At 64.6% G+C, this 56,465-nt stretch carries 51 protein-coding genes, 1 tRNA gene and 1 pseudogene (1 of these 53 running past the window's edge); 21 read left to right on the top strand and 32 right to left on the bottom strand.

Translation table 11 applies throughout. From position 1 onward, the window contains the following. From CAG46_RS13305 to CAG46_RS13240, 14 genes are all read right to left on the bottom strand, one after another. Positions 1-613: the 5' portion of a DUF2955 domain-containing protein gene (locus CAG46_RS13305; RefSeq protein ID WP_085617349.1), read on the bottom strand. The gene continues 410 nt to the left of window position 1, outside the view; 613 of the gene's 1,023 nt are visible here — the first part of the coding sequence; the start codon lies at positions 611-613; the stop codon falls past the left edge of the window. After that, positions 603-1,700 carry an HlyD family secretion protein gene (locus CAG46_RS13300; protein WP_085617347.1) on the bottom strand — a complete coding sequence of 366 codons (1,098 nt, stop codon included), beginning with the start codon at positions 1,698-1,700 and terminating at the stop codon, positions 603-605. Before CAG46_RS13300 ends, CAG46_RS13305 begins: the two co-directional genes overlap by 11 nt. Continuing rightward, entirely contained in the window at positions 1,697-3,217 is a 1,521-nt protein-coding gene (locus tag CAG46_RS13295; RefSeq protein WP_085617345.1) for an efflux transporter outer membrane subunit, read from the bottom strand. The genes CAG46_RS13300 and CAG46_RS13295 overlap by 4 nt, the downstream gene beginning before the upstream one ends. A 13-nt stretch (positions 3,218-3,230) precedes the next feature. Next, positions 3,231-4,328, bottom strand: a complete 1,098-nt coding sequence (locus CAG46_RS13290; protein WP_085617343.1) for an AI-2E family transporter — start codon at positions 4,326-4,328, stop codon at positions 3,231-3,233. Positions 4,329-4,367: 39 nt separating this feature from the next. Next, positions 4,368-5,564 (bottom strand): monovalent cation:proton antiporter-2 (CPA2) family protein, encoded by a 1,197-nt coding sequence (locus CAG46_RS13285; RefSeq protein ID WP_085617341.1) that lies wholly within the window; start codon positions 5,562-5,564, stop codon positions 4,368-4,370. A gap of 35 nt (positions 5,565-5,599) precedes the next feature. After that, on the bottom strand, positions 5,600-6,418 hold the full coding sequence (gene ppk2, locus CAG46_RS13280) for a polyphosphate kinase 2 (protein ID WP_085617339.1): 819 nt from the start codon (positions 6,416-6,418) through the stop codon (positions 5,600-5,602). Between the two features lie 230 nt (positions 6,419-6,648). Then, complete coding sequence (gene ycaC, locus CAG46_RS13275; protein ID WP_010951959.1) at positions 6,649-7,269, bottom strand: isochorismate family cysteine hydrolase YcaC; 621 nt, start codon at positions 7,267-7,269, stop codon at positions 6,649-6,651. 124 nt (positions 7,270-7,393) lie between these two features. Continuing rightward, the gene (locus tag CAG46_RS13270) at positions 7,394-8,779 is read right to left on the bottom strand and encodes an aspartate aminotransferase family protein (protein ID WP_025337671.1); all 1,386 of its coding nucleotides are present in this window, start codon (positions 8,777-8,779) and stop codon (positions 7,394-7,396) included. A 12-nt stretch (positions 8,780-8,791) separates the two neighbouring features. Continuing rightward, positions 8,792-10,258 carry an NAD-dependent succinate-semialdehyde dehydrogenase gene (locus tag CAG46_RS13265; RefSeq protein WP_085617337.1) on the bottom strand — a complete coding sequence of 489 codons (1,467 nt, stop codon included), beginning with the start codon at positions 10,256-10,258 and terminating at the stop codon, positions 8,792-8,794. Positions 10,259-10,294: 36 nt separating this feature from the next. Next, positions 10,295-11,314 carry a N(2)-acetyl-L-2,4-diaminobutanoate deacetylase DoeB gene (gene doeB / locus CAG46_RS13260; RefSeq protein ID WP_085617335.1) on the bottom strand — a complete coding sequence of 340 codons (1,020 nt, stop codon included), beginning with the start codon at positions 11,312-11,314 and terminating at the stop codon, positions 10,295-10,297. Between the two features lie 3 nt (positions 11,315-11,317). After that, positions 11,318-12,508 (bottom strand): ectoine hydrolase DoeA, encoded by a 1,191-nt coding sequence (gene doeA, locus CAG46_RS13255; RefSeq protein WP_013970849.1) that lies wholly within the window; start codon positions 12,506-12,508, stop codon positions 11,318-11,320. 36 nt (positions 12,509-12,544) lie between these two features. After that, on the bottom strand, positions 12,545-13,537 hold the full coding sequence (gene eutC / locus CAG46_RS13250) for an ectoine utilization protein EutC (protein WP_085617333.1): 993 nt from the start codon (positions 13,535-13,537) through the stop codon (positions 12,545-12,547). A 31-nt stretch (positions 13,538-13,568) separates the two neighbouring features. After that, the gene (eutB, locus tag CAG46_RS13245; protein WP_085617331.1) at positions 13,569-14,540 is read right to left on the bottom strand and encodes a hydroxyectoine utilization dehydratase EutB; all 972 of its coding nucleotides are present in this window, start codon (positions 14,538-14,540) and stop codon (positions 13,569-13,571) included. A 199-nt stretch (positions 14,541-14,739) separates the two neighbouring features. Further along, positions 14,740-16,134, bottom strand: coding sequence for a PLP-dependent aminotransferase family protein (locus CAG46_RS13240; protein WP_025337665.1), 1,395 nt, complete (start codon positions 16,132-16,134; stop codon positions 14,740-14,742). A 239-nt stretch (positions 16,135-16,373) separates the two neighbouring features. On the opposite strand from CAG46_RS13240, the gene ehuB reads away from it, so the two are divergent. The 4 genes from ehuB to ehuA all read left to right on the top strand — a co-directional run bounded on the left by ehuB (position 16,374) and on the right by ehuA (position 19,457). Beyond that, positions 16,374-17,228 (top strand): ectoine/hydroxyectoine ABC transporter substrate-binding protein EhuB, encoded by an 855-nt coding sequence (gene ehuB, locus CAG46_RS13235; protein WP_085617329.1) that lies wholly within the window; start codon positions 16,374-16,376, stop codon positions 17,226-17,228. Between the two features lie 62 nt (positions 17,229-17,290). Then, complete coding sequence (gene ehuC / locus CAG46_RS13230; protein ID WP_015268921.1) at positions 17,291-17,950, top strand: ectoine/hydroxyectoine ABC transporter permease subunit EhuC; 660 nt, start codon at positions 17,291-17,293, stop codon at positions 17,948-17,950. Then, positions 17,947-18,603, top strand: coding sequence for an ectoine/hydroxyectoine ABC transporter permease subunit EhuD (ehuD, locus tag CAG46_RS13225; RefSeq protein ID WP_003256382.1), 657 nt, complete (start codon positions 17,947-17,949; stop codon positions 18,601-18,603). The genes ehuC and ehuD overlap by 4 nt, the downstream gene beginning before the upstream one ends. Then, positions 18,603-19,457: an ectoine/hydroxyectoine ABC transporter ATP-binding protein EhuA gene (gene ehuA, locus CAG46_RS13220; RefSeq protein ID WP_305880196.1), complete on the top strand. Its 855-nt coding sequence runs from the start codon at positions 18,603-18,605 to the stop codon at positions 19,455-19,457. Before ehuD ends, ehuA begins: the two co-directional genes overlap by 1 nt. Before the next feature lie 15 nt (positions 19,458-19,472). Here the strand turns inward: ehuA and CAG46_RS13215 are convergent, their stop codons facing one another. Further along, complete coding sequence (locus tag CAG46_RS13215) at positions 19,473-20,492, bottom strand: transporter (RefSeq protein WP_024086247.1); 1,020 nt, start codon at positions 20,490-20,492, stop codon at positions 19,473-19,475. 477 nt (positions 20,493-20,969) lie between these two features. Between CAG46_RS13215 and CAG46_RS13210 the strand changes: the two genes are divergently transcribed. The 5 genes from CAG46_RS13210 (at position 20,970) to CAG46_RS13190 (ending at position 26,832) form a co-directional block, all read left to right on the top strand. Then, the gene (locus CAG46_RS13210) at positions 20,970-21,359 is read left to right on the top strand and encodes a nuclear transport factor 2 family protein (protein ID WP_085617327.1); all 390 of its coding nucleotides are present in this window, start codon (positions 20,970-20,972) and stop codon (positions 21,357-21,359) included. Positions 21,360-21,453: 94 nt separating this feature from the next. Then, complete coding sequence (locus CAG46_RS13205; protein ID WP_046616768.1) at positions 21,454-22,953, top strand: cytosine permease; 1,500 nt, start codon at positions 21,454-21,456, stop codon at positions 22,951-22,953. Positions 22,954-22,966: 13 nt separating this feature from the next. Then, positions 22,967-24,397, top strand: coding sequence for an aldehyde dehydrogenase family protein (locus CAG46_RS13200; RefSeq protein WP_085617325.1), 1,431 nt, complete (start codon positions 22,967-22,969; stop codon positions 24,395-24,397). A 419-nt stretch (positions 24,398-24,816) separates the two neighbouring features. Further along, the gene (locus CAG46_RS13195; protein ID WP_143493469.1) at positions 24,817-25,062 is read left to right on the top strand and encodes a hypothetical protein; all 246 of its coding nucleotides are present in this window, start codon (positions 24,817-24,819) and stop codon (positions 25,060-25,062) included. Between the two features lie 552 nt (positions 25,063-25,614). Then, positions 25,615-26,832 carry a DUF3422 domain-containing protein gene (locus CAG46_RS13190; RefSeq protein WP_085617321.1) on the top strand — a complete coding sequence of 406 codons (1,218 nt, stop codon included), beginning with the start codon at positions 25,615-25,617 and terminating at the stop codon, positions 26,830-26,832. A gap of 111 nt (positions 26,833-26,943) precedes the next feature. Here CAG46_RS13190 and CAG46_RS13185 read toward each other — a convergent pair whose 3' ends face one another. From CAG46_RS13185 to CAG46_RS13175, 3 genes are all read right to left on the bottom strand, one after another. Next, the gene (locus CAG46_RS13185) at positions 26,944-29,355 is read right to left on the bottom strand and encodes a DUF3772 domain-containing protein (RefSeq protein WP_085617319.1); all 2,412 of its coding nucleotides are present in this window, start codon (positions 29,353-29,355) and stop codon (positions 26,944-26,946) included. A 56-nt stretch (positions 29,356-29,411) separates the two neighbouring features. Continuing rightward, the gene (gene ada, locus CAG46_RS13180; RefSeq protein WP_085617317.1) at positions 29,412-30,470 is read right to left on the bottom strand and encodes a bifunctional DNA-binding transcriptional regulator/O6-methylguanine-DNA methyltransferase Ada; all 1,059 of its coding nucleotides are present in this window, start codon (positions 30,468-30,470) and stop codon (positions 29,412-29,414) included. 372 nt (positions 30,471-30,842) lie between these two features. Continuing rightward, positions 30,843-31,469 carry a DNA-3-methyladenine glycosylase gene (locus CAG46_RS13175; protein WP_085617315.1) on the bottom strand — a complete coding sequence of 209 codons (627 nt, stop codon included), beginning with the start codon at positions 31,467-31,469 and terminating at the stop codon, positions 30,843-30,845. 172 nt (positions 31,470-31,641) lie between these two features. On the opposite strand from CAG46_RS13175, the gene CAG46_RS13170 reads away from it, so the two are divergent. The 3 genes from CAG46_RS13170 (at position 31,642) to CAG46_RS13160 (ending at position 35,665) form a co-directional block, all read left to right on the top strand. Next, positions 31,642-32,157 (top strand): sigma-70 family RNA polymerase sigma factor, encoded by a 516-nt coding sequence (locus tag CAG46_RS13170; protein WP_085617313.1) that lies wholly within the window; start codon positions 31,642-31,644, stop codon positions 32,155-32,157. Further along, entirely contained in the window at positions 32,144-33,100 is a 957-nt protein-coding gene (locus CAG46_RS13165) for a FecR domain-containing protein (RefSeq protein ID WP_085617311.1), read from the top strand. Before CAG46_RS13170 ends, CAG46_RS13165 begins: the two co-directional genes overlap by 14 nt. Positions 33,101-33,196: 96 nt before the next feature. Then, the gene (locus CAG46_RS13160; RefSeq protein WP_085617308.1) at positions 33,197-35,665 is read left to right on the top strand and encodes a TonB-dependent receptor; all 2,469 of its coding nucleotides are present in this window, start codon (positions 33,197-33,199) and stop codon (positions 35,663-35,665) included. A gap of 108 nt (positions 35,666-35,773) precedes the next feature. Here the strand turns inward: CAG46_RS13160 and CAG46_RS13155 are convergent, their stop codons facing one another. Together CAG46_RS13155 and CAG46_RS13150 are read right to left on the bottom strand one after the other, a co-directional pair. Further along, complete coding sequence (locus CAG46_RS13155) at positions 35,774-36,931, bottom strand: MFS transporter (RefSeq protein WP_025337647.1); 1,158 nt, start codon at positions 36,929-36,931, stop codon at positions 35,774-35,776. Between the two features lie 406 nt (positions 36,932-37,337). Then, a complete protein-coding gene (locus CAG46_RS13150; protein WP_025337646.1) occupies positions 37,338-38,552 on the bottom strand; it encodes an MFS transporter in 1,215 nt (404 codons plus the stop codon). A 181-nt stretch (positions 38,553-38,733) separates the two neighbouring features. On the opposite strand from CAG46_RS13150, the pseudogene CAG46_RS13145 reads away from it, so the two are divergent. Continuing rightward, positions 38,734-39,294: pseudogene (locus CAG46_RS13145) on the top strand (FecR family protein); the annotation flags it as partial. A 131-nt stretch (positions 39,295-39,425) separates the two neighbouring features. Continuing rightward, positions 39,426-39,502: transfer RNA gene (locus tag CAG46_RS13140), tRNA-Met, on the top strand. Positions 39,503-39,601: 99 nt separating this feature from the next. Here the strand turns inward: CAG46_RS13140 and CAG46_RS13135 are convergent. Continuing rightward, a complete protein-coding gene (locus CAG46_RS13135; RefSeq protein ID WP_085617304.1) occupies positions 39,602-40,216 on the bottom strand; it encodes a LysE family translocator in 615 nt (204 codons plus the stop codon). Between the two features lie 246 nt (positions 40,217-40,462). On the opposite strand from CAG46_RS13135, the gene CAG46_RS13130 reads away from it, so the two are divergent. Next, positions 40,463-41,380: a LysR substrate-binding domain-containing protein gene (locus CAG46_RS13130; RefSeq protein ID WP_085617302.1), complete on the top strand. Its 918-nt coding sequence runs from the start codon at positions 40,463-40,465 to the stop codon at positions 41,378-41,380. Here the strand turns inward: CAG46_RS13130 and CAG46_RS13125 are convergent. From CAG46_RS13125 to CAG46_RS13105, 4 genes are all read right to left on the bottom strand, one after another. Further along, the gene (locus CAG46_RS13125) at positions 41,320-41,895 is read right to left on the bottom strand and encodes a D-Ala-D-Ala carboxypeptidase family metallohydrolase (protein ID WP_085617300.1); all 576 of its coding nucleotides are present in this window, start codon (positions 41,893-41,895) and stop codon (positions 41,320-41,322) included. The two genes, CAG46_RS13130 and CAG46_RS13125, sit on opposite strands and share 61 nt — an antisense overlap. Before the next feature lie 186 nt (positions 41,896-42,081). After that, positions 42,082-42,720 (bottom strand): carbonate dehydratase, encoded by a 639-nt coding sequence (can, locus tag CAG46_RS13115; protein WP_025337641.1) that lies wholly within the window; start codon positions 42,718-42,720, stop codon positions 42,082-42,084. 52 nt (positions 42,721-42,772) lie between these two features. Next, positions 42,773-43,228, bottom strand: coding sequence for a ribosomal protein S18-alanine N-acetyltransferase (gene rimI / locus CAG46_RS13110; RefSeq protein ID WP_025337640.1), 456 nt, complete (start codon positions 43,226-43,228; stop codon positions 42,773-42,775). Continuing rightward, a complete protein-coding gene (locus tag CAG46_RS13105) occupies positions 43,225-44,010 on the bottom strand; it encodes an energy transducer TonB (RefSeq protein WP_085617296.1) in 786 nt (261 codons plus the stop codon). The genes rimI and CAG46_RS13105 overlap by 4 nt, the downstream gene beginning before the upstream one ends. 285 nt (positions 44,011-44,295) lie before the next feature. Between CAG46_RS13105 and mksB the strand changes: the two genes are divergently transcribed. The 3 genes from mksB to mksF are packed head-to-tail and all read left to right on the top strand — an operon-like array spanning position 44,296 to position 49,113. Beyond that, a complete protein-coding gene (mksB, locus tag CAG46_RS13100) occupies positions 44,296-45,585 on the top strand; it encodes an Mks condensin complex protein MksB (RefSeq protein WP_024086237.1) in 1,290 nt (429 codons plus the stop codon). Next, positions 45,575-46,282 (top strand): Mks condensin complex protein MksE, encoded by a 708-nt coding sequence (gene mksE / locus CAG46_RS13095; RefSeq protein WP_025337638.1) that lies wholly within the window; start codon positions 45,575-45,577, stop codon positions 46,280-46,282. The genes mksB and mksE overlap by 11 nt, the downstream gene beginning before the upstream one ends. Then, complete coding sequence (gene mksF / locus CAG46_RS13090) at positions 46,279-49,113, top strand: Mks condensin complex protein MksF (RefSeq protein WP_085617294.1); 2,835 nt, start codon at positions 46,279-46,281, stop codon at positions 49,111-49,113. Before mksE ends, mksF begins: the two co-directional genes overlap by 4 nt. Positions 49,114-49,244: 131 nt before the next feature. On the opposite strand, the gene CAG46_RS13085 is transcribed toward mksF, so the two are convergent. From CAG46_RS13085 to rplU, 5 genes are all read right to left on the bottom strand, one after another. After that, positions 49,245-49,688: a CreA family protein gene (locus tag CAG46_RS13085; RefSeq protein WP_085617292.1), complete on the bottom strand. Its 444-nt coding sequence runs from the start codon at positions 49,686-49,688 to the stop codon at positions 49,245-49,247. Between the two features lie 22 nt (positions 49,689-49,710). Further along, the gene (proB, locus tag CAG46_RS13080) at positions 49,711-50,829 is read right to left on the bottom strand and encodes a glutamate 5-kinase (protein ID WP_025337635.1); all 1,119 of its coding nucleotides are present in this window, start codon (positions 50,827-50,829) and stop codon (positions 49,711-49,713) included. 85 nt (positions 50,830-50,914) lie between these two features. Next, complete coding sequence (gene cgtA, locus CAG46_RS13075) at positions 50,915-52,141, bottom strand: Obg family GTPase CgtA (protein WP_025337634.1); 1,227 nt, start codon at positions 52,139-52,141, stop codon at positions 50,915-50,917. Positions 52,142-52,330: 189 nt separating this feature from the next. Further along, on the bottom strand, positions 52,331-52,588 hold the full coding sequence (gene rpmA / locus CAG46_RS13070; protein ID WP_003247464.1) for a 50S ribosomal protein L27: 258 nt from the start codon (positions 52,586-52,588) through the stop codon (positions 52,331-52,333). Between the two features lie 38 nt (positions 52,589-52,626). Next, a complete protein-coding gene (gene rplU / locus CAG46_RS13065; RefSeq protein WP_003247466.1) occupies positions 52,627-52,941 on the bottom strand; it encodes a 50S ribosomal protein L21 in 315 nt (104 codons plus the stop codon). Between the two features lie 244 nt (positions 52,942-53,185). Between rplU and CAG46_RS13060 the strand changes: the two genes are divergently transcribed. The 3 genes from CAG46_RS13060 (at position 53,186) to CAG46_RS13050 (ending at position 55,014) form a co-directional block, all read left to right on the top strand. Beyond that, complete coding sequence (locus tag CAG46_RS13060) at positions 53,186-54,154, top strand: polyprenyl synthetase family protein (protein WP_003256318.1); 969 nt, start codon at positions 53,186-53,188, stop codon at positions 54,152-54,154. 188 nt (positions 54,155-54,342) lie between these two features. Continuing rightward, positions 54,343-54,684: a zinc ribbon domain-containing protein YjdM gene (locus tag CAG46_RS13055; protein ID WP_009686103.1), complete on the top strand. Its 342-nt coding sequence runs from the start codon at positions 54,343-54,345 to the stop codon at positions 54,682-54,684. Positions 54,685-54,768: 84 nt separating this feature from the next. Beyond that, on the top strand, positions 54,769-55,014 hold the full coding sequence (locus CAG46_RS13050; RefSeq protein ID WP_075043718.1) for a hypothetical protein: 246 nt from the start codon (positions 54,769-54,771) through the stop codon (positions 55,012-55,014). Positions 55,015-55,141: 127 nt separating this feature from the next. On the opposite strand, the gene CAG46_RS13045 is transcribed toward CAG46_RS13050, so the two are convergent. Both CAG46_RS13045 and CAG46_RS13040 read right to left on the bottom strand, forming a co-directional pair. Then, a complete protein-coding gene (locus CAG46_RS13045) occupies positions 55,142-55,759 on the bottom strand; it encodes an FKBP-type peptidyl-prolyl cis-trans isomerase (RefSeq protein WP_025337633.1) in 618 nt (205 codons plus the stop codon). Between the two features lie 85 nt (positions 55,760-55,844). Then, complete coding sequence (locus tag CAG46_RS13040) at positions 55,845-56,150, bottom strand: DUF6482 family protein (protein ID WP_015268897.1); 306 nt, start codon at positions 56,148-56,150, stop codon at positions 55,845-55,847. Between the last annotated feature and the right edge of the window lie 315 nt (positions 56,151-56,465).

Here is a 56,465-nt window from a genome sequence, read left to right as displayed (position 1 = left end):
CCTTCATGATCAGCGGCATGTACTGGTCCGGGGCGATCAGCGCCAGCAAGAAGGCCGGCATGACGATCAGCGTGGCACGCAAGGCGACCCAGCTCACCTGGTCACTGTCGAGCAGAGGCGGTGCCGGTTGCGCCGGCGCATCGGCCGGCTCTGGAAACAGCACATGCGCTGCCGCAGTACCCAGCACCGCCAGCAGCATGCCTTTGGCCAGCGCTTCGACCACCGACAGCGCCAAGCTGAAGTCGCTGGTGCCGGCAGCAGCGATCATGGTCAGGCCGATCACCAGCAAATTGGCCAGCAGGCCGTTGCCGCCCTTCAGCGCATAACACAAGGTCAGGAATACCCCCACCCCCACCAGCAACACCCCACTCATCGGGGCATGGCGCAGCAGCGGAATCAGCAGCAGCCCGCTGCCGCAGGCAAGCAGCACCAGCACCGCCAGGGCCGGTGCCGCACGCAGGGGCAAGGGCTGGCTGCGCATGGCCAGCAACAGCACCGCGAACACCGGCGCCAGGATCGGCACCGGCAAGCCGATGCCGAAACTCACCGCCAGGCACAGCGCCACGCCCCAAGCCAGGCGCAGGGCGCGCAGGCGGCGCAGCTCAATAGGCATACGACAGCCAGCTCATCAGCCACATGAACAGCCGGCCCAGCAGGTTCAAAGGGTTGCCCTCGGTTGGCAGGGCCATGACTTCGGCCTGGCCGCCGACCCGCAAACCGCTCTTGTCCTGCAACTGGTCACGCTCCAGTTCGACGATCACCGGGAAACGCTGCGCCGAGCGCAGCCACTCGCGGCTGTTCTGCACGGTCGGCAACGTGCCCGGCGGGGTACTCTGGCCCACGCTCACGCCGTAGCCGATGCTGCGAATACGCCCCTTCAACACTGTGCCAGGCAGCGCATCGAGCACTACCAACACCGGGGTTTCAGGGCGCAGCCGACCGAGGTTGTTCTCGGTCATGTCGGCACTTATCCACACGTCATGGATGGCGATCAGGGTCATCATCGGGCTGCCGGCGCCGACATAGTGGCCAACGTCGGTGCGCAGGTCGGTGATCAACCCGTTTGCATCGGCGCGTACCACGGTGCGCGCCAGGTCCAGCCGGGCTTTTTCCACATTGGCCGCCGCGCTGCGCAGTTGGGCGTTGTCGTCCTGCGCCCCGCCCTGCTGCTCACGGGCCCGCTCCACTTCGGCACGGGCTGCCGCGACCTGGCTGATGGCCTGGTCGCGGTTGGCCTGGGCGCCCTCCAGGCGGCGCACCGACACCGTGCCCGGGTCTTCATCGATCAGGCGCTTGAGCCGCTCGGCGTCCTGCCGCGCCTTGCGCTCGTTGGCCTGGGCCGCCACCAGCGCCGCCTGGGCCGAGTCGATGCCAGCGGTGTGGGCGCCGATCTGCCGGCGTACCGTGTCCAGGTCGGCTTCGGCGCGGGCCAGGGCGATGCGGTACTGTTCCTGGTCCAGTTCGAACAGCACATCGCCCTTGCGTACTTCCTGGTTGTTGCCCACCGCCACACGCTTCACCTGCCCGGCCACCTCGGCACTCACCGGCACCACGTAGGCCTGCAGGCGGGCCTGCTGGGTATAGGGCGTGAAACGGTCGGCCAGCAGGTACCACAGCAGGCTCACGGCAATCAGCAGCAGCACCCAGCGCATGCCACGATCGGGGGCTGGCGGGGGTGGCGTCGGCGTAGCGTCGCTCATTTCGTTTCACCTTGTGCATGTGCGCTGGGGGCTGGCTCATCGAGCAGTTCGCCCCAATCTGTGCGTTGCTGCATCTGCTGGCGGGTGGCCGGGTCGATCGGTGCGCGGCTGGCGTCCCAGCCGCCGCCCAGGGCCTTGTACAACGTCACCAGGCTGCTGACGGCATTGCCGCGGCTGACCAGGTAGCCGTCCTGTTGCTGCAGCAGCAGTTGCTGGGCGTCGAGCACGCGCTGGAAGTCGGCAAAGCCTTCGCGGTACTGCGAGCTGGCCAGGCTCAGCGAGCGCTGCGCGGCCTGCGAGGCCTGGTCGCGGATGCTTGCGCTCTGCAGCGAGCGCACCAGCCCGCTGGCGGCATCGTCGGCCTCGCGGGCGGCTTCGCGCACGCCCTGGTGATACAGCTCGATCAGCTGCTGCAAGCGGGCATCTTCCACGCGCACGGCGTTCTTGCGCCGGCCGTAGTCGAAAGGGTTCCAGATCAGGCTGGGCCCGGCGGCGATGTCGAAGGTATCGGGCAGGTGATTGGCCGTGACGAAGCTCCAGCCGATGCTGCCCAGCAGGCTCAGCTGTGGATAAAGGTCGGCCTCGGCCACCCCGACCAGCGCCGACTGCGCCGCCACCGCCTGCTCGGCGGCGCGGATGTCCGGGCGACGCTGCAGCAGGCTGACGGGCACGCCCTGCAGCACGGCACGGTCCGGTAACGGCAACTGGCCGTGGCCGGCATCCAGCTGTGGCAGCGGCCCGGGCGGCCGACCCAGCAGCGAGCACAGCACGTTGCGCAGGGCATTGAGCTGGTTCTGAAACTCGGGGATGGTGGCCTGGGTAGCCAGGTACTGGGTGCGCGCCTGTTGCCAGTCGAGTTCGTCGTTTTCGCCATGACGGAACAGCCGCTCGGTTATCTCCAGGCTGCGCGCCTGGCGGCGGGCGTTTTCTTCGGCGATATCCAGCCGCGCCTCGGTGGTGCGCAGGGCAAAGTAGGTGTCGGCCACCTGCGCACGCAACAGCAGCATGGCATCGGCGTAATTGGCCTGGGAGGCGAAGTAGACGGCGTCGGCGCTTTCGATGGCGCGGCTGAAGCGCCCCCAGAAGTCGATTTCCCAGCCGATGTCGAAGCCCGCGCTGGATTGCCAGAACACCGAATCACGCGCGGTGGCGGTGCCGGACTGGTCCTGCTTGAGGTACAGGCTCTGGGCGCGCAGCTGCTGCAGCTGTGGATAACGCCCGGTCTGCACGATGGCCAACTGGGCGCGGGCTTCGGCAATGCGCAAGCCGGCCACGCGCAGGTTGCTGTTGTTGGCATCGGCCTCGGCGATCAAGGCATCCAGGGCCGGGTCGGCGAACACGGCCCACCACTGGCGCAGGTCGGGTGCCGCGGCCTGCTGCCCGGCCTGCTCCAGCAGCGGGGTGTTCCAGGTGCTCAGCCACGGGTCCTGCGGCGGCTGGAAATCCGGGCCGACCTGGGTACAGCCCACCAACGTGGCAGCCAGGCTCAGTGCACAACCACAGAGGCGTCCGGGCATGGCAGGCCTTGGCTCACGCCGACGGCTCGACGGGGTTTTCTGGCACCTGCAGCGCCACCCATTGCCAGAACAGTACATAAGTGACGCCCAGGATCACCGGGCCGATGAACAGGCCGATGATGCCTTTGACCACCATGCCGCCCAGTGCCCCGATCAGCACCACCGGCATCGGCACATCCACCCCGCGCCCCAGCAGCAGCGGCTTGAGCACGTTGTCAGCAAGCCCGGCGACGAAGCTGTAGATGGCAAAGATGATGGTCGCCACGGTAAAGCCTTCGACGTTGAAGATGTAGATGATCACCGGCACCGTGATCAACGTGGCCGGTGCCTGGGCAATCCCCAGCATGAGGATGACGATGGCCAGCATCCCGGCCCCCGGTACCCCTTTGATGACGAAGCCGACACCGATCAGCAGCATCTGGATGAAGGCAATGCCGATCACGCCCTGGGCCACCGCGCGAATGGTGGCGGTGCACAGCTTGGCCAGTGGCTTGCCGCGCTCCTCGCCCGACACCCGCATGGCTATGCGCTGCGCCGCGATTTCGCCGCGGTCACCGAACGCCATGATGATGCCCGAGACGATGATCGCCGCGATGAACAACAGGAACGCACCGCCCGCGCTGGCTGCAGCCCCCAGCACCGTGCGCCCGGCATCCTTGAGCTGGGGCATCCACTGGTTCAGCACACCGGCCATGTTTTCCGAGGCTGCCAGCCACAGGGCATGCACCTTCGGCCCGATCAGCGGCCAGGCCGCCACCGAATCGGGAGGTGCCGGCACGCTCCAGGCCCCGCTTTTCAGCAGCGTCACCAGGCTGTCCACCGACTCGCCGATGGACATCACCACCAGGTAGATCGGCACCAGCAGCACGACCAGTACCAGCAGAACCACCAGCGTCGCCGAAAGCCCGTCCTTGAGCCCTGTGCGGCGCTGGATGCGGCAATACAGCGGGTACAAGGTCACCGCCAGGATCACCGACCACAGCATCAGCTCCAGGAACGGCTGGAACGTCTGGAAGGCGAATATCACCAGCGCAGCCACCAGGCAGGCCTTGATGAGCACATCGAGCAAGCCCCGCGACAGGCGGCTGTCCAGCTTGATACCCGGTTGCATGCTTCACCTCCGAACTCCAGGTGCGCCGTGTGGCGCGATTCAGTGGCCCGTTTCAGGGGTTGCTTGTGACGGGCTGTCGTCACGCAACTGGCGCGCCAGGGCCATCATTACCAACGGCACTACCGCCATCGACAAGGTGATGGCCAGCACCAGCAGGTCATGCACCTGCTGCGCCAGCACCTGATGGTCCAGCGCCAGCTTGAACACCACGAAGGCAAACTCGCCGCCAGAGGCCAGCACCACACCCAGGCACAGCGCCTGGGCCTGGTTTAGCCCACCCGCCGTGCGGCCCAGGCCATACAGCAGCGGCAACTTGATGGCCACCAGCAGCAGGGTCAGCCCCAGCACCATTAACGGCATGCCGAACAGCAGGCGCAGGTCGGCGCTCATCCCCACGCCAACGAAGAACAGCCCCAGCAGCAAACCCTTGATGGGCTCGATCTGGGTTTCCAGTTCGTGGCGGAAAGGCGACTCGGCCATCAACACGCCCGCCAGAAATGCCCCCAGCGCCATCGACACGCCCACGTGCTCCATCACCCAGGCGGTGCCCAGCACCACCAGCAAGGCGGTAGCGGTCGACAGCTCGGGCAGGCCCGAACCGACTGTCCATTTGAAGACAGGGGTCAACAGGTAGCGGCCAAAGAGGATCAGCACACCTATGCCAACCACCACCGCCAGCACCGGCCAGGCACCTTCGTCGGCGGTGCTGACATCACCACCGAGCAGCGGCACCACGGCAATCAGCGGGATCGCGGCAATGTCCTGGAACAGCAGGATCGCCACGGCCAGGCGGCCGTGCGGCTTGCCCAGGTCCTTGCGCTCGGCCAGTACCTGCAGGCCAAACGCAGTGGACGACAGGGCCAGGCCCAGGCCCAGCACGATGGCAGCCGGCTTCGACTGGCCGAACAGCCAGTACGCCAGCAGGCCAAGCACCACAGCGCTCAGGCCTACTTGTAGCGAGCCGACGCCAAACAGCGCCCGGCGCATGCTCCACAAACGCCGCGGCGACAGCTCCAGGCCGATGACGAACAGCAGCATCACCACACCCATCTCCGACAGGCGTGCCACGTTATCCGGGTTGTTCAGCAGGCCAAACACCGATGGCCCTATCAGGATGCCCGCCAGCAGATAGCCGGGCACCGCCCCCATTTTCAAACGCTGCGCCAGCGGTACCAGAAGCACCACGGCCAGCAGGAACACCACCGTCGCCTGCAACAGGCTGCCATCATGTGGCATAGGCTCGCACCCTCGCTGCTCCCCGTGGGGAGAGATCAGAAACGCTCTTCGACGACTTTGAACGGGTAGTTGACGGCCTTGTATTTGCCGATCTTGCCGCGCTTGGGCAACTTCACCAGCCCGTCGCGGGTAATGTCCTTGTAGGGGATGCGCGTCAGCAGATGGCTGATGATGTTCAGCCGGGCACGGCGTTTGTCGTTGGAATGGGCCATGAACCACGGTGCCCAGGACGAATCGGAGGCGGCGAACATGTCGTCGCGGGCCCGGGTGTATTCATCCCAGCGGGTGTACGACTTGAGGTCCATCGGCGATAGCTTCCACAGCTTGCGGCCATCGTTGATGCGGTCCTGCAGGCGGCGGGTCTGCTCTTCGGCGCTGACCTCCAGCCAGTACTTGATGAGGATGATCCCCGACTCGACCATCATCTTTTCGAACAGCGGCACCACGGTGAGAAACTTGCTGCTCTGTTCTTCGCTGCAAAAGCCCATCACCCGCTCGACACCGGCGCGGTTGTACCAGCTGCGGTCGAAGATCACTACTTCGCCCGCGGCAGGCAGGTGGCCCAGGTAGCGTTGCACATACATCTGGGTCTTTTCCCGCTCGGTCGGTGCCGGCAGCGCCACCACGCGGAATACTCGCGGGCTGACGCGCTCGGTAATGGCCTTGATGGTACCGCCCTTGCCGGCGCCATCGCGGCCCTCGAAGACAATGCATACCTTCAAGCCCTTGGCCACCACCCATTCCTGCAGCTTCACCAGTTCCACATGCAGCTGCTTGAGTGCCTTCTCGTACGCCTTGCCGCCCAGTTTATCCGGCTGGTCCTTGGTGTCTTTTTTCCTGGACGACTTCGACATGGCACTCTCCTGAGGGCGAATGAAGAGTCAGTATGGTCGATCCATGGCAGTTTGCCGCTTCGCTTGTGGATTTCGCAGGCTTGCTTCTATCTCATTGATTCTGCAAGTGCTGGTGAGTGTTCCGGGGAGGGTGTGGGAGCGGGTTTACCCGCGAATGCGTCATTGAAGCTACCGACGCATTCGCGGGTGAACCCGCTCCCACAGGGTACGGGGGTGCCTTCGAGGCCGGATTACTTGGCCAGTTTGTTGTAGCTGGTCATCAGGTTGCGGTAATCCGGAATATGGTTGGAGAACAGGGTTCCCAGCCCTTCGATGTCGTTGCGCCAGTCACGGTGCAGTTCGCAGGCCACGCCGAACCAGGTCATCAGTTGCGCCCCGGCGGCCTCCATGCGCCGCCAGGCCGAGTCACGGGTCAGTTCGTTGAAGGTGCCGGAGGCATCGGTGACGACGAATACCTCGAAGCCCTCCTCCAGCGCCGACAGTGCCGGGAAAGCCACACACACTTCGGTCACCACGCCGGCAATCAGCAACTGCTTCTTGCCGGTGGCCTTGACGGCCTTGACGAAGTCCTCGTTGTCCCAGGCGTTGATGTTGCCAGGCCGGGCGATGTACGGGGCGTCGGGGAACTGCTCTTTCAGTTCGGGCACCAGCGGGCCGTTGGGGCCGGTCTCGAAACTGGTGGTGAGAATGGTCGGCAGCTTGAAGTACTTGGCCAGGTCCGACAGGGCCAGGACGTTGTTCTTGAAGCGGTCGGGGTCGATGTCCCTTACCAGCGAGAGCAGGCCGGTCTGGTGGTCGACCAGCAGCACGGCGGCGTTGTTCTTGTCCAGACGCTTGTATTGGAAGGCCATGACGGTTCTCCTTGCTTCAGCGGGTTGGAATATCAGCGTAGGCAAGGATGCGGGGTGGGGGGGACCGTCAGTCGGTTCGCCTGCCGAGGCCGGCGATGGGGCCGCATGGCGGCCCCTGCAATGCTCAGCCGAGCACCTTGCCAGCCACCTCATCGACCGCCGCCTTGGTGATGGCGACGATCTTTTCGGCATCCTCCTGGTTCAGCACCAACGGCGGTGCAAAGCCGAGAATGTCACCATGCGGCATGGCTCGGGCGATCATCCCGCGCTCAAGGCACGCTGCCGACACCTGTGGCCCGACTTTCAACGCCGGGTCGAACGCCGTGCGCGCCTCGCGATCGGCCATGAACTCGACCGCGCAAAGCATGCCGTCACCCCGTACTTCACCTACCAGCGGGTGGCCTTCGAAAGTTTCGCGCATGCGCCGGTTCAGGTATGCCCCCACCACTTCGGCATTCTCGGTCAGGTTCTCGCGCTCGAGAATATCCAGGTTGGCCAGCGCCGCCGCCGCGCAGATCGGGTGCCCGGAGTAGGTCCAGCCGTGGCCCATCGGGCCGGCCTTCTGCGAGCCCTCTTCGATCACGTTCCACACCTTCTCACCAACGATCACTGCCGACAGCGGCGCATAGGCGCTGGTCAGGCCCTTGGCCGTGGTGATCAGGTCCGGGCGGATGTCGTAGCGCTGGCTGCCCATCTTCGAGCCCAGGCGGCCGAAGGCGCACACCACTTCGTCGGCGATCAACAGCACGTCGTAGCGATCGAGCACAGCCTGGATCGCCTTCCAGTAGCCCTTCGGCGGCACGATGATGCCACCGGTGCCCATCAGCGGCTCGCCAATGAACGCGGCGACGGTGTCGGGCCCTTCGGCCAGGATCAGTTGCTCCAGCTCGTCGGCGCAATAGCGCACGAAGGCCTGCTCATCCATGCCGGCCGGTGCCTTGCGGTACCAGTGCGGGCAGACCGTATGCTTGACGCCTTCCACCGGCAGGTCGAAATGCTGGTGGAAGCTGGGCAGGCCGGTAAGGCTGCCGGTCATGATGCCCGAGCCGTGATAGCCGCGGTCGCGAGAGATGATCTTCTTCTTGAGTGGGCGACCGAGGATGTTGTTGTAGTAGCGCACCAGCTTGACCTGGGTCTCGTTGGCATCGGAACCCGACAGGCCGTAATAGACCTTTTTCATTCCGGCCGGCGCCCAGTCGATGATGCGGCTGGAAAGCTCGATGATCGCTTCGGTCGAGTGGCCGACGTAGGTGTGGTAATACGCCAGCTCCTTGGCCTGGCGATGGATGGCGTCAGCGACCTCGGTACGCCCGTAACCGATGTTCACACAGTACAGGCCGGCGAAGGCATCGATCAGTTCGCGGCCTTCATGGTCACGCAGGCGGATGCCCTCGGCACCGGTGATGATCCGGCCCTTGAGCGCGCCGCTGGCGTGGTCATGGGCGTGGGTCGAGGGGTGCATGAAGTGGGCGCGGTCCTGTTCGAACAGCTGGCTGAAATCTTGGCTCATGGCAAACACTCCTTAGAACTGACCGTGGTGGTGCAAGCAAACGTATTTGGTTTCGACGAAGGGTTCGAAGCCCTCGCTGCCGCCTTCGCGGCCCAGGCCCGAGGCCTTCATGCCGCCGAACGGGATGGGGTGGCCGGTGAACTTGACGCCGTTGATCGCCACCATCGCGTGGTCGAGCCGGCGCACCAACGGGTGCACGACATCGAGGCGGTTGCCGACGATGTAGGCAGCCAGGCCGTACTCGGTGTCATTGGCCATGGTGATGGCCTGCTCCAGCGTGTCGAACGGCATGACCCCGGCAATCGGCGCGAAGTTTTCTTCCTGGTAGATGCGCATCGCCGGCGTGACATCGGCAAGCACCGTCGGCTGGAAGAACCAGCCACCCAGCGCATGGCCCTCGCCACCGACCAGGCGCCGGGCGCCACGCTGCAGGGCGTCCTCGACCCGGGCCTGGGTGGCATCGAACGCGGCCTGGTGCATCAACGGGCCGACCTCTGCCGCCGTCTCCTCGCCATCGACCATCGCCGGGCCAACCTTCAGCGCCCGCACCGCTTCGGCGAAGCGCGCCAGGAATGCTTCGTACAACGGCCGCTGCACCATGATCCGGTTGGCCGCGCAGCAGTCCTGGCCAGACGTCTGGAACTTGGCGGCCACGGCCACCCGCACGGCCAGCTCCAGGTCGGCATCGGCACAGACGATGAACGGCGCGTTGCCGCCCAGCTCCAGCGCCACTTTCTTCACATCCTGAGCCGCGGCTTGCAGCACCAGCTTGCCGACCCGGGTCGAGCCGGTGAAGCTGACCGCCCGCACGCGGTTGTCGCGCACCAGGGTTTCCATGGCCATCTGCGGCTCGCCGATCACCACGTTGAACACCCCCGGCGGGAAGCCGGCGTCCTCTGCCAGTTGGGCCAGGGCCAGCGCCGAAAACGGTGTTTCATGGGCCGGTTTGACCACCACCGTGCAGCCGGCCGCCAACGCCGCAGCCGCCTTGCGGGTGATCATGGCGCTGGGGAAGTTCCACGGGGTGAGCAGCGCGCAGACCCCGACGGGCTCCTTCAGCGTACTCAGCTGGGCACCCGGAATATGGCTGGGGATGGTCTGCCCGTTGAGGCGCCGGGCCTCCTCGGCAAACCAGGGAATGAAGCTTGCCGCATAGGCGATTTCACCGCGTGCTTCGGCCAGCGGCTTGCCCTGCTCCTCGCTGAGAATGCGCGCCAGAGCCTCCTGGTGCTCGAGCATCAATTCGGCCCAACGCCGCAACAGCGCAGCGCGGCTGTCCAGACTCTGCTGGCGCCAGGCCGGGAAAGCCCGCTGGGCGGCATCCACCGCGGCGACGATCTGCTCATGGTCGAGCAGCGGCACATGGCCGATGACCTGGCGGTTGGCCGGGTCATGCACGGCGACGCTGTTGCCACTGTGGCTGTGCAGCCATTGGCCATCGACGTGGCACAGGCTGTTGAATGGGTAGTGGTGTGACATGACTGTTCTCCATACCTCGTTGTCGTGACGCCAGGTTCAGGCCAGTACGTCGGCGATCACCGCCAGGGTGTCGCCGCACTGCACCAGGCCGGGAAAGTGCCGGGCTGCGAGCAAGCCATTGCGTCGGGCGCGGTACTCGACCGGGGCGCTGCCGGTGCGGCGGATGTCATGGATACGGGCGATCACTTCGCCCTGGCTGACCGTTTCGCCCAGGTCGCGGCACATCTCCAGCAATCCGTCGTGCTCGCTGGCGATGAAGCAATCGCCATCGGGCATGTCCAGCAGGGTTGTCTCGCCCTGCTCCACTTCGCCTGCGAGGATGCCGGCGTGGATCAGCACATTGCGCACGCCGCGCTCCGCCAGGGCCACGCTTTTCGCCGTGGAGGTGCCACCACCGCCCAGTTCGGTGGTGATGAACACCTTGCCCTGCTCTTCTGCCGCGGTGTCGTACATCGCCTGCGCATCCAGCTCGAGCATGCGCATGCTGTAGGGCGCGGCGAAGGCCTGCATGCCGGCTTCACAACGGGCCTGCTGGGCCTTGTCGGGCAGCACATGGCATGCAGCGAACGGCAGGAAGTCGAGGGTGCGACCACCGGAGTGGATGTCCAGGACGATATCGGCCAACGGCAGCAAGGTGCGGCGGAAATAGTCGGCGATCTTTTCCGTCACGCTGCCATCAGGCCGACCAGGGAAGCTGCGGTTGAGGTTGCCCCGGTCGATCGGCGAGGTGCGGGTGCCCGCCTGAAACGCCGGTGTGTTCATGAACGGCACGATGATCACCCGCCCGCTTACCTGCCCGGCCTGCAGCTGCTGGGCCAGCTTGCTCAGCGCCACCGGGCCTTCGTATTCGTCACCGTGATTGCCACCCGTGAGCAAGGCTGTCGGGCCATTGCCGTTCCTGACCACCGTCAGCGGAATCATCACCGCCCCCCAGGCCGAGTCGTCACGCGAGTACGGCAGCTTGAGGAAGCCGTGCTGCACGCCGTCCCGCTCGAAATCCAAGGTACAGGTGATGGGGTTGGCCACCGTGGCGGCGGCCTGTGCGATTGCATTCATGGGTCAGTCCTTCACGAACAGCTGGCGCGGCACGTTGCACAGGGTCTCGACCCCGGTCTCGGTGATGAGGATGCTTTCGGTGATCTCCAGGCCCCAGTCGTCCATCCACAGCCCCGGCATGAAGTGGAAGGTCATGCCCGGTTGCAGCACGCTGGTGTCGCTCGGGCGCAGGCTCATGGTGCGCTCGCCCCAATCTGGCGGGTAGCTGATACCGATCGGGTAACCACAGCGGCTGTCCTTGTGTATGCCGAACTTCTCCAGTACGCGGAAGAACGCCCTGGCGATGTCACCGGTGGTGTTGCCTGGCCGCGCGGCATCGAGGCCGGCCGCGATACCTTCGACCACCGCCTTTTCGCCATCGAGAAAGTGTTGCGGCGGCTTGCCCAGGTACACGGTGCGCGACAACGGGCAGTGGTAGCGCTTGTAGCAGCCGGCAATCTCGAAGAACGTGCCGGCGCCGCGGGTGAACGGTGAATCGTCCCAGGTAAGGTGCGGCGCGCTGGCATCAGCGCCAGTCGGCAACAACGGCACGATGGCCGGGTAGTCGCCGCCATGGCCATCGACACCGAGGATGCCGCTGCGGTAGATCTCGGCCACCAGCTCGTTCTTGCGCATGCCGGGCTCGATGCGTTCGAGGATGCACCCGTGCATCTGTTCGACGATGCGCGCGGCGATACGCATGTATTCGATTTCCTGCGGCGACTTGACCGCCCGCTGCCAGTTGACCAGCCCGGCGGCATCGCTGAAACGCGCCTGTGGCAGGTGCTTGCACAGCGCCTGGTAGGCCGCCGCGCTGAAGTAGTAGTTGTCCATCTCCACGCCGATGCTCAGGCCGCCCCAGCCCTTGGCCAGAATCACCTCCTGGCACAGGTAGTCCATCGGGTGGCGCTCGCGTGACTGCACATAGATGTCCGGGTAGCCGACGATGTTGTCGTGCTGCATGAACACCGTGCGCCTTGCGCCATTGGCGTCCTGGCCGCGGCCAAACCAGATCGGCTCGCCATCGAGCGCCAGCAGCACGCACTGGTGCACGTAGAACGACCAGCCGTCATAGCCGGTGAGCCAGGCCATGTTCGATGGATCGGTAACCAGCAAAAGCTCCAGGCCCTGTGCCTGCATGGCAGCGCGGGTCTTGGCCAGGCGCTGGGCGTACTCCTGCCGGCTGAACGGCAGGTTGACCACTGTCTGTGACATACGGATGCCCTTCTTGTGAGTGGGTTGCGAAAACTGTCAGCTGTGAAACGCCAGGCCTTTGTGGGCGGCGATTGCGCGTTCGAAGGCAAGGTTGGCGATAGCGGTGTCCTGGGCCCCGGTGCCGGTCAGGTCGCACAGGGTGACCTCTTCGGCCTGTACACGGCCCGGGTGCAGGCCGGCGATGATCTGGCCCAGCTCGGAATGAACGGCCTGCTCGCTGACCGCGCCAGCGCGCAATGCGTGGTGCAGTTCGCCCAGCACGCGGGTCTGGCTCAGGCGGTCGGCGACATAACGGTCGAGCCGGGCCAGGGCCATGGGCGCGATCTCGTTCTTGTGCTCGGCATCCGAGCCCATGGCAGTGATGTGCAGCCCCGGTTGCAGGTGATGCGGCTGGATCAGCGGCTCGCGGCTGGGGGTGCAGGTGATGGCGATATCGACCGCCTGCATGGCCTGGTCGACACTGTCGCAAGCCTGTACCTGCAGTTGCCCATCACGCCCCAGGTCATCACATAACGCTGCGGTTCTCTGCGCATCGCGCCCCCACACCTTGACCTGCTCGATCGGCCGCACCAGGCGCAGTGCCTGCAGCTGCAGGCGTGCCTGTTCGCCACTGCCGATCAAGGCCACGCTGCGGCTGTCCTGCCGCGACAGCCAGCGTGCAGCTACCGCACCGGCTGCAGCGGTGCGCACGGCGGTGAGGTAGCCATTGTCGAGGAGCAAGGCATCGAGCAGGCCAGTGCGGACCGACAGCAGCATCATCATGCCGTTGAGGCTGGGCAGGCCAAGCTTGGGGTTGTCGAAAAAGCCCGGGCTGACCTTGATCGCGAAACGCTCCAGCCCAGGCAGGTAAGCGGTTTTCACGTCCACCTCGCCGTTGTGCTCGGGCACATCCAGGCGCAGGATCGGCGGCATCGCCACCTTGGCCGTGGCAAGCAGGGCAAAGGCCTGCTCGATGGCATCGATCGCGTCGCGGTCGAGGGTAATGCAGCTACGCAGGTCGGCTTCGCTGAGCAAGGTGATGGCCGGCATTCGAATACCTCCAGTGAAGGAAACGTGAATTTCAGGCGTCGCCGCCGTTGATGACGCGCTGATGCTGTGCGCTGTCGACGTTGCGCCCACTGACCACCACCACGACCGGGCCGCGGGCCGTCACCAGCCCGTCGAGCAGCGCGGCGATGCCGACTGCGCCGGCACCTTCGAGTACCAACCGCTCGTGCTGGTAGGCGTGGCGCATGCCATTGGCGACCGACGCTTCCGGCAGCAGGTGGAGTTGGTCGAGCAGACGCTGGGTCATGCTCAGGGTGTGCTGGTTGCCCAGGCCGATGCCGCCACCAAGCGAGTCGGCGAGTGTCGGCAGCTCCTCTACCTCGACTGGCCTGCCGGCCTGCAGGCTGGCGTACATCGCCGCACCGCGCTGCATGCTGATGCCGTGGGTGGTGATCGCCGGCTTGATGCTTTTCATGGCCAACGCCACACCCGCGAACAGGCCACCACCGGAGAGCGGAATCAGCACCTGCTCCACCTCGGGCAACTGCTCGATGATTTCCAGGCCCAGCGTGCCCTGGCCGGCGATGACCTGAGGGTGATCGAAAGGTGGAATCAGCGTTGCGCCCTGTTGCTCGGCATGTTGTTGCGCGGCCTGCTGTGCATCGTCCTGGGAGTGGCCGACGATGCACACTTCAGCGCCCAGGTCGCGGATGGCCTGGACCTTGTTGGCTGGCACCAGTTGCGAAAGAAACACGGTTGCCTTCACGCCCAGTTGTGCAGCAGCGTGGGCCACCGCCCGGCCGTGATTGCCGGTGGAGGCCGTAACCACGCCGCAAGCGCGTTGTTCACCGCTGAGTGCGGCGATGGCATTGCTGGCGCCGCGCAGCTTGAAGCTGCCGGTGGTCTGCAGGGCTTCGAGCTTCAGGTAGACCGGCGTGCCCAGGTGCCGTGACAGGCTGGGGGAAAGCTCCAGCGGCGTGCTGCGCACCAGGCCGTGGATACGCTGGCGGGCGAGGTAGAGATCGTGAAGCGAGAGCGCTGACATGACCGGGACCCAACAAGTGAGCTGATGTTGGGCGGAGTGTATGAGGCGAAAATTGTCGTGATGAATGTACTAGGGCAATTTGCCGGGGAATTTGTTTTTGTCTGCAGCGGCCTCTTCGCGGGCACGCCCGCTCCCACAGGAATCGCTTTGCCAAACCTGTGGGAGCGGGCATGCCCGCGAAGAGGCCGCTGCAGGAGAGTTACAGTTCATGGATCTGCGGATACTGCCCGAACAACTCCCGCATATCGCCAAAGGCCTGGCGCAGCTTTGCCTCGGAACACTCGGCGCCCACGCACAAGCGCACGGCCCGTGGCCGCGGTGTACCGCGCACCAGGAACGGCTCCGGCGGCGTCACCGCAATCTGCCGGCGGCGCAAGGCACGCACCAGGCTGTCCACTTCCCAGCGCTCGGGAATGTTCAGCCATGCCCCCAGGGCATGGGCGTGCTGACCACGCACATAATCCCCCAGGTACTCACGCAACAATGCCTGACGCTCGCCCAGCAAGGTGCGCTGCAGCGCCACCAGCTGCGCCGCGCGCCCATCGTTGATCCAGCGCGAAGCAATCTCCGCCACCAAGGGCGTGGCCATCCAGCTGTTGACCCGCAAGATGCTCTCGGTGCGCAGCGCCAGGCGCTTGGGCATGGCCAGGTAGCCAACGCGCAGGCCGGTAAGCACCGACTTGGTCATGCTGGTGCAGTAGAACGACAGCTCCGGCGCATAGGAACTGAGTGGCCTGGCATGGCTGCCCCCCAGTAGCGGCCCGTAAACGTCATCTTCGATGATATGCACGCCAAAGCGCCGGGCAATTTCGGCAATCTCCTGGCGCCGGCTGTCGGGCATCAGGCTGACGGTCGGGTTGTTGAGGTTGGGTGTGCACACCAGCGCGGTCACCCGCTCGTTGCTGCAGATGTCCTCGAAATGCTCCGGGTTGATGCCCTCACGGTCCATCTCCAGGCCTTTGAGGGTAAAACCGAGCACCTGTGAATTGCCGATCACGCCATGGTCGGTCAACCCCTCGCACAGCACCACATCATCCGGCCCGGCCAGCGAGGCCAGGGCCAGGAAGATGGCGTGGGCGGCGCCGTTGGTGACCAGCACATCGTCACGCTCGACCTGCATGCCCAGGCCGGCAAGCCAGCGCACCGCGGCCTCGCGGTGGCTCTCGAAGCCGGCGATGGGCCGGTAGGCATGGATCCACGGCTGCTCCTCTTCCACGGCCAGCTCGGCGCAGGTGTCGCGCCAGATGCGCTCATGCACCTGGGTGTGCAGGATGCGGGTGATGGAGAAGTCGACCAGGGTACGCTCGGGCAGGTCGATGATGTCATCCGACACACGGTCGCTCATGCGCCGGCTGACGAAACTGCCACGGCCGATCTCGCAACGCACCAGGCCTTGGCGCTCCAGTTCCTTGTAGGCATTGGTCACGGTCTGCACGCTGATGCCCAGGGCATCGGCTACCTGGCGCTGCGGTGGCAGGCGCTGGTCATGTACCAATACGCCGCGCTCGATCTCGCCGGTGACGGCCTGGACCAGGATCTTGTATTTGGACTCGCCGATGCGGGCGGCGTCCAGGGCTGCCTTCCAACTGTGCATCATGATGTTCGCTTCACTTGCCGGGGCCAGGGTCACAGCATCCCCCGTACAAGTGCTTCGGGCAATTGTCCTAGTGCAATGCAATGGCCGTTTCAGCTTTTGTATGCTCGGCCCAAGGTCGAACTCCCGCTGCCCGGCAGCTTCGAACAAAAGACCGACCTGCTTTCGCTGTTTTGCTCCACTGCCTCCTAACACAGAGCCGTCGACGACGGTTTTTATAACAAACAGGAGCTTCATTGATGAGCCAGCCTTTCAACGTTCCACGCCCCTTCCAGCGCCTGCTGATGGCCTGTGCCACCTTCGGTGTGCTCACCAGCGCCCAGGCCGCCAGCCTGGACGAAATCAAGGAAACCAGCCACATCCGCATCGGCTACGCCAACGAAACCCCGTTTGCCTTCACCGAGACCGATGGCCGGGTAACCGGGGAGTCACCGGAAATCGCCAAGATCATCTTCGGGAAAATGGGCATCAAACAGGTCGATGGCGTGCTCACCGAGTGGGGTTCGTTGATCCCGGGCTTGCGCGCCGGGCGCTTCGATGTGATTGCCGCCGGCATGTACATCACCCCGGCACGCTGCAAGCAGGTGATCTTCACCGACCCGCAGTACGCCCTGCCCGACACCCTGCTGGTGGCACAGGGCAATCCGAAGAACCTGCACAGCTACGCCGACATCGCCAGGAACCCGGACGTGAAGCTGGCGATCATGGCGGGCACGGTCAACCTCGCCTATGCCCGCGACTCCGGCATCACCGATGCGCAGATCCTTCAGGTGCCGGACACCACCGCCCAGTTACAGGCCGTGCGTGCCGGCCGCGCCGATGCTGCCGTAGGCACCCAGCTGACCATGAAGGGCCTGGCGAAAAAGGGTGGCGACAAGGTCGAGGCGATCAGCGACTTCACGGATGACCCGGCCCACACCGGCTACGGTGCCCTGGCCTTCCGCCCCGAGGACAAGGCCCTGCGCGACGCGGTCAACGCCGAGATGAAGAAGTGGCTGGGCAGCGAGGAGCATCTGAAGACCGTCGCGCCGTTCGGCTTCGACCGCAGCAACGTGACTGACAAGACCGCCGCCGAGCTCTGTGCCCAGCAGTGAATCGAGGTGGCATGGCGCTTGCCGTGCCATTCCCTGTGTAATCCGATTATTCAGGTCGAACCATGGGTGAATTGATACCGTTGTTACTGCAAGGCGCCTGGATCACCATCCAGGTCACCTTCTTCGGCTCGCTGCTGGCCATCGTCGCCGCGATCCTCGCCGCCCTTGGCCGGCGTTCGTCATGGCGGCCATTGAGCTGGCTGTGCGTGGCCTACATCGAGCTGTTCCGCGGCACCTCGTTGCTGGTGCAGTTGTTCTGGCTGTTCTTCGTATTGCCGCTGCCACCGTTCAACCTCGAACTCAGCGCCTACACCGTGGCCATCGTCGGCCTCGGGCTGCATATCGGTGCCTACGGTGCCGAAGTGATGCGCGGGGCAATCAGCTCGGTGGCCAAGGGGCAGTACGAAGCCTGCACCGCGCTGAACATGCCCGCCACCACCCGCTTCCGGCGGATCATCCTGCCGCAGGCATTGCTGGCGGCCATCGCACCTGGCACCAACCTGCTGATCGAACTGCTGAAGAACACCTCGCTGGTGTCGCTGATCACCCTGTCGGACCTTAGCTTCCGCGCCCGTCAGCTGGACCAGGCGACCTTCCAGACCCTGGAAATCTTCAGCCTCACCCTGCTGCTCTACTTCGTCCTGGCGCAGGTCATCAACTTCCTCATGCGTCGGGTCGAACGGCGCCTGAGCCGCGGTCGCCTGCGGGGGAGCCTGTCATGAATTTCTGGGACTGGAACTACGTCGCGCAAATCCTGCCCGACTTGCTGCAGGCGTCGCTGAAAACCTTGGGCATCACCTTGGTTGGCTTCCTGATCGCAGTGGTGCTGGGCCTCTTCCTGGCCATCGCCCGGCGCAGCCGCCAGGCCTGGCTGTCGTGGCCGGTGGCATTGCTGATCGAGTTCATCCGCAGTACGCCGCTGCTGATCCAGGTGTATTTCCTCTACTACGTGCTGCCCAACTACGGGGTCAACATGACGGCCATGCAGGCCGGCATCATCGGTATCGGCGTGCACTACGCCTGTTACCTGGCCGAGGTTTACCGCGGCGGCCTCGACTCTGTGGCGCGCAGCCAGTGGGAAGCGGTGGTCGCCCTCAACTTCGCGCCGTGGACCGCCTACCGGGCAGTCATCCTGCCCCAGGCGATTCGGCCGATCCTGCCACCGTTGGGCAACTACCTGATCGCCATGCTCAAGGACACCCCGGTGCTGTCGGCCATCACCGTGGTGGAAATCATGCAGCAGGCCAAGAACGTCGGCTCCGAAAGCTTCCGCTACCTCGAGCCGATCACCCTGGTCGGTCTGTTCTTCCTGGCCTTGAGCGTCGCTCTGGCCTACCTCGTTCGGCGCCTTGAAGTGCGCCTGGAGCTCCGCTGATGATCGCCCCTGTGACCCACTTCGCCACTGCCACCGCCACTCAGCCGCTGGACACCCATTTGCCCACACCGGCCATTGCCCAACCGATCGTCAGCTTCAAGGACGTGACCAAACGCTACGGCAGCTTCACCGTGCTCGACGGCCTCAACCTCGATGTCGCCCCCGGCGAAAAGGTGGCGATCATCGGCCCCAGCGGCTCGGGCAAGTCGACGTTGCTGCGGGTACTGATGACGCTTGAGGGCATCGACCAGGGCATGATCGAAGTAGATGGCGAATCGCTCACCCACATGCCCGGGCGCAACGGCGCGCAGCTCATCGCCAACGAGCGCCATGTACGCAAAGTGCGGGCGAAGATCGGCATGGTGTTCCAGAGCTTCAACCTGTTCCCGCACATGAGTGCCTTGCAGAACGTGATCGAGGCCCCGGTCCAGGTGTTGGGCGTGAAGCCGGCCGAGGCGCGCGAACGGGCTGCCGAGCTGCTGGAGATGGTTGGCCTGGGCAACAAGTTCGAGCATTACCCGTCGCAGTTGTCCGGTGGCCAGCAACAGCGCGTGGCGATTGCCCGGGCGCTGGCGATGCGGCCCAAGGTGATGCTGTTCGACGAAGTGACCTCGGCGCTGGACCCGGAACTGTGTGGCGAGGTGCTGAACGTGATCCGCCGGTTGGGCAGCGAGCACAACCTGACCATGCTGATGGTGACGCATCAGATGGGCTTTGCCAGGGAGTTCGCGGATCGGGTGTGCTTCTTCTACAAGGGGCAGATCCACGAACAGGGGACGCCGGCGCAGATCTACGAAAACCCGCAACAGGAGCGGACCCGGGCGTTCCTCAGTGCAGTGCGGGAGGCGAACTGACCGACGATCGTCGCTTCAGTACTCGCGCCGCTTGCGAAACGCCCAGCGCCCCACCAGCACGGTGAAGGTCGCCACCAGGGCCACCAGCACCCAGAAGCCGTGGGGGTTTTCCGCCAGCGGCACACCCCCGACATTCATGCCGAAGAAGCCGGCGATGATGTTGATGGGCAGCGCCAGCACGGTCACCACGGTCAGGGTGAACAGGGTGCGGTTGGTCTGTTCGTTGAGCTTGGCGGCGATTTCTTCCTGCAGCAGCTTGATCCGCTCACCGAGGGCGGTGAGGTCGCTGATCACCAGGGTGAACTCTTCTGTGGCCGCCCGCAGCTGGCGTATGTCCTGTTCCTGCAGCCAGTCGGGCGGCCGGTTGAGCAGGCGCAGCAGCGCCCCCGGCTCCAGCGCCAGCAGGCGCTGCAGGCGCACCAGCACCCGGCGCATGCTGCCCAGTTCGGCGCGGTTGTCGCTCAGGCGTTGGGACAGCAACTGGTCTTCGATGCGGTCGACGCTGGTGGTGGTTTCACGCACGATCTGGGTCAGCACATCGCCCTGGTCGCGCAACAGATGGACCAGCAACTCGATGGACGAATGAAAGCGCTCGCCATGCTTCACCGACGAGCGCAACTTGTCCACCGAATGCAACGGCTGCAATCGCGCGCTCACCAGCAACTGGCTGCTGGCGCAGGCCCACAACGTGGAGATGTCAGAGGACACCAGGCCGAAGTTGAACACCACATCGTTGACCACTGCCAGCAGCGCCGAGTCGGCGTGTTCGATACGGGTCGAGCGCGAACCTTCGCGCAGGGTTTCGAAGAAGGCTTCGGGCAACTGCAGGTGGGTGCGCAGCCAGCGTTCGCAGGCAGCGTGGGCCAGGTTCAGGTGCACCCAGAGAAACTCGCCAGGTTCCAGCGGCTGGCCGAGCGTGCGCAACAACTGCGCCGAATCGATTTCGCGCCCCGGCTGGCCAGGGCGGAAGGCGAAGGCGTAGAGCAGGCCGAACAGGTCGTGGTCCTGTGGCAGATGCAGCGCGGGATGGCCCATTCGAACTCGCAATGAGGCACGGGGAGATGGCAGAAAGGTTGCTGAATATTCGTTGCAGTCAGATGACAGCTGGATAGCTGAAAGCCCTTTGGGCTGCGCTGACGCGTAGAGAGCCGAATTCGCAAGCGGTCCGCATACCCTGTGGGAGCAACTGTCTTGCTCAAATTCTAAACGTTGGCGCAATCCCCTGTGGGAGCGGCTTTAGCCGCGAAGAATCCAACGCGGTGCCTGGCACCGGCTGCGCCGGTGTTCGCGGCTAAAGCCGCTCCCACAGGGTCCCTGCTTTCAATGAGTTATGTGCAGCCTTATGAGAACGGGCACGCCCGCTCCCACAGGGTGCGCAGTGCGAAACCTGAGAAAGCGCAGCCATCACTTCACAAATTCCTGAACTGATTATTTGCCCGCAGCGATTTTTCCCCTCGCCAACCGCTACCAGAATCGCTTCACCACAATCACAAGAACCGTGAGGCCACTCCCGTGGACCAGACACTCCAGGTACGGCAAGCCGCCGCCGACCTCGTTGCGGCGTTCGCCAGCAACGACACCGCTCGCTATTTCGCCTGCTTCAGCGAAGACGCCACCTTCCTTTTCCACACCCTGCCGCAACCGCTGCTGTCGCGCCATGCCTACGAGCAACTCTGGGCCCAGTGGCAGGCCGACGGGTTTGCGGTGCTCGCCTGCGAATCGGGCAATGCCCAGGTGAGCCTGCAAGGTGACGTGGCGATCTTAATGCATGATGTGGCCACGCACATCCGCATCGCCGGCGAAGAACACCAGTTGAGCGAGCGCGAGACCATCGTCTTCCGCTGCCACGGCGAAAGGTGGCTGGCCTGCCACGAGCACCTGTCGGTCGTATCGCCGGCCTGATCATCCATTTACGCGGCCCTGCCGCCCTGCCATCGCACCCACAATAAGGCCCGCGTACTGCGCCGGCCCACAACAACCGCGCTGGAGCATCACCATGAGCCACTCGACCGGTATCGAGACCAACGGCGTCGAACAGATCCCCGACGATCAACGCGACGCCTCCCCGCTGGACCTGTTCCGCCTGATCTTCGGCGGCGCCAATACCTTCGCCACGGCCGTGCTGGGCAGCTTCCCGGTGCTGTTCGGGCTGTCGTTCCAGGCCGGCGTGTGGGCGATCCTGCTCGGCGTCGGCGTGGGCGCGCTGATCCTTGCGCCCATGGGCCTGTTCGGCGCGCTCAACGGCACCAACAACGCGGTGTCGTCTGGGGCGCACTTTGGCGTGCACGGGCGCATCGTCGGTTCGTTCCTGTCGCTGCTCACCGCGGTGGCGTTCTTTTCGCTGTCGGTGTGGAGCTCGGGCGACGCCCTGGTCGGCGGCGCCAAGCGCCTGGCCGGCCTGCCGGAAACCGACCTGACCCTGGGCCTGGCCTATGGCCTGTTCGCGGTGCTGGTGCTGGTGGTGTGCATCTTCGGCTTCCGCTTCATGCTGTGGGTCAACAAGATTGCCGTGTGGGCCTCGAGCCTGCTGTTCCTGCTGGGCATCGTTGCCTTTGCCGGGCCGTTCGACGCCGGTTATGCGGGCAGCGTAAACCTCGGCCAGGCGGGCTTCTGGGCGGCATTCGTCGGTGCGGCGATCCTGGCCATGAGCAACCCGGTGTCGTTCGGTGCGTTCCTCGGCGACTGGTCGCGCTACATCCCGCGTGAAACGCCCAAGGCGCGCATCATGCTGGCGGTGATCGCGGCCCAGGGCGCGACACTGATCCCTTTCCTGTTCGGCCTGTGCACCGCCACCCTGGTGGCCACCCAGGCACCGGACTACATCGCTGCCAACAACTACGTCGGTGGCCTGCTGGCGGTGGCGCCAAGCTGGTTCTTCCTGCCGGTGTGCCTGATTGCGGTGATCGGCGGCATGTCCACCGGCACCACGGCTCTGTACGGCACCGGCCTGGACATGTCCAGCGTGTTCCCACGCCTGCTCAGCCGTGCCGGCGCCACACTGCTGATCGGCGTGCTGGCGATCGGCTTCATCTTCGTCGGCCGCTTCACCTTCAACCTGGTGCAGAGCGTGTCGACCTTCGCCGTGCTGATCATCACCTGCACCAGCCCGTGGATGGTGATCATGATCCTCGGCCTGATCACCCGTCGCGGCTTCTACCATGCCGACGACCTGCAGGTGTTCACCCGCGGCCAGCGTGGCGGCCACTACTGGTTCCTGCATGGCTGGAACTGGCGCGGCATGGGGGCGTGGATCCCCAGCGCGGCGGTGGGCCTGTGCTTCGTCAACCTGCCAGGGCAGTTCGTCGGCCCGCTGGGCGACCTGGCCGGCGGCATCGACCTGAGCCTGCCGGTCACCCTGGGGCTGGCCGGCGTGCTGTACCTGCTGCTGCTCAACCTGTTCCCCGAACCTGCCGGCGTGTATGGCCCCCAGGGCCCGCGTTGGGTGCGTTGCAAAAGCACCGCGCACACGCCGGTAACCACCGCCGAAATGGCCTGACTGGAAACCGACCATGACCACTTCCCACTACATTGCCGGCCGCTGGGTCGAAGGCCAGGGCAGCGACTGCATCAGCGTCAATGACCCGGCCCTTGGGCAACCGTTTGCCGAACTGATGGCCGCCAGCGTCGCCCAGGTAGACCAGGCAGTGACCGCTGCCCGTGGCGCCCTGCCCGCCTGGAAAAACACCAGCGCCAGCGAACGCGCCGCCTACCTGCGCGGCTTTGCCGAACAGCTCGGGCAGCGCCGTGAAGCGTTGATCACCTTGCAGATGCGCAACAACGGCAAGCCACGTCACGAGGCGGAAATCGACCTGGACGACGCCATCGCCACCTTCGGCTACTATGCCGAACTGGCCGAGCAACTGCCATCGAAGAACCGCGATGTGCCGTTGGCTGCACCGGGTTTCAGCGCTCGCACCCGCCTGGAACCGGTGGGCGTGGTCGGCCTGATCGTGCCGTGGAATTTCCCGCTGGTGACCAGCGCCTGGAAGCTCGCCCCGGCCCTGGCCGCCGGTTGCACCGTGGTGCTCAAGCCATCGGAAGTCACCCCGCTGATCGAACAGGCCTACGGCCAGATCGCCGATGCCCTGGGGCTGCCGGCCGGGGTGTTGAACATCGTCAACGGCAAGGCCGAGACCGGCGCTGCACTGAGCAACCACAATGGCCTGGACAAGCTGTCGTTCACTGGCAGCAATAGTGTCGGCAGCCAGGTAATGCGCAGCGCTTCGGCGCAGTGCCGGCCGGTGACGCTGGAGCTGGGCGGCAAGTCGGCGATCGTGGTGTTCGATGATTGCGACGTGGGCCAGGCGGTGGAGTGGATCGTCGCCGGCATTACCTGGAACGCCGGGCAGATGTGCTCGGCCACTTCGCGGCTGCTGGTGCAGGACGGCATTGCCGATGCATTGCTGCCGCGTTTGCAGGCCGCACTGGAACAGCTACGGGTCGGTAATCCATTGACCGAAGAGGTCGAAATGGGGCCGCTGACCAGCCAGGCGCAGTGGCTGAAGGTGGCCGGCTACTTTGCCACGGCGCGGGAAGAAGGCCTGCAGTGCCTGGCCGGTGGCAAGGCGCTGGACCGTGATGGCTGGTTCGTCAGCCCGACGCTGTATGCCGATGTGCCGAAAGACAGCCGCCTGTGGACCGAGGAAATCTTTGGCCCGGTGCTGTGCGCGCGTCGCTTTGCGACCGAGGGACAGGCGATTGCCGAGGCCAACGATAGCCGCTTCGGGCTGGTGGCGACGGTGTGCTCCGCCGACCTGGAGCGCGCCGAGCGGGTGGCCGATGCGCTGGAGGTTGGCCATGTGTGGATCAACTCGGTGCAGGCGGTATTCGTCGAGACCTCGTGGGGTGGCACCAAGGGTAGCGGGATCGGGCGTGAGCTGGGGCCTTGGGGGTTGTCGGCCTACCAGTCGGTCAAGCATGTGACACGCTGTCTGGGTTGAGATTTCCGGGGCCGCTTTGCGGCCCTTTCGCCGGCAAGCCATGTGCCATCCCTGTGGGAGCTGGCTTGCCGGCGATCGAGGGTGAAGCCCTCGCCTTAGCCCCTCAGATGTAAGACTTTTCCCAACCTGAAACCAAATGCTTCAGCTGGAAGTAGCTTGGGAATTATCCTACCCGCGCCGCAGCCGTTTCTCTGTTGTTGAACAGGAGCATCAGGGCTAATTTCCCTGGGTCGTCAAAAATGGCGACCGGGTGTGAGAGCCCGTGCTGATCTGGTTGCAACCTCAACGGTAGCTGTGCGCGGGCAGGCTTGGTCCTGGCCGGGTTCCTAGGTCTCCGGTCTCTCACCCCGCGTACGGCTGCCACCCGATCCTGTGAGAGGGAATGGGGTGGTAGCTCCTGACCGACCTAGGGAAACGCAATGAATAAACTTGTGCCCGATCCACCTGTAAAACCTGGCTCCCGCCCGTTCTACACCATCAACAACGACTTGCCCTCACCCGAGGCACTGCGATACGTCTCGCAGTTGCTGCTTGGCATCGAGGACAGCCTCGACGAATACATCTGCGCCAACGCTGGCGAACCGGGCATCGGGTTGTTGGTCAATACCGTGCATAACGTGCAAATGACCCGGGCGCTCAACCAGTTGCTGTTGAACCGCGAGTAAGGCCTGGAATTGATGCCGGGCTCACGACCTCTTCGCGGGTAAACCCGCTCCCACAGGGATAGCGCAGACCTGAAGGGCAGCACCGTACCTGTGGGAGCGGGCTTGCCCGCGAAGAGGCCGGCACAGGCGACACAAGGTAGCAGGATCGGGCGTGAGCTGGGGAGCCTACCAATCGGTCAAGCATGTGACGCGCTGTCTGGGTTGAGATTTCCGGGGCCGCTTTGCGGCCCTTTCGCGACACAAGGCCGCTCCTACAAGAACCGCGTATGACCGTGCATAACGTGCAAATGACCCGGGCGCTCAACCAGTTGCTATTGAACCGCGAGTAAGGCCTGGAATTGATGCCGGGCTCACCGGCCTCTTCGCGGGTAAACCCGCTCCCACAGGGATAGCGCAGGCCTGAAGGGCGGCACCGTACCTGTGGGAGCGGGCTTGCCCGCGAGGAGGCCGGCACAGGCGATACAAAACTTTGCGTCCGCGTGACTTTGCCCGCCCACCGCAAAGTCCCACTTCCTGGTACCCCCACAATCACAACACCAGGCCGGACCACCCATGCACCCTCAACGCACCGCCTTGCACAACGAACTGCACGCCCGCCCGTCGCTGTATTTCGACGGCCCGGCGCATGTCTTCCACCTGGCCTTGCTCGGCGCCGATGCTGCCTGTGCGGCACTGCTGCAACGCTGCTGCCCGGATGCCCTGGACACCGCAGCCGCCCAAGGCATCACCCGCCTGGATGGCCATCCGTTCAAGTGGGAACGGCACACCGAGTTCTTCACCCTGACCCTGGTGGTGCCCTGCACTGCCGCCGACACCGAGTGGCAAACTCTTCCGCCGGTGCTGGCCGAGGCTATCGCTCCGCAAGCGGCGCAAGTGATCAACGCGGTGCAGGTGCTGGTCCGTGACGAACAGGAACTGGACCTGCACCACTACGGTTTCAAGGACCCGTGCGGCTCCTGCGTCGGCGGTGGCGATGCGGTGGTGTGGAGCGATTTTCGCCTGACCGAGGACGGCACCAACCGCTTCCTGTTCATCAACCGTCGCCTCAATGCCTACCGCCAGGGCCGCATGATCCGCCGTCTGCTGGAAATCGAGACCTACCGCATGATGGCCTCGCTGACCCTGACCACCGCCAAGGACCTGAGCCAGGAACTGGACGCCTTCGACAAGACCCTGGTCAGCCTCTCGGAGCGCAGTGCCGGGGGCGATGGCCATGATTCCAAAGGGTTGCTGGAAGCCATTGCCCACCTGTCACGCCAGGTGGTCAGCCGCACGGTGAAAACCCGCCACCGCTTCGGTGCCACACAAGCCTATGCGCAACTGGTGTTCGAGCGCCTGGGCGAGCTGCGGGAAAGCCATGTGGGCGACTGCCAGCGCCTGGGGGTGTTCATCGAACGCCGGTTCAAGCCGACCGTGCGCTACTGCGCGGCCACCGAGCAGCGCCTGGAGCAGTTGGCGAAGAATGTGGCCAACCTGGGCGACCTGCTGCAAGCGCGGGTACAGGTGGAGATGGAAGAACAGAACGCCGAGATCCTGCGCAGCCTCAATGCCCGAGCCGATGCCCAGGTGAAGATCCAGCGGGCGGTGGAGGGGCTGTCGATCATTGCCATCACCTACTACCTGCTGAACTTGTTCAAGCTGCTGTATGGCGGGCTTAATGTGCTGGGGTTGGGGCTGACGGCGCGGGATGGGCTGTTGGCCATGGCGCCGCCTGTGCTGTTGGTGTTGCTGGTGATTTTGCTGAGGATCAGGCAGGCCAAGCAGCATTGAGGTTTGGGGCTGCTTTGCAGCCCAATCGCCGGCAAGCCAGCTCCCACAAGGACCGCGCCGACTTCAAGCCATACGCAGTACCTGTGGGAGCCGGCTTGCCGGCGATTGGCTTCACACCGACTCGTCAGCCGAGCGAGCGCCCTCCTGCACCAACACCATGCTCTGCGGCGACGACAGGGCAATACCTTCATCACGCAGGCGCCCAAGAATGGTGAACAACAGGTCACTGCGCGTACCGGACACCTGCCGCGGCCCCGCCACGTAACCACTCACACCTATCACCATGCCGCTGCTGGTCAGGTCCTTGAAGGTGACCGAGGTGGCCGGCGCATCCAGAATCGCCTCGTGCTCCTGGTAAGCCGCCAGCAGCAGTTCACGCACGCGGTTGGCATCGGTCTCCAGCGGCATGGTCAGGGTAATGCCGACCACGCCAAGGGCATTGCCCATGGTCACGTTGCGCACGTTCTGCGAGATGAACTGCGAGTTGGGCACGATAACCGTCGAGCGGTCGGACATCTGGATCTCGGTGGCGCGCACGTTGATACGGCGAATGTCGCCCTCGACGCCCGCCAGGCTGACCCAGTCGCCCACCTTGACCGGGCGCTCGGTCAGCAGGATCAGGCCGGAGATGAAGTTCTGTACGATCTGCTGCAAGCCGAAACCGATACCCACCGACAGGGCACTGACCACCCAGGTCAGGCTGGTGAGGTTGATGCGCAGGGTCGACATCACCAGCATGGCCAGGAAGATGAAGCCCAGGTAACCCACCAGGGTCACCAGCGAGGCACGCATGCCGGCGTCCATGTCGGTTTCCGGCAGCAGGCGATCGCTCAGCCAGCGCTTGACCACGCGGATGGCGAACAGGCCGCCGAGGAACATCACCACTGCCAACAGGATGTCCTGGGGGACAATGTTCATGTTGCCCAGCAGCTTGCCGCCGGTCTCGTCCCAATCACCCAGGCTCAGCAGCAGTTCGCTGGGGCTGGTGCCCGATGGCATCAATGCCAGCAACAGCGCCAGAAACAGCACCACGGTGCGGCCGATGCCGGCCAGGATGGTGCTGGCCTGCGCCTGGTGACGCGGCGCCAGGCCCAGGGTCGAGGCCAACGCCAGGCCGCCGGGTTGGCGGGGCGACAGCAGGGTTTCGCAGAGGTCGCCAAAGAACGTGGTCAGCAGGTAGGCACAAGTGATCACCAGGCTGACCCACAGCAGCTTGGCGGTGAGGAAGTAGGCGAGTGTCAGGTAACCGGCGAGCAAGGCCAGCAGGATCAGCGTCAGCCAGATCACCATCACGAACGGGATCAGCCCGGCCAGGCCCGTGGGGCGCTCCAGGTCATGCTTGCGCAGGGTGCGGCGGTAACGCAGCAGCGCACCGGCGAAGGTAACCGCCACTACCAGCGCGGTCAGGCCGTTGACCGCCACGGTCAGCGCCAGGCTGGCACCGATCACGCTGTTGATGCGTTCCATGGTCATCATGACCATCAGCGCCAACGCCAGCACCTTGGGGAACCAGCCCAGGGCGCTGGCGACTTCGTCGTGAATCGGCGGCAGGCGCCAGGACGGGCGTTGCAGCATCAGCATGGCGCGGCCCAGGCCGGTGATGAAGGCGCTGAACACCACCAGGGCAAGTACATGGTTGGCCAGGCTGGCGATATCGGCGCCCAGCTCGGCGCTGCTCTCCAGCCCCCATCGCAGCAGCGAGACCGAACCGGCGATGGTACCCAGGGTTGCCAGGCTCACGCCCAGCGCCAACGCACTGCGGCGCAGGCGGCCTTCGGGTAGCCAGCTGACCATGGCGTCGGCCAGCAGGCGCTCGAGCACGCGGCGCACCAAGGTCCAGACCAGGATTGCCGCCACCAGGCTGGTAATGAACAGCCAGCGATTTTCGGCGCTGAAGGCACTACCGATGGCATCGGCCGTCTCGCCACGCAGGTCACGCAGGCGTGCCACGTCGTCCTGGGTGGGGCGAATGATGCTCTGCCAGAACGCCGGGCTCAGCGGTGAGGCCGCGCGGCTGGTGATCTGCGAGTTGAACTGGCTGCGGCGCAGGTTGACGATCTGCGTGGACAGGTCGCGGGCCGACTGGGTCAGCTTGGTCGCCTGGTCCCGTTGGGCTACCAAGGCCTTCTTCTCGGCCTCCAGCTCCTTGCGCTGCTGGGTCAGGGTGGCGGCCTCGTCCGGCTGGACCGGGCCGATGACCTTGAGCTTGTCGTCGACTTTCTCCACATCCGTGGTGCGCAGGGCACTTAACGCATCGGCCTGGCGCTGGACCTGCATGGCGCCCAGGCGCAGTTGCGACAGCAGATCGTCGTTGGCCTCGCTGGTGACACCCTGGCGGATCTGGTCCAGTCGATCGCTCAACTGCTCGATGCTGGCGTTTTCATCCAGCACGTTCGCTTCGGCAACCGCCAGATTGGACAACGGCGTGGCCGGGGCCGACCAGGCCGGGCTGGCAATGGCCAGCATCAAGGCCATGAAAACCATCAGGCCTGGGCAAAAACGGGCAAGGCTGACACGCCTCATCGAATATTCCTCTTTACAATTCGATTTGGCGGGGGATTCTACGCGGCTTCACGCGATCAGGAGAGTGCCGTTTCTCGTTTGAGCAGTTGCTGTTTGCGCTCGACACCCCAGCGGTAGCCGCTGATGTCGCCGTCCCGGCGCACCACCCGATGACAAGGGATGGCCACAGCGATGTGGTTGGCCGCGCAGGCCATGGCCACCGCACGCACCGCCTTGGGCGCGCCGATGCGCTCGGCGATGTCGGTGTAGCTGACCCGGCTGCCGGCCGGCACCTCGCGCAGGGCCTGCCACACCCGCTCCTGGAACGCAGTGCCTTGCACATCCAGGGGCAAGGCCAGGCCCAGCGCCGGGGCTTCGACGAAGCCCACCACCTCGGCGACCAACCGTTCGTAGGCACTGTCGCCACCGACCAGGTGGGCCTTGGGGAACTGGTCCTGCAGGTCGCGCAGCAGGGCCTCGGGGTCGTCTCCCAGCAGGATCGCGCAAATGCCCTTCTCGCTCTGGGCCACCAGGATCGCGCCCAGAGAGCACTGGCCGAGGGCGAAGTGGATGGTTGCCCCGGCGCCGCCGGCGCGGTATTGCCGCGGGCGCATGCCCAGGCGCTGGTCGGCGCTTTCGTAGAAACGGCTGTTGGAGTTGTAGCCGGCGTCATAGATGGCATCGGTGACAGAGCGCTGGCCATCTTCCAGGTGCGCGCGCAGGCGCCGGGCACGGAAAGCGGTGGCGTAGGCCTTGGGGGTGAGGCCGGTTTCGGCCTTGAACAGGCGGTGCAGGTGGAAAGGGCTGACGGCCAGTTGGGCGCTGAGTTGATCGAGGCTGGGCGCGGGGTCGCTGGCTTCGATCAGCCGGCAGGCGCGGGTGACCAGCTGGCTGTGGCGGGTGGCGCTGGCGCTGGTGGTGGCGGTGCAACGTTTGCAGGCGCGGTAGCCGGCGGCTTCGGCGGCGGCTGGGGTGTCGTAGAACTCGACGTTGGTTCGCTTGGCCAGGCGCGATTTGCAGCCAGGGTGGCAGTAGATGCCGGTGGTGCGCACGGCGTAGACGAAGTGGCCGGTGGCGGTAGTGTCGCGGGATTCTACGGCTTGCCAGCGTTGGTCGGGGGTGGTGTAGAGGTTCATTGGTAAATGTCCAGATAGGTTGTTGCCTGTGCCGGCCTCTTCGCGGGCATGCCCGCTCCCACAGGTACCGTGTCGGTTTCGGATGTTGTGCCATGCCTTTGAGGCCGGTTCACCTAAAACTTCCAGATAGGTTGTTGGCTGTGCCGGCCCTTTCGCGGGTAAACCCGCTCCCACAGGGACCGTGTTGGTTTCGCGTGTTGTGCCCTGCTTTTGAGGCCGGTTCACCTACAACTTCCAGATAGGTTGTTGGCTGTGCCGGCCCTTTCGCGGGTAAACCCGCTCCCACAGGTACTGCATAGACTTACAAAGCTGTGGAAGTGCCTGTGGGAGCGGGTTTACCCGCGAAGAGGCCGGCACAGGCGGTGCAAGACCTCAGGCCCGCCACAGGTACCAGGCCGCCACGGTACGGTATGGCCGCCAGCCACCACCCAGCGAACGCATTTGCGCCGGTGTCGGCGCCTTGTCCAGCCCTTTCAGCCGCCGATACCCCTCGCGCACGCCAAAATCGTCGACCGGCAGAACGTCCGAACGCGCCAGGCTGTAGATCAGCAACATCTCCACCGTCCACCGCCCTACCCCGCGCAATGCCACCAGCCGTTCGATCAACGCCTCGTCAGCCAAAGCCAGTGCCTCTTCCCGGCTCGGCACCAGGCCATCCAGCCGGCCCTGGGCAATACCCTGGATCGTCGCCATCTTGCTCGCGGAAAAACCACAGGCGCGCATGGTTTCTGGTGTAACCGCCAATAACTGCTGCGGCCCCGGGAACGCAGCCTCCGGGAACAGCGCCAGCAAGCGCCCAAGAATTGCCTCGGCAGCACGGGCATGCAGTTGCTGGTAGGCAATCGCCCGTACCAACACTTCGTAAGGCTCACGCCCCGGCGTGGCCTGGTGCAGGCAAGGCCCGGTCGCCGCGATATGCCGCGACCAGTCCGGGTCGAACGCCGCCAGGTATTCGGTGGCCTCGCGGTACGCGTCAGGCGAAAGGTCGGCCCGGATCATGACACCTCCATCAAGTCGATTGCAGGTCCAGCTTAGCGCAGCCGTTCATCGGGCAAACGCCGGTTCTTGCGCGGCTAATTCCTGGCATGCCATTGCTCCGCGCCATCGTCCCCGCATAGAATTGAGAACTATTCACAATCGCATATATCCACAGGACCGGGCCTTCGCCAAGATGCAGATCAACGACACGCTCAAGCCGACCGAGGTCGCTCTGCTCTACCAGGCCCACCACCGTTGGCTCAGCGGCTGGCTGCGCAGCCGGGTCGGTTGCAGCGAGCACGCCGCCGACCTGGCCCAGGATACCTTCGTGCGGCTGTTGCGGGCCCGCCAGCTTTCGCCGCTGAAGGAGCCACGCGCCTACCTCAGCAGCATCGCCCGTGGCCTGATGATCGACCAGTTCCGCCGCCGCGCGCTGGAGAGGGCCTACCAGGAAAGCCTGGCTCACCTCCCCGAAGCCGAAGTGCCCAGCGAAGAAGATCGACTGGTCATCCTGGATACCCTGGCACGCCTCGACCGTGCCCTGCACCAGCTGAAACCGCGTGCCCGCCAGGCATTCCTGCTGGCGCAGCTCGATGGTTTGAGCATCGTGCAGATCGCCCTGCGCCTGGGTGTGTCGCGGGCCACCGTCGAGCGGGACCTGGCCAAGGCCCTGGGCGTCTGCTACCGGTTGCGTTATGCCGACGCCTGACAGCGCGCCCGCGCAGGCGCAGGTCGACCAGGCCATCGACTGGCTGGTGAAGCTGCGCTTCGACAGCCCCTGCCCGCGTACCGAGCAGCAGTTCCAGCACTGGCTGGCCAGCCATCCGCACAACCCCTTGGCCTGGCAGCGGGTCAGCCACCTCAGTGATGAACTGGCCGGGCTGCCCAAGGGCCTGAGCCGCCGCACTCTGGATAGCAGCCAGCGCCAGCGCATCAGCCGCCGCGACCACCTCAAGCTGCTGGCCGTGCTGGCCGTGGGCGGCAGCCTGGGCTGGGCCGCGCGCGAACCGCTGGGCATACCCCAGCTGCTGGCCGACAGCAGCACTGCCACCGGCGAACGCCGCCAGCTGCAAGGCAGCGATGGCAGCCGCATCCAGCTCAATACCGCCAGCGCCATCGACCTGCGTTACAGCGCCGAGCAGCGCCGGCTGCAACTGGTGCGTGGCGAGGTGAGCCTGGACAGCAACCCCAACGATAACCGCCCGTTCCGCATCGACACCCGCATTGGCCAACTGGCCACCCTCGACGGCCAACTGCTGCTGCGCGAGAACGACCAGGGCCTGTTGCTGGCGGTACGCCGGGGCGACGTCACGCTGTTCCCCACCTCGGCCTCGCCACGTCGGGTGCTGCCAGGCGAAACCTTGCAAGTGTGGGCCAGCGGCAGCTTCCAGGCGGTGACGCTGCACAGCGACCCCTGGGGCTGGACCGACGGCGTGCTCAGCGTGCAACAGATGCCGCTGGGCGAGTTCATCGCCGAGCTGGCGCGTTACCGCCCGGGCCTGCTGCGCTGTGCCCCCGAAGTGGCAGACCTGAAGGTGTCCGGTACCTACCAGCTGGCCGACACCGGGCAGATCCTGCAGCTGCTCACCCGCAGCCTGCCGGTGCGGGTCGACTACCGCACGCGTTTTTGGGTAAGCATCGGTGCGGCCTGAAAAATTTCCGAAAATAAATGAGGTGGAATCTCATTCTCGTCCGGCCTGAAGGAACAAAACCCGAAAAGTGGTCTTCACAACCTTCAGGAGCGCTTCATGATTGCCCCGTGTTCCCCTCGCAACGACAGGCTGCGCCGTGCCGTGCGCGCGGCCGTGTTCGGCCTTGGCCTGGCAGCTGGCGGTGCCTTCCCGGCCATGGTCCAGGCTGCAGCGGCCAGCCAGAGCCAGCAGACCGACTGGAACATCCCGGCCGGCCCGCTGGCCCCGGCGCTGGACCAGTTGGCCCGCCAGGGCGGCCTGAGCCTGTCGTTCGACGCGAACAGCCTGCAGGGCAAGACCACCCGCGGCGTGCAGGGCCGGCATGACAGTGCGGGGGCGCTGTCGATCCTGTTGCAGGGCAGCAACGTGCAGGTCCAGCAGGAAAGCGCAACCAGCTTCCTGCTGATCCCGGCGCTGGATGTGGGAAACGCCCTTGAGCTGGGCGCGACCAGCATTTCCAGCGACCGCCTGGGCGAAACCACCGAGCACACCGGCTCCTACACTACCGGCGAAGTGACCATCGGCAAGATGCCGCAAACCCTGCGCCATACCCCGCAATCGGTCAGTGTGATAACCCGCCAGCGCATCGATGACCAGAACATCACCAACCTGACCAACCTGCTGGAGCAGACACCCGGCGTGGTGGTCAACTACACCGACAGCGAGCGGGTGCAGTACTACTCGCGTGGCTTTGCCATCGATGCCATCCAGTATGACGGCGCCACCGTGGTGCAGAGCAGCGGTGGCGGTTCGTTCATCCAGACCGACTCGGCGTTCATCGACCGCGCCGAAGTGCTGCGCGGCGCCACCGGCATGCTGCGTGGCGCCGGCAACCCGTCGGGCACGGTGAACCTAGTGCGCAAGCGCCCGACCCATGACTTCCAGGCTACGGGCAGCGTGACCCTGGGCTCGTGGAATGCCCAGCGCTATGTGGCCGATATCTCCGGCCCGCTGACCGAAACCGGCAACGTACGCGGGCGGGTGATCGCCGTGCATGACGACCGCGACCTGTTCCAGGACTCGCGCATGGAGCGCAAGGAAGCGTTCGGCGGCTCGCTGGCCTTCGACCTGGACGACAGCACCACGCTGACCACCGGTGTCGAGTGGACCACGCTCGACGCCACTGGCGCCTGGGGCAACCTGCCCGCCGACGCCAGCGGCGCCCCCCTGCCCTTCGGCCGCAGCACCTACCTGGGCGCCGACTGGAACCGCTGGGACCGCAGCAACCTGAACACTTTTGCCGAACTGGAACACCGCTTCGACAACGACTGGACGCTGAAGCTGATGGCCCTGCGTACCCACTTCGAGCTGGACGACCATGGTTTCAAGCAAACCTACATGGAGCGCGCACCGGCCAACCTGAACCCCACCGGCAACCCGTACCTGATGCGATACCAGGTTACCGAAGGCGACGGCGGCGAGAGCCTGCAGAACAACCTGAGCGCCACCCTCAACGGCCCGTTCGACTTGTTTGGTCGCACCCACGAGCTGATGGTCGGCGTCGAACGGATTCGCAACGATTCCTACGCGTCGGCCACCAACCGGGTAATTTCCGGGCTGTACGACATCCGCTACTGGGACCCGAAAACCAGCCTGCCCGAGCCGGACATCGACATCACCGCACACCCGGTGCGCACCCGTACCACCCAGCAAGCTGCGCACGCCACCTGGCGCATTTCGCTGGCCGAACCGCTGACCGCGATCATCGGCGCGCGGGCCAACTGGTACGACTACGAGCAGGAAAACAACACCGGTGCAAACGGCAAGTTCAGCGTCGATGAGAAGATCGTGCCGTACGCGGCGCTGATCTACGACCTGAATGACAATTTCAGCGTGTACGCCAGCTACACCGAGATATTCAGCCCGCAGACAGTGGTGGACAAGAACAACTCGGTGCTCGACCCGATCATCGGCGAAGCCTACGAAACGGGCATCAAGGGCGAGTTCTACGATGGCCGGTTGAACACCAGCCTGGCGTTTTTCCGTATCAACCAGGTGGGTACGCCGGTGGATGACATGTCCACGGAGATCGGCTGCAACGGCACCACCGGCCGCTGCAAGATCGCCTCGGGCAAGAGCCGCAGCGAGGGCATCGACCTGGAGATTTCCGGCGAAGTGCTGCCGGGCTGGCAGGTCACCGGTGGCTACACCTACAACACCACCGAGTACCTGAAGAACTCGGCAGCCACCAATGGCAACGCGATCCGCACCACCGACCCGGAGCACATGCTGCGGCTGTTCACCAGCTACCGCCTGCCGGGCACGCTGGATGCCTGGACCATTGGCGGCGGGGTGCAGGCGCAGAGCGATATCTATTCCGAAAGCGGCACGGCCAAGGCGACCCAGGCGGGGTATGCGGTTTACAACGGCATGCTCGGTTATCGCATCAACGACAACTACTCAGTGCAACTGAACGCCAACAACATCTTCGACAAGAAGTACTACCGGCAGATCGGTACCACGGCGACGGGGTACTACTGGGGGGAGCCGCGCAATGTGTCGGTGACCTTGCGCGGGAGTTTCTGACAGGCATTTGCCTGACCGGCTGGCACCATTCCTGTAGGAGCGGCCTTGTGTCGCGATAGGGCCGCAAAGCGGCCCCTGGGCCGAGGGACCGCGCAGCCCTGGAGGTCCTCAGTCCGCCACCGCCCGCAACCGCCCCGCGCGCCGGTACGACTGCCGGGCAAAGCACACGAACAACCCGGCCATCAGCGCCAGCGCGATGGGCAGACCATGCGGCGCCACATCCATCGCCGCACCGCTGACCAGCGGCCCGACCAGGCTACCCACACCCCACAGCAAGCCCACGCTGGCATTGGCGGTAACCAGGTCCTGCCCCTTGAAGCGCTGCCCGATCAGCACCAGCGCCAGGGTATAGATGCCCCCTGCCACGGCGCCCAGCAGCACCAGCAGCGGCCACAGCAGCCAGGTCAGGTTCAGCAGCCAGGGCAGGCCGATACCGATCGCCATCGCCAGCAGCCCGCATACCAGGTGCAGCCCGGTGCGCTCCACCCGGTCGGCCAACCAGCCAAGCGGCAACTGGAACAACATGTCACCGGCAAACACCACGGTCACCATCAGCGCCGCCACGCCCACGGCAAAGCCATGGCTGGTGGCATACACCGGCAGCAGCGACAGCACCACGGCATCGAAGAACGAGAAGAACAGCACCGCCACGCACAACGCCGGCGCCACACGGAAGAAACCGGCCAGGCCGAAGCTCTTTTCACCCTCTTCATGTTCCACATGGTCGTTGGGCACGGTCAGCACGATGCACAGCAGCGCCAGGCCATAGCAGGCGGTGACCACACCGGTGATCCACGGGCTGTCGGCGCCCAGCACCGCCAGCATGGCCGGGCCGAGCACCTGGAAGCCGGTGAAGCTGGTGGCGTACAGGGCCATGATCTTGCCGCGGTTGTGCTCCGGGCACAGTTCGTTGACCCACGACTCGCCGAGGATGATGGCGATACCCATGCCCAGCCCCAGGCCCAGGCGCAACAGCGCCAGCAGCCACAGCGAGCCGAACGCCGACTCGAGCAAGCCAATGCTGAGCGTGCACAGGCTGAAGCACAGCAAGTAGATGGTGCGCCGGGTAAGGTGGCGACAGCAGGCGTCGACCAGGAACGCCGAGAGCATCATGCCCGCAGCGGGGATGGCCGAGATGATGCCGATTTCCAGGGTGCTCGCACCGGCTTCATGCAGGCGCAACGACACCAGCGGCAGGCTGGCCCCCAAACTGAAACCCACGACCGAAACGGCGAACAACAGGCCCGCCAGCAAACGCATGTTCATGTACCACTCCTTGCAAACCGAAAAGACGTGCAGACACAGGCGCGCACGCCAGGGCGGCGAGCGACGCGAAAGCGCAGATCAGTTCAGGCGAGGTGTGGCGAGAAGGTGAAGGCAAACAGCACGCTGCGGCGACGCTTGAGCACCGTATCGCTCGGCCACGCGCGACGCAGGGCCTGGAAGGCAGGCGGGCGGGCGTTTGGCAGGGACTGGGTACGGCACATCGCTTTGACTACTACGCAGGTGGTTGGGGAAAGGCGGACTCTAGGCCACCGCAGGTTGGCTCGTCAATTGCCCAGGGGGCCTCTACGAGGCCCTTTCGCGACACAAGGCCGCTCCTACAACAGTACGCAGTCCCCTGTAGGAGCGGCCTTGTGTCGCGATGGGCTGCAAAGCAGCTCCGGCAACCTCAGCGCTTGCCGGTACTTGGCAAGAACACCGCCAGCAATCCGAACAACGGCAGGAACGAACACAGCTCGTACACGTACTCGATGCCACGCAGGTCCGCCACATACCCCAGCAAGGCCGCACCGATGCCACCAAAGCCGAACATCAGCCCGAAGAAGATCCCGGCAATCATGCCCACGCTGCCCGGCACCAACTCCTGCGCATACACCACGATCGCGGAAAACGCCGAAGCCAGGATAAAGCCGATCACCACGCTCAACACGGTGGTCCAGAACAGGTCGGCATACGGCAGTACCAGGGTGAACGGCGCCACGCCGAGGATCGAGAACCAGATCACCGCCTTGCGCCCGATGCGATCACCGATCGGCCCGCCAAAGAAGGTACCTGCCGCCACCGCACCGAGGAACAGGAACAGGTGCAGCTGCGAGCTGGCCACCGACACATCGAACTTCTCGATCAGGTAGAAGGTGAAGTAGCTGGTAAAGCTGGCCATGTAGAAGTACTTGGAGAACACCAGCAGGCCCAGCACGATCAGCGCCGCGACCACCCGCCCGCGGGAAATGCCGTGGGTCGCCTGCACTGCCTTGCGCGCCTTGGCCTGGTTGAGGTGCTCCTTGTACCAGCCACGCAGCATCAGGGTGACGCCGAGGAAGAACAGCGCAGCCAGGCCGAACCAGGCCACGTGGCTCTGGCCGAACGGAATGACAATGGCCGCCGCCAGCAGTGGGCCCAGCGCAGAGCCGGTGTTGCCGCCGACCTGGAAGGTCGACTGGGCCAGGCCGAAGCGCCCGCCCGAGGCCAGCCGCGCAATACGCGAGGTTTCCGGGTGGAAGGTCGACGAGCCGATCCCCACCAGCGCCGATGCCAGCAGAATCATGGGGAAGCTGCCGACGAAGGCCAGCATCACTATACCCACCAGGGTACACAGGGTGCCCAGCGGCAGCAGGTTCGGCGCCGGTCGGCGATCGGTGAAAAAGCCGACCCAAGGCTGCAGCAGCGAGGCGGTGATCTGGAACGTCAGGGTAATCATGCCGATCTGGGCGAAGCTCAGGTCGTAGTTGGCCTTGAGCATCGGGTAGATCGCCGGCAGCACCGACTGGATCAGGTCATTGATCAGGTGCGCCAGGGCGCAGAAACCGATGATGCGCATCACCAGCGGCGTGGCTTGGCTCGCCGCCGCACTGGTGGGCGCCGTGGAGGCGCTACTGATAGCCATGTGCCTGAATCTCCGTCAGCAGTTTGGGATCCGATTATCGGGAAACAAATAGATACATAGCTACCTTTTTTATCTCTCTGTCGTGACGCACTTGAAAATGGTTATCAATATAATTAGCATCCTTGGCCCATACCCTGTCATCGTTGGGCGAAACGGCCCCTATCGCGAGCAGATCGAACCCATGAGCCAGATGCTCGCCAATCAGCTGCAGCCTGACCGCCCCCGCCCTCGGCAGATCAACACGCGCCGCAGCCACATGGGCAAATGGCTGGCGCTGCTATTCCTGCTGGGGTTAGGCGCTGCAGCCTACCTGTACTGGCCGCTGATGCAGCGCCTGGGCAGCGAATTGCACACCGAGGCAGGTGAACGCCGCAGCATCCGCCTGGCCGATGGCACCACCTTGCACCTGGGCAGCGCCAGCGCGATGAACGCCGACCTGCGCGGCCGCACGCGCCAGCTGCAGCTGGTGCAGGGCCGGGTATACCTGGAAGTGATGCTCGACGGCCGGGCCATGGAGGTGACAGTGGGCGATGCGCGCATCCAGGTGTTCGGTACCCGCCTGCAGGTCGCCCGCCATGCCGGGCATGACGAACTGGTGGTGTTCAGTGGCAAGGCCATGGTTATCCAGGGTGGCGAACAGCGCCTTGTATCGGCGGGCGAGCGGGTAACCTTCGATGGCGGGCGTATCGGCCCGTTACAGAAAGCCGACCTCAAGGGCACCGATGGCTGGCGCAACGGGCAGTAGAAAGCCGGCGAGATGCCGTTGGGCAAGGCAGAACCGGGGGCCTGGCCGCTAAGTTTTTGAAAGCGTGCAAATTTTTTTTGAAATGAGTGTTGACAGGGGGGCCGTTCAAGAGAATAATGCGCGCCATCGGCTACATAGCTCAGTTGGTTAGAGCATAGCATTCATAATGCTGGGGTCCGGGGTTCAAGTCCCTGTGTAGCCACCAAACAAGACGAAGGGCTTACCGCAAGGTAAGCCCTTTTTCTTTGCCTGCGAAAAATACCACAGGCCTGCCCCCTCCCCCACAGGGCATGCAATCGCTACCTCAACGCATGCCGGTCACCGCCACAGCCAGGCCCAACCCGATCAGCGCCAGGCCGATTACCCGGTCCACCAGCCTTTGCCGCTCGATCATCGCCTTGCGCAATGCCGTGCTGGAGAAGAACACCGCCACCAGGCTGAACCACAGCCAGTGGGCAACGGACATGAAAGCGCCGTAGGCAAAATCCAGCGCCAGCGAGCTGTCAGGCTGCACGACCTGGGTGAAGGCACTGATGACGAACAGCATGGTCTTGGGGTTGAGGGCGTTGGTCAGAAAGCCCGTGCGCAGGGCCTGCGTTACGCTGGCTGCGGATGCGGCAACCCCGTCGAGGCTGATGCGCCGGGTGTTGGTCAGCGACTGGTAACCCAGGTAGACCAGGTAACCCGCGCCCAGCACTTTCATACCTAGGAACAGAGCCGGGCTCTGGCTGATGATCACCGCGATGCCCAGCACCGTGTACAGAACGTGCACCTGCACTCCCAGGGCAATGCCCACGGCGGCAGCCAACCCGGCCTTGCGGCCCTGTGCATAACTGCTGCGGGTGACCATGGCGAAGTCGGCACCGGGGCTGATGACGGCAAGCAGGGTGAACAGGGCGACGGCAATGAGTTCGGTCATGCTGGTGGCTCTCGATAGGCGATGGAAATGCACAGACCAGGTAATTATCGAGAGCTTATAGCCCAGGAAAAATCGATTTATAGTGAAGCAAATCTGATAGCTTTCTTCACAGATACATAGAACCTGTGCTGGCCTCTTCGCGGGTAAACCCGCTCCCACAGGGACTTCACCAAACCTGAGGGCGGCGCATCACCTGTGGGAGCGGGTTTACCCGCGAAGAGGCCAGCACAGGCAAACAGGGATGCCATGAAACTGCCGCCACTCAATGCCTTCCGCTACTTCGACATCGCCGCCGAAACCGAAAGCTTCGTGCGCGCCGCCGAGCACCTGCACGTCACCCATGGCGCAGTCAGCCGCCAGGTGCGCCTGCTTGAAGAAAGCCTTGGTGTGGAGTTGTTCGAGCGCCGCAACCGGGCCATTTTCCTCACCCCTGCCGGCCGTGCCTTGCAGGGCACCACCCAGGCGATCTTCGAGCAGCTCGAAGGCGCCGTGCAGCGCTTGCAACAACAGGCCCGCGACAACGTGCTGGTGCTGTCGTGCGAGCCGACCATCGCCATGCGCTGGCTGATCCCGCGCCTGCCCCGCTTTCATGCCGCCCATCCCGACCTGCAGTTGCACCTAGTGGCCGCAGGCGGGCCACTCGACTTCGCCCGCAGTGGTGTCGACCTGGCAATTCGCCGCGATGACTTCCACTGGGACAAGCAGCTGTACAACCAGAAGATCTGCGACGAATGGATCGGCCCGGTCTGCCACCCCACCGCCCCCATCCAACTTGAAGGCCAGCGCCTGCTGCACAGCGCCACCCGCCCCGGCGCCTGGCCCAACTGGCTGCGCCTGAGCGGCCAGCAGGCCCGTCATACCGAGCGCAGCGACTACGAGCACTTCTACCTGTCGATTCAGGCCGCCAGCGCAGGCCTGGGCCTGGCCATGGCCTCAGCCCTCATGGTGCGCGACGAACTCGACAGCGGGCAGTTGCAGGCGCCGTTCGGCTTTGTGCGTGACGGCTCGGCCTACCACCTGCTCAGCCCTCAGCCGCTGGAAGACGACGGCAAGCGCCAGCGCTTCGCCACGTGGGTGATGGGCGAATGCAGGAGCTGCCTGGCTCATCTGGGCTTGATACAGAACGACGAACCTGCACGGCCGTCACCACCCCAGGTGCGGTAACCCGCGGTATCCACATGAATCCGTCCGGACGGATAGCGCCCCAGGCCCATGTTCCAGGCCTGGCCATACTGCTGCCAGAAACGGCACAGCGGGTTGGGGTCCGCCCAGTCGGGTAGCAGGATATCGACGGCGAACGCCCGGGTATGGGCGCTGTTGGCCGCCCCGCCGGCGCAGACGTTCAGGCGTGGGTCTCGATAGGCCGAAACCACCTCGAACTGGCGCAGGATGCCCTGGTCGTCGAGCGCCTTGATCAGCGAGAGCGTAGAACGCACTGCCGGCCAGTTGCTGGCAGGCGGCACGGCGAAGGGGGACGCGTGGCACAGCTTCCAGTCCGAAGCCGAACGCAGCAGCTGATGGATAGGCACTATGCCGTAAAGGCGGGCATCCACCAGCATTTCACGGAAGGGACGAGTGTGATGGTCGCCAGCCCACTGGGCGAACATCCACAGGTCGCGTTCGTCGGCGTGGGCAGCGGCCGTTATCAGGAGGCTTGCAGCCAGAAGCAGTTTTTTCATTCCTTGACCATCCCTGCATGGAGACTGCTATACGCCCCCCTTGTAGGAGCGGCCTTGTGTCGCGGACGGGCTGCGAAGCGGCCCCAGATTTTCAGCTTCGCTGCTGATATTGCCGGGGCTGCTGCGCAGCCCGCTCGCGACACAAGGCCGCTCCTACAAGGGGCCGCGTCAAACTGGCAAACGTTACTACTCCAACGCCCGCAACCGATACTGCGGCGGCAGCTGGGCGAAGCCGCTGATGGTGGTGTCCAGGCTCTTCCACCGGCCATCCTTGATGCCATAGATGCAGCCATGCACCGACAGCTCCTGACCACGGTGCCAGGCGTTCTGCACGATGCTGGTGTGAGCCACGTTGGCCACCTGCTGGATGACGTTCAGTTCGCACAGGCGGTCGACCCTGGCCTCTTCGTTGTCCAGCTTGGCCAGCTCGGCGCGCTTTTCGTAATACAGGTCGCGAATCGAGCGCAGCCAGCCGTCGATCAGACCCAGCTGACGGTCCTGCATGGCGGCGCGCACGCCACCGCAACCGTAGTGGCCGGTGACCAGGATGTGCCGCACTTTCAGTACTTCCACCGCGTACTGGATCACCGACAGGCAGTTGAGGTCAGTGTGCAGCACCACGTTGGCAACGTTGCGGTGGACGAACAGATCGCCCGGCAGCATGCCAACGATTTCGTTGGCCGGCACGCGGGCGTCGGAGCAGCCAATCCAGAGGAATTCGGGAGTCTGCTGGCGGGCCAGCTTGGCGAAGAAGTCGGGGTCGCGCTGGTTGATCGCGTCAGCCCAGCGGGCGTTGTTGTCGATCAGTTCCTGCAGGTCGTGCATGGTCGTTGCCTCATCAGGGTTTGCCTGCGTGACAGCGCCAGCCCCTGCAAGGTCAGTCCTCGAGCAGGGTGCAGGCCATCACCAGGGCGTCTTCACGGCCACCGGCAACCGGGTAATAGTCGCGGCGGCGGCCGATTTCGTTGAAACCGTAGCGCTCGTACAAACGATAGGCCGACTGGTTGCTGGCGCGCACTTCCAGGAAGCACTCCCTGCCATTGAGCTGGTAGGCCCGGGCCATCAGGTGCTCGAGCAGGCGCAGGCCCAGGCCGCAGCCCTGGTTTTCCGGCTTGACGGTAATGTTGAGCAGGTGCGCCTCGTCGATGATCACGTTGATCACGCCATGGCCCACCTGCTGCTGGCCGTCGAACATCAGCCAGACTTCGTACGACTTGAGCGCATCCTGAAAGATCCCGCGGGTCCAGGGATGACTGAACGCGGCATATTCGATCTTAAGTACGGCATCCAGATCCGCCTCGGTCATCGGGCGGAAGCTGATCGAGTCACTCATTCAACGCTCTTCCAGCGCGCCATCAGCTGGCGCATGGCTTTCCAGACGTCCGCCTTGCGCTGCGGCTCGTCCATCAACAGTTCAAGGCCCGGCAAGGCCCAGGCTTCGCCCAGGCCCTCGAGCTTCAGGGTTTGGTAATAGGCTTCGCCGTCGACATTGGCGGCAAAGCGCAGCGCCGGCAGGCCGACCAGCCACAGGCAGGTGCACGGGGCGTCTTCCAGGCGCGCCTGGACAAAGCCCTGGACGAAATCGCGCGCCGCCTCCGGGCCCTGGTCCATGTTGCCGCGCACCAGCAGCGGCCAGCGTACCGGCTCGCCGATGATCTGCGGGGCGTCGGGCAGGCCGGCGGCGCGCAGCATGTCCTTGAGCAGCAGGTAGGACGGGTCGCGGCTCTGGAACGGCTGGCCGGTGGCCAACTCCACCAGCAGCAGGCAGCTGCCGGCTCGCAGCAACTGCAGCGAGAAGCGCGGGGGTGGCACCGGGGCCGGGCGCGGTGGCGCGGCCTGCTCCTCGGCCTCGGCGGGCTTGGCGGCCGGCTTGGGCGCATTGCCCGGGCGCGGAATCTCGATTTTCGGCCGCTCGCCGGAGCGGGCCTGGGGGGTGACTGGCGCCTCGTTGGCAGCCGGTGCCGGCCTGACGTCGAAATCGAGGTCCTCGACCGGCGCCACCGGCAGCAGCAGCTCGGGCCGCGACGGTGCGGCGAACGGCAGTTCGGCGCGCGGCAGCCAGTGCACCACTTGCATGGCGGAAAGGTAGGCGCGGCGACGGGGTTCGGTGAGCAAGGGGCGGGTTTCCGAGGGGTGGAGACAATTGGCCATTCTAACGCCGTTGGCATTCGAGTGCCGCAACTGGTCGGCGGATTTTTATTGCCTGTACTGGCCCTTTCGCGGGTGAACCCGCTCCCACCAGTACTGCGCAAGGCCCTGTGGGAGCGGGTTCACCCGCGAAAGGGCCAGTGAATCCCCTACAACGACAAAGGTTATCTCTCATTACAGACCAAGGGGTGAAAACCTCCCCCCCGGATGCAGTACAATCGCCCCCTTTTTCTTGGCAACGAGTCGAAGCCAATGATCGAACCCAAGCGCGTCCTGCGCGCCCTAGCCGAACACTGGGCCCTGATCGAGCCGCTGTGCGAGCGTTTCGACCAGGGCACCCTGAGCCTGGTCGAATTGCGTCAGCATGTGGCCCGCCAGCAGGTCGAGAGCACCCCGCAGGACATCACCCAGCTGCTCGACGTGTGGATCCGCCTGGATATCCTGGTCCCGGTGGCCAAGAGCCCGAACCGTTTCGAGCTCAACGCGCAGATCCACGATTTCCTCGCCTACCTGCGCCGCGAACACCGGCTGGGCCTGTGCCTGGAGATCGAAGCCTACCTGCGCCACCTGGAACGCCTGGCCGGGCATATCCAGGACGCCTTCGACAACCGCGACAGCGACGACCTGGCGCGCCAGCTGCGCCTGCTCGACATGCGCGTGCGCGATGTACTGAAGAAGCTCGACAACGACGAACAGGCACTGGTGGCCGTGGCCGAGCGGGCCAAGACCAGCAACCGCCAGATCCCGCTGCGCCAGCGCTATGCCGAAGTACTGGCGACCTGGGACGAGTACGTCGAGCCGATGATCCAGCTGGTCAACGCCGACGGCGCCTTCGAACAGGGCGTGCGCAAGGTCGAGACCGTGCTGCTGAAGCTGCTGGGCGAACAGGCGCGCCTGGGCCACCTGGTCGACGACGACATGCTGCTGCGCACCCACGCGCGCATCCTGGAAATGCAGACCAGCGCCCAGCTGACCCTGCGCCACGCCCGCGAACTGCTGCTGCCGCTGCGTGAGGAAGCCCGCCGGCACAACGCCGTGACCCGTGGCGCCGCACTGGCCCTGTCGGTGATCCGGCGCAAGGGCATCGACGCCGTACCGCAAGCGGCCATGCCGATGTTCACCCGCCCGCAAAGCACCTTCCTCGGCAGCGCCAGCCAGGTCGAGGCCTATGTCTACGCCCTGGCCCGCTTCGAGCCCAAGCCGGCGCGCTTCCCCAAGGCCCACAAGACCCAGTCCGGCGCCCTGCCCCGTGCACCGCGCACGGTCAAGGAAATGGCCGAACGCTGCGAACAGGCCCTGCCGCTGCCCGACCTGATGGTCTGGCTGCTGGAGCAGGAACCCGAAGGCGCCACCGACGAGCTGCTGTACTGGTTCTCGCGCCTGTCGCGGGAAAAGCGCTTCAAGCGCGAACGCCTCGACCGCCGCGAGTACATCACCCAGGAACACTTGGTCAGCCTGCGCTCGTTCGCCCTGACTTCCAGCCGCGAAGACGCCGCCAGCGCGCCTACCGAATCCAACGCGAGCCCAGCCCATGCATCTTGATCTTTCCGAACTGTCCCAGCTCGCGCCGATCTTCCGCGAGCTGTTCAAAGGCTTCCACGTCAGCCGCCGCGACCCCGAGCTGTACGCCCAGCTGTCGAACTTCCAGGACCAGTACCGCACCCTGTTCAAGGCCCTGGGCTTCGAACTGGTGTGCGACACCCGTGGCTTCTACTACTTCGTGCCGGACATGACCGCCGCGCAGGTCAACAAGACCGCGCAGCGCCTGTCGCTGTTCACCTTCATCCTGGTCGAACACCTGGCCGACCAGGGCCGCGACCCGATGGCCGTGCTCGATGGCGGCAGCATCGGCCGTGACGAACTGCCCTCGCTGCTGGACAAGTACCGCGACCTGTTCCTGCAGGCCGAAGTGCAGACCGTGGACGAGCTGGAAGAAAAAATCCTGCGCCGCATGACCCAGCTCGGCTTCGCCTTCGAGGAAGGCGGCATCTACCGCTTCCTGCCGCCGATGCATCGCTTCCTCGACGTGTGCCTGGCCGTGCAGCAGGACCGCGACCTGGCGGCCACCCTGCACAGCGACCTGCCGCTGCCGACCCCGGTACTGGTCGAGGAAGAAAGCCCCGAAGAACTCAACCGCACCGACGACCCGCTCGACCTCACCCCCTTCGAGGGCGAGGAAAGCGAAGAGGAAGCCCTGGCCCGGGCGATCCGCGAAGAGCAACAGGAGATTGACGCATGAGCCAGGAACGCTACGGCATCCGCCGCTTCGCACTGCTCAACACCGCCGGCTACAGCCTTGGCCTGTTCCCGCTGGAGCACCCACTGTCGGTATACGGTGCCAACAACCTGGGTAAATCGGCGTCGATCAACGCCCTGCAGTTCCCGATCCTGGCGCGCATGTCGGACATGAGCTTCGGCAAGTACAGCCTCGAGCAGTCGCGCCGCTTCTACTTCGCCAGCGACACCTCGTACATTCTCTGCGAACTGAGCCTGCCCCACGGCCCGCACGTCATCGGCGTTGTCGGCCGCGGCCCGGGCGGCGGTTTCGGCCACCAGTTCTTTGCCTACAAGGGCGAACTGGACCTGGCCCACTACCAGAAGAACGACACCTGCCTGCGCCAGAAAGAGCTGTTCACCAACCTCGAGCGCCTGGGGATCAAGGCCTACGAGCTGAAGCCGGACGAACTGCGTCGTCTGCTGGTGGGTGGCCACACCTCGGTGCCGCTGGACCTGACCATGATCCCGCTGCGCTCGACCAGCGAGCAAAGCCTGAAAACCTTCCGCGCGCTGTTCATCAACCTGCTGCACATGCGCGAAATCACCGCCGCCAAGCTCAAGCAGCTGTTCCTCGACGCTTTCGAGCACAGCCTGCGCTCCGGTAGCGTCGACTATATCGCCGCGTGCGAGGAAGCCTTCCGCGACGTGCGCCGCATGGAACAGGACTACAACGCCCTGGTCGCCGCCGGCCCGCTGGTCGAGGCCCTGGCCGGTGGCGTGGCCCAGCGCGACATCCTGCGCGGCAAGCTGCACCGCATTTCGCCAGTGCTCGACACCCTGCTGGGCACCTGGCAGGAATACGCCATGGCGCGCAAGGAAGAGCTGGTGATCCAGGCCGAGCACTACCGTGGCGAGCAGGACCGCCTGCAGAACGACCAGCGTGGCGGTACTCAGGAGCTGATGCGCCTGGAGCGTGAAATCACCGGTATCCAGCGCTGGCTGGGCGAGCTGTCGGTGCTCAAGCACCGCTTCGCCCTGGTCGATGACGTCAAGGTGCTGGAGCAGCAACTGCTGGCGGCCAAGGACGCCCACGACGAACTGGCCGGCGCCCTGGCCCAGTCGCGGCAGTTCAGCGCCGAAGACCTGGACGAACGCGTCCGCGACCTGGAAAAGCGCCTGAAGCAGGTCAAGCAGCAGCTCGACCACGCCGACAACAACAGCTACGCCCGCCTGCGCGAAGAGTTCTCGCAGCAGGACGTCGACCGCCTGATGCGCCTGTTCAATGGCGCGCTGTTCAGCCTGCCGCTGGGTGACCGCGGTATCGAACTGGACGACAGCGACCTGTGGGTAAAATCGCTGGAAGCGGTACTCGACAGCTTCAAGGGCGAACGCTTCGAAGCCCCGGGCCTGTCCATCGACCTGTCGCACATCGACCCACCGGCGCTGCAGGCCCTGGCCGACCGTGCGGCCCTGCGTGACCAGAAAGAGCGCCTGGAAAAAGAGCTGAAGCAGCTCAAGACCCAACAGGCCGTGGCCGCCGACCGCTCCGCCTCCAAGGCGCAGACCGAGGCCCTGTACCAGGAAGTACTGGACGCGCAGAAAGCGCTGGAAGACTTCCGCCGCAGCGAAACCCTGGCCGCCGAAGAGCCCGAGAAGCTGGAGCAGCTGTCGCAGCTCGAAGCCGCCCAGGACGAACTCAAGCGCTCCAGCGACGCCTTCACCGAACGCGTCCAGCAGCTGTCGGCCAAGCTGCAACTGGTCGGCCGGCAGATCGGCGACCTCGAGGCCAAGCAGCGCACCCTGGAAGACGCCCTGCGCCGTCGCCAGCTGCTGCCGGCCGACCTGCCCTACGGCACGCCGTACATGGAAGCCATCGACGACTCGATGGACAACCTGCTGCCACTGCTCAACGACTACCAGGACAGCTGGCAGAGCCTGCAGCGGGTGGACAACCAGATCGAGGCGCTGTACGCCCAGGTGCGCCTGAAAGGCGTGGCCAAGTTCGACAGCGAAGACGACATGGAGCGCCGCCTGCAGCTGCTGGTGAATGCCTACGCGCACCGCACCGACGAAGCCCTGACCTTGGCCAAGGCCCGCCGCGCCGCGGTCACCGACATCGCCCGGACCCTGCGCAACATCCGCAGCGACTACGACAGCCTCGAGCACCAGCTGGCCCTGTTCAACCGCGAGATCAACAAGCGCCAGGTATCCAACCTGGAGAGCTTCCGCGTGGTGCTGGCGCCGAACAAGGAAGCGCTCAAGCACATCGACCAGATCATCCACAGCGCCGGTCAGTACGAAGAAGGCGAAACCCTGTCGGTATTCGACCTGACCCAGAGCGCCGAGCAGGACAACAAGAACGAAGAGGCCAAGGAATACCTGGCACGGTTGGTGGCAGCCAACCACAACCAGCTGGGCCTGAAGGACCTGTTCGAGCTGGCGTTCGAGATCACCAAGGTCAACGGCCAGCCGGTGATCCATGCCGACATCGACGGCGCGGCATCCAACGGCACCACCATGACCATCAAGGCGCTGACCAACATGTACCTGTTGCTGCACCTGATGGACCGCGACCTGGCCGGGCGCATCCGCCTGCCGTACTACCTGGACGAAGCGGCGGACATCGACGAACGCAACCAGGCTGCGCTGCTGGAAACCAGCCTGCAACTGGGCTTCGTACCGATCCTGGCGAGCGTGAAGCCGCAGGTGTCTGCACGCGTGGCGATCGACCTGGAAGGTGGTAGCGGGCCGAATGGCATCTACATCGACGAGGCGGACTGGAAGTTCATCAGCCGTCGGGATGAGGTGAAGGCGGTTGTGCGTGAGGATCATCAGGCCGAGGAATTGGCCTGATATTGGAGTAGTGGGGCCGCTTTGCGGCCCTATCGCGACACAAGGCCGCTCCTACAGGGATTCGCGTACCCCTGTAGGAGCGGCCTTGTGTCGCGATGGAGGCCGAAGGCCTCCCAGGATCTACCAGGCTATCAATGAGCCCAAGGCAGAATCGGAATCGCGGTCACCGCATTCTGCGGGCTGCCTTCGATCATGCGGTCGCTGTACACCAGGTACACCAGCGTATTGCGTTTCTTGTCGAGAAAGCGCACCACCTGCATGGTCTTGAACACCAGCGAGGTGCGTTCCTTGAACACTTCCTCGCCATCCTTCAGCTCACCCTTGAAGTTGATCGGCCCGACCTGACGACAGGCAATCGATGCCTCCGCCCGGTCCTCCGCCAACCCCAACCCACCCTTCACGCCGCCAGTCTTGGCCCGCGACAGGTAGCAGGTCACGCCCTCGACCTTGGGGTCGTCGAACGCCTCGACCACAATACGATCATTCGGCCCGAGGAACTTGAACACGGTGGACACCTGGCCGATTTCCTCGGCCCCGGCCAGCATCGGCAACGCCAGTGCAGCCACGGCAATCATCCTTTTCAGCACGTGCGCGCCCTCAGACCAGAACCAGGTTGTCGCGGTGCACCAGCTCAGGCTCCGCGATATAGCCCAGGATGCTTTCGATGGCATCCGACGGCTGACCAATGATCTTCTGCGCCTCCAGGGCGCTGTAGTTGGCCAGGCCGCGCGCCACTTCATGGCCGTCCGGGCCGACGCACACCACCATCTCGCCACGGCGGAAGCTGCCCTGCACGGTTTTCACGCCAACCGGCAGCAGGCTCTTGTTGGCCTGGCGCAGCGCCTGCACGGCACCGGCATCCAGCACCAGGGTGCCACGGGTCTGCAGGTGGCCGGCCAGCCACTGCTTGCGCGCGGCAAGCATGCCGCGCTCGGGCGACAGCAAGGTACCCAGACGCTCGCCAGCCTTGAGGCGATCCAGCACGCGCTCGATGCGGCCACCGATGATGATGGTATGGGCACCGGAACGGGCTGCCAGGCGCGCGGCGCGCAGCTTGGTCTGCATGCCGCCACGGCCCAGGGCGCCACCGGTACCGCCGGCCACGGCGTCCAGTGCCGGGTCGTCGGCGCGGGCCTCGTAGATCAGCTGGGCGTCGGGGTTGTTGCGCGGGTCGGCGTCGAACATGCCATCGCGGTCGGTGAGGATCACCAGCAGGTCAGCCTCGACCAGGTTGGCCACCAGCGCCGCCAGGGTGTCGTTGTCACCGAAGCGGATCTCGTCGGTAACCACGGTATCGTTTTCGTTGATCACCGGCACCACGCCCAGGTCGACCAGCGTGCGCAGGGTGCTGCGGGCGTTCAGGTAGCGCTTGCGGTCGGACAGGTCGTCATGGGTCAGCAGGATCTGCGCGGTGTGCTTGCCGTGCTCGCCGAAGCTCGACTCCCAGGCCTGCACCAGGCGCATCTGGCCGATCGAGGCAGCCGCCTGCAGCTCGTTCATCGCACTCGGTCGCGACGTCCAGCCCAGCTGGCTCATGCCGGCAGCCACGGCCCCGGAGGAGACCAGTACCAACTCCACGCCTGCCTCACGCAGCGCGACCATCTGCTCGACCCAAACGGCCATGGCACCGCGGTCGAGGCCTTTGCCATCGGCGGTCAGCAGAGCACTGCCAATCTTCACGACCCAGCGCTTGGCGCCCGTCACCTTGCTTCGCATCTTCTTCCAACCTATGTCGAATCTGTAGATACCGTGGATACAAAAACGCCGCTCCAAAGAGCGGCGTTTAGTGTACTGCAACCGGTCAGTCGCGCACGTAAATGATTTCCGGGCCGTCTTCGTCGTCCTCGAAATCATCGTCCCAACCGTCATCGTCGCCGATGTCGTGCACACTCTTGACGCCGGTACGGCGCAGGGTACGGGCGTCGTCCAGGGCCTGCAGCTGGGCACGGGCTTCGTCTTCGATACGCTGGTCGAGGTCGGCCAGCTCTTCGGCGTAGGCCGGGTCGTTGGCCAGGCGGTCGGCGCGGTCTTCGAGGTAGCGCATCAGGTCGTGGCTGAGCTTTTCGGTGCCCTGCTTGGAGATGGCCGAAATCACGTAGACCGGGCCTTCCCACTGCAGGCGCTCGACCACTTCCTTGACCCGCTCGTCGCGCTCGTCTTCCATGACCATGTCGGCCTTGTTCAGCACCAGCCAGCGCTCACGCTCTGCCAGCGACGGGCTGAAGCGGGTCAGCTCGTTGACGATGACCTCGGCGGCATCGGCCGGGCTGCTTTCGTCCAGCGGCGCCATGTCCACCAGGTGCAGCAGCACGCGGGTACGCGCCAGGTGCTTGAGGAAGCGGATACCCAGGCCGGCGCCTTCGGAAGCACCTTCGATCAGGCCGGGGATGTCGGCGATGACGAAGCTCTTCCAGCGGTCGACGCTGACCACGCCCAGGTTCGGCACCAGGGTGGTGAACGGGTAGTCGGCCACTTTCGGCTTGGCGGCCGAAACCGAGCGAATGAAGGTGCTCTTGCCGGCGTTCGGCAGGCCCAGCAGGCCGACGTCGGCCAGCACTTTCATTTCCATCTTCAGGTCACGCTGGTCACCTGGCTTGCCCGGGGTGGTCTGGCGCGGTGCACGGTTGGTGCTGGACTTGAAGCGGGTGTTGCCCAGGCCGTGCCAGCCGCCCTGGGCGACCATCAGCTTCTGGCCCGGGGTGACCAGGTCACCGATCACTTCCTGGGTGGAGGCGTCGATCACGGTGGTGCCGACCGGCACACGCAGGAACAGGTCGTCGCCTTTCTTGCCGGTGCAGTCGGTGCTGCCGCCGTTGGCGCCACGCTGGGCTTCGTGGTGACGGGTGTAGCGATAGTCGACCAGGGTGTTGAGGTTTTCGTCGGCGATCATGTACACCGAACCACCGTCACCACCGTCACCACCGTTGGGGCCACCGTTCTCGATGAACTTCTCGCGACGGAAGCTCATGCAACCGTTGCCACCGTCACCGGCCTTGACCCGAATGGATACTTCGTCAACAAACTTCATTCAAAACCGCCTCTCGCCTGCTGGCGAGTTGAATACCTGAAAAACCTGAGGCTCTTGCAAAAATGAGCGCGGCGGCCCCGTACGACCGTAGAAACCCACGCCGGCAGCCCATACAAACAGCTTTGCAAGAGGCTCACCACAAACGAAAAAGCCCCGTCGCATGACGGGGCTTCTGGAGCGACGTCGCGATTAAGCGGCGACGATGCTCACGTAACGGCGCATGAACTCGCCTTTTTTCTCGAACTTGATCACGCCTTCGATCTTGGCGAACAAGGTGTGATCCTTGCCCATGCCAACGCCGTAGCCAGCGTGGAATTCGGTGCCGCGCTGACGGACGATGATGTTGCCTGGCTTGATAACCTGGCCGCCATACATCTTCACGCCAAGGCGTTTCGATTCTGAGTCGCGACCGTTACGAGTACTACCACCAGCCTTCTTGTGAGCCATGGTTCAATTCTCCAAATAAATTCAGGGGATCTAGGGGATTAAGCCTGGATACCGGTGATTTTGATCTCGGTGAACCACTGGCGGTGGCCCATACGCTTCATGTGGTGCTTACGACGACGGAACTTGATGATGCGAACCTTGTCGTGGCGGCCTTGCGAAACGACTTCGGCCACTACTTTGGCGCCAGCAACAACTGGAGCACCGATGGTGACTTCTTCACCGTTGGCGACCAGCAGGACGCGATCGAAGGTCACGGATTCGCCAGTGGCGACTTCCAGTTTTTCGATCTTGAGGAATTCACCTTCAGCGACTTTGTACTGCTTGCCGCCGGTAACGATTACTGCGTAAGACATGGTATTTCTCCGATAATCCTGCTCACCCAGCGCTTTATATGATGAGTATTGGCTGGCATGGCTGCACAGGGCTGGAACGGCCCGGCGCAATTGCGTAAGGCAGGTGCTGCCCAGGAAGTTAGGGTGCGCGATTGTACGCAACCGCGGTTTTGCTTGCAAGTACCGCCCCCGGGGCGCTGGCACCGCGCCTTGACACACCGGGACCCGCGACCTAGCATGCCGCGCAACCTCACTGGAGCAGCCGATGCAACCCCAATCCTTCTACCGCGCGGTGGCTGATGATTTCAGCGCCGTCGACGAGATCATCAAGAAGCAGCTGACCTCGCGCGTGCCGCTGGTATCGAAGATCGGCGACTATATCACGTCCGCCGGTGGCAAGCGCCTGCGCCCCCTGCTGGTGCTGCTGTGTGGCAAGGCCCTGGGCCGCGAAGGCGACGACCTGCGCCTGCTGGCTGCCACCATCGAATTCCTGCACACCGCTACCCTGCTGCACGACGACGTGGTCGACATGTCCGGCATGCGCCGTGGCCGCTCCACCGCCAATGCCCTGTGGGGCAACGCGCCGAGCGTGCTGGTGGGCGACTTCCTCTATTCGCGCTCGTTCGAAATGATGGTCGAACTGGGCTCGATGCCGGTCATGCAGATCCTGTCCAAGGCCACCCGCGTGATTGCCGAGGGTGAAGTGCTGCAGCTGTCGCGGGTACGCGACGCCAGCACCACCGAGGAAGTCTACATGGAGGTCATCCGCGGCAAGACCGCGATGCTGTTCGAAGCTTCGACCCACAGCGCCGCCGCGCTGGCAGAAGCCACCGACGAACAGCGCGAGGCCCTGCGTACCTTCGGTGACCACCTGGGCGTGGCGTTCCAGCTGGTCGACGACCTGCTGGACTACAAGGGCGACTCGCAGACCCTGGGCAAGAACGTCGGTGACGACCTGGCCGAAGGCAAGCCTACCCTGCCGCTGATCTACACCATGCGCGAAGGCACCGCCGAACAGGCTGCGCTGGTGCGCCAGGCGATCCAGAAGGGTGGCCTGGAAGACCTGGAGCAGATTCGCGTGGCGGTCGAGGAGTCGGGTGCGCTGAAGTACACGGCGGAGCTGGCGCGTGACTATGTGAAGCGTGCGATCCAGTGCCTGGAAGTGCTGCCGGCCAGCGAATATCGTGACGCGCTGGTCGAGCTGAGCGAGTTTGCGGTCGCGCGTACTCACTGACAGATCGCATCAAATCCATTCGCGGGCTTGCCCGCTCGCACAGGATCTGCGCAAGCCTCAAAGCTAGCGCAGATCCTGTGCGAGCGGGCAAGCCCGCGAATGCTTTTGTCCGGACATAATCACTTCTGAAAAAATACCTTATACAATTCGGGTTTTTAACCGCCCGTCTGTTTGTTTGAGGAACCGAAGTGAGCACTCTGCCACCCTGCCCGAAATGCAACTCTGAATACACCTATGAGGATGGCACTCAGCTGATCTGCCCTGAATGCGCCCACGAGTGGTCGGCCAGCGGCGACGCCGAAGCGGCCAGCGACGAGGTGGTGAAGAAGGACTCGGTCGGCAACATCCTGCAGGATGGCGATACCGTCACCGTGATCAAGGACCTCAAGGTCAAGGGCTCGTCCTTGGTGGTCAAGGTTGGCACCAAGGTCAAGAACATCCGCCTGTGCGATGGCGATCACGACATCGACTGCAAGATCGACGGCATCGGCGCCATGAAGCTGAAGTCCGAGTTCGTACGCAAGGTCTGATTTTCCAAAAAACCGCCAATTGGCGCTTGCTATTCAGATAATAAGAATTATTCTCATTGGGACTGCTATCCAAGGAGAATAGCCATGACTTATCTGATCGACGCCTGGCTGGACCGCCCTCACCCCTACCTGCGCATTCTTCATCGGGAAACCGGCGAAGTGTGCGCGGTGCTCGAAGAAGAAGCGCTCGACGAGCTGCGTGACCAGGGCGACCTGGACATGAGCGGGCTGAACTCGAGTGAACCGGTGGTGCTCAAGGAGCTGGTGCGGAATCTGTTTCTGTTCTGCTATGCGCGGGCGTTGCGCCCCGGGGGGACAGACTGGAATTGAGGCTGACAGGGCCGGCCTCTTCGCGGGTGAACCCGCTCCCACAGGGACTCCACAGCATTTGAATCCTGCGCTGTACCTGTGGGAGCGGGCTTGCCCGCGAATGGGCCGCAAAGCGGCCCCAGCGGCATTACAGAACGTCGAGCAGCTCGACGTCGAACACCAGCACGCTGTGCGGCGGGATGCTGCCAACGCCTTGGGCGCCGTAGGCCAGCTCGCTCGGCACGTACAGGCGCCATTTGCTGCCAGCGTTCATCAGCTGCAGGGCTTCGGTCCAGCCAGCGATCACACCACCTACCGGGAATTCAGCCGGCTGACCACGGTCGTAGGAGCTGTCGAACACAGTGCCGTCGATCAGGGTGCCGTGGTAGTGGGTGCGCACGTTGTCTTCGCGGGTCGGCTTGGCGCCTTCGCCTGCGGTCAGTACTTCGAACTGCAGGCCCGAAGCCAGGGTGGTGATGCCGTCACGCTTGGCGTTCTCGACCAGGAATGCCTTGCCAGCAGCAGCAGCGGCTTCAGCCTTGGCGGCTGCTTCGGCTTGCATCACGTCGCGGATGACCTTGAAGCTGGCCGACAGGTCGGCTTCGCTGACACGGCTGTCGGCGCCGTTGAAGGCGTCGGTCAGGCCGGCCAGGATGGCTTCCAGGCTGACGCCTGGTGGCGGGTTATCGCGCAGCTGGCCGCCCAGCTGACGGCCGATGCCGTAGCTGACGCGAGTTTCGTCGGTGGACAGGTTGAGTTCGGACATTGTCGTGCTCCACTGCAGGGCGCAGTGAAGCCGCGCCCTTGATGAAAAGGGCGAGCAGCCTAGCACACTGGGGCGCTGCGAGCAGCTACCAGGCCGAGCGCTGGGAAATCGGCACCTTCAAGTCTTCTTCCGGGTGCGTGCCCATACCGCACATTTCGTCCTGCACCGACCAGTGCACCAGGTTCATCGAGACCATGGGGATGGTTTGCAGCAACTTGCGCGCGTCCTCCACCGAATGTACGCGCAAGCGTTCACCACGGGCATCGGACAGGGGGTGGGGGTGGCCTTTGATCCGGGCCTCGAGCAGGTAGTCACCGCCTTCGATGGCGATCAGGTTCAGTTCGTCCACATGGCCAGCCCTGGCCTCGGTGTTGAGCTGATGCAGGTTCATGAGAGCACCTCGCGATGGGAACCACGCATGAGAGCTCATTTTTTGTACAGAAAGGGAGAATGCACAAGGGCATGACTGACGCCGCTCGTCAGGTGGAAGCCGAACTGTGTGGGAGCGGCCTTGTGTCGCGAAAGGGCCGCATGGCGGCCCCAGGATATCAGCAGCAATGCATGAGCAGAGGGGGCTGCTGTGCAGCCCTTTCGCGACACAAGGCCGCTTGTGTCTTGATGAGGGATTAAAATCTGGAGTGAGAGCGGTGAATGACAAGCTGAATGCCGCAGGTGCCATGAGCACGAGTGGGAGCACAAGCTGTCA

This window comes from Pseudomonas sp. B23(2017), assembly GCF_002113725.1.
Taxonomy (GTDB): Bacteria; Pseudomonadota; Gammaproteobacteria; order Pseudomonadales; family Pseudomonadaceae; genus Aquipseudomonas; species Aquipseudomonas putida_Z.
Note: the sequence above shows the minus strand (reverse complement) of the source record. Positions and strands in the feature narration are given on the sequence as shown.

What these genes read in the sequence shown, in the direction of transcription:
- eutB (WP_085617331.1), bottom strand. Translation starts at nt 14,540, where the DNA reads ATGTCAGCGCTCTCGCTTCACGATCTCTACCTCGCCCGCCAGCGTATC.
- ada (WP_085617317.1), bottom strand. Translation starts at nt 30,470, where the DNA reads ATGAACCTCTACACCACCCCCGACCAACGCTGGCAAGCCGTAGAATCC.
- CAG46_RS13185 (WP_085617319.1), bottom strand. Translation starts at nt 29,355, where the DNA reads ATGAGGCGTGTCAGCCTTGCCCGTTTTTGCCCAGGCCTGATGGTTTTC.
- CAG46_RS13160 (WP_085617308.1), top strand. Translation starts at nt 33,197, where the DNA reads ATGATTGCCCCGTGTTCCCCTCGCAACGACAGGCTGCGCCGTGCCGTG.
- CAG46_RS13155 (WP_025337647.1), bottom strand. Translation starts at nt 36,931, where the DNA reads ATGAACATGCGTTTGCTGGCGGGCCTGTTGTTCGCCGTTTCGGTCGTG.
- ycaC (WP_010951959.1), bottom strand. Translation starts at nt 7,269, where the DNA reads ATGGCCTTCCAATACAAGCGTCTGGACAAGAACAACGCCGCCGTGCTG.
- CAG46_RS13300 (WP_085617347.1), bottom strand. Translation starts at nt 1,700, where the DNA reads ATGAGCGACGCTACGCCGACGCCACCCCCGCCAGCCCCCGATCGTGGC.
- CAG46_RS13175 (WP_085617315.1), bottom strand. Translation starts at nt 31,469, where the DNA reads ATGATCCGGGCCGACCTTTCGCCTGACGCGTACCGCGAGGCCACCGAA.
- CAG46_RS13165 (WP_085617311.1), top strand. Translation starts at nt 32,144, where the DNA reads ATGCCGACGCCTGACAGCGCGCCCGCGCAGGCGCAGGTCGACCAGGCC.
- CAG46_RS13200 (WP_085617325.1), top strand. Translation starts at nt 22,967, where the DNA reads ATGACCACTTCCCACTACATTGCCGGCCGCTGGGTCGAAGGCCAGGGC.
- CAG46_RS13265 (WP_085617337.1), bottom strand. Translation starts at nt 10,258, where the DNA reads ATGTCACACCACTACCCATTCAACAGCCTGTGCCACGTCGATGGCCAA.
- CAG46_RS13135 (WP_085617304.1), bottom strand. Translation starts at nt 40,216, where the DNA reads ATGACCGAACTCATTGCCGTCGCCCTGTTCACCCTGCTTGCCGTCATC.
- CAG46_RS13125 (WP_085617300.1), bottom strand. Translation starts at nt 41,895, where the DNA reads ATGAAAAAACTGCTTCTGGCTGCAAGCCTCCTGATAACGGCCGCTGCC.
- CAG46_RS13170 (WP_085617313.1), top strand. Translation starts at nt 31,642, where the DNA reads ATGCAGATCAACGACACGCTCAAGCCGACCGAGGTCGCTCTGCTCTAC.
- eutC (WP_085617333.1), bottom strand. Translation starts at nt 13,537, where the DNA reads ATGCCGGCCATCACCTTGCTCAGCGAAGCCGACCTGCGTAGCTGCATT.
- CAG46_RS13150 (WP_025337646.1), bottom strand. Translation starts at nt 38,552, where the DNA reads ATGGCTATCAGTAGCGCCTCCACGGCGCCCACCAGTGCGGCGGCGAGC.
- CAG46_RS13285 (WP_085617341.1), bottom strand. Translation starts at nt 5,564, where the DNA reads ATGCCACATGATGGCAGCCTGTTGCAGGCGACGGTGGTGTTCCTGCTG.
- can (WP_025337641.1), bottom strand. Translation starts at nt 42,720, where the DNA reads ATGCACGACCTGCAGGAACTGATCGACAACAACGCCCGCTGGGCTGAC.
- ehuD (WP_003256382.1), top strand. Translation starts at nt 17,947, where the DNA reads ATGAATTTCTGGGACTGGAACTACGTCGCGCAAATCCTGCCCGACTTG.
- CAG46_RS13295 (WP_085617345.1), bottom strand. Translation starts at nt 3,217, where the DNA reads ATGCCCGGACGCCTCTGTGGTTGTGCACTGAGCCTGGCTGCCACGTTG.
- doeB (WP_085617335.1), bottom strand. Translation starts at nt 11,314, where the DNA reads ATGAATGCAATCGCACAGGCCGCCGCCACGGTGGCCAACCCCATCACC.
- ehuC (WP_015268921.1), top strand. Translation starts at nt 17,291, where the DNA reads ATGGGTGAATTGATACCGTTGTTACTGCAAGGCGCCTGGATCACCATC.
- CAG46_RS13205 (WP_046616768.1), top strand. Translation starts at nt 21,454, where the DNA reads ATGAGCCACTCGACCGGTATCGAGACCAACGGCGTCGAACAGATCCCC.
- CAG46_RS13270 (WP_025337671.1), bottom strand. Translation starts at nt 8,779, where the DNA reads ATGAGCCAAGATTTCAGCCAGCTGTTCGAACAGGACCGCGCCCACTTC.
- CAG46_RS13045 (WP_025337633.1), bottom strand. Translation starts at nt 55,759, where the DNA reads ATGTCCGAACTCAACCTGTCCACCGACGAAACTCGCGTCAGCTACGGC.
- rplU (WP_003247466.1), bottom strand. Translation starts at nt 52,941, where the DNA reads ATGTCTTACGCAGTAATCGTTACCGGCGGCAAGCAGTACAAAGTCGCT.
- mksF (WP_085617294.1), top strand. Translation starts at nt 46,279, where the DNA reads ATGAGCCAGGAACGCTACGGCATCCGCCGCTTCGCACTGCTCAACACC.
- cgtA (WP_025337634.1), bottom strand. Translation starts at nt 52,141, where the DNA reads ATGAAGTTTGTTGACGAAGTATCCATTCGGGTCAAGGCCGGTGACGGT.
- rimI (WP_025337640.1), bottom strand. Translation starts at nt 43,228, where the DNA reads ATGAGTGACTCGATCAGCTTCCGCCCGATGACCGAGGCGGATCTGGAT.
- CAG46_RS13130 (WP_085617302.1), top strand. Translation starts at nt 40,463, where the DNA reads ATGAAACTGCCGCCACTCAATGCCTTCCGCTACTTCGACATCGCCGCC.
- CAG46_RS13195 (WP_143493469.1), top strand. Translation starts at nt 24,817, where the DNA reads ATGAATAAACTTGTGCCCGATCCACCTGTAAAACCTGGCTCCCGCCCG.
- proB (WP_025337635.1), bottom strand. Translation starts at nt 50,829, where the DNA reads ATGCGAAGCAAGGTGACGGGCGCCAAGCGCTGGGTCGTGAAGATTGGC.
- ehuA (WP_305880196.1), top strand. Translation starts at nt 18,603, where the DNA reads ATGATCGCCCCTGTGACCCACTTCGCCACTGCCACCGCCACTCAGCCG.
- CAG46_RS13190 (WP_085617321.1), top strand. Translation starts at nt 25,615, where the DNA reads ATGCACCCTCAACGCACCGCCTTGCACAACGAACTGCACGCCCGCCCG.
- CAG46_RS13040 (WP_015268897.1), bottom strand. Translation starts at nt 56,150, where the DNA reads ATGAACCTGCATCAGCTCAACACCGAGGCCAGGGCTGGCCATGTGGAC.
- rpmA (WP_003247464.1), bottom strand. Translation starts at nt 52,588, where the DNA reads ATGGCTCACAAGAAGGCTGGTGGTAGTACTCGTAACGGTCGCGACTCA.
- CAG46_RS13215 (WP_024086247.1), bottom strand. Translation starts at nt 20,492, where the DNA reads ATGGGCCATCCCGCGCTGCATCTGCCACAGGACCACGACCTGTTCGGC.
- mksB (WP_024086237.1), top strand. Translation starts at nt 44,296, where the DNA reads ATGATCGAACCCAAGCGCGTCCTGCGCGCCCTAGCCGAACACTGGGCC.
- CAG46_RS13085 (WP_085617292.1), bottom strand. Translation starts at nt 49,688, where the DNA reads ATGATTGCCGTGGCTGCACTGGCGTTGCCGATGCTGGCCGGGGCCGAG.
- ppk2 (WP_085617339.1), bottom strand. Translation starts at nt 6,418, where the DNA reads ATGTCGAAGTCGTCCAGGAAAAAAGACACCAAGGACCAGCCGGATAAA.
- mksE (WP_025337638.1), top strand. Translation starts at nt 45,575, where the DNA reads ATGCATCTTGATCTTTCCGAACTGTCCCAGCTCGCGCCGATCTTCCGC.
- CAG46_RS13240 (WP_025337665.1), bottom strand. Translation starts at nt 16,134, where the DNA reads ATGCACAGTTGGAAGGCAGCCCTGGACGCCGCCCGCATCGGCGAGTCC.
- CAG46_RS13060 (WP_003256318.1), top strand. Translation starts at nt 53,186, where the DNA reads ATGCAACCCCAATCCTTCTACCGCGCGGTGGCTGATGATTTCAGCGCC.
- CAG46_RS13290 (WP_085617343.1), bottom strand. Translation starts at nt 4,328, where the DNA reads ATGCAACCGGGTATCAAGCTGGACAGCCGCCTGTCGCGGGGCTTGCTC.
- doeA (WP_013970849.1), bottom strand. Translation starts at nt 12,508, where the DNA reads ATGTCACAGACAGTGGTCAACCTGCCGTTCAGCCGGCAGGAGTACGCC.
- ehuB (WP_085617329.1), top strand. Translation starts at nt 16,374, where the DNA reads ATGAGCCAGCCTTTCAACGTTCCACGCCCCTTCCAGCGCCTGCTGATG.
- CAG46_RS13050 (WP_075043718.1), top strand. Translation starts at nt 54,769, where the DNA reads ATGACTTATCTGATCGACGCCTGGCTGGACCGCCCTCACCCCTACCTG.